Genomic DNA, 57,671 nt, shown 5'->3' on the forward strand with positions numbered 1-57,671 from the left:
GATTCTTTGCGTATCTCCCCAAAAATGCCGAATATTGTACTCGAATTTTATAAAATCCGAATAATCATGACTCGAATACCTATCGCGGGCATTGTACTTCTATGTATTTTATGTATAACTTCTTGCGGCTCAAAGTCGAAACAAGCTTCCGGTGAACATGCTGCTGCAGATTATTCTGTATCTGCAGCAGATACGGCCGCTACCATTACGCCTGTTTATGCAAAAGGCTATTCTGTGAAATATCTTCCCGGAAACATTCGCTTGGTAGACTTGCGTGATCCTCAGAAAGAGAGCAGTAATACTTTTCATTATGCTTTGGTACCGAAGGGTACGAAACCTGTCGGTATTCCCAATGATTATACTGTCATTGAAACTCCGGTAGAGCATGTCATCTGTATGACTTCCCTGCAACTTTCCAATTTTATTCGTCTGGATGCCTGCGACTATGTAGTGGGCATAACAAGCACGCGCCACCTCTTCAACAAAGAGATGAACGAGCGTTTGAAGTCCGGCAAGACAGCTAAGATCGGCATCGAAGGAAACTTTGATAATGAGGTGATAATGAGCGTCAATCCTGATGTTATCTTCATCTCTCCCTTTAAGCGCGGAGGCTATGATGCCATGCGTGAAATCGGCATTCCTTTGGTTCCACATCTGGGATATAAAGAAATGACACCGCTGGGACAGGCCGAATGGATTAAATTCATCGGAATGTTCATCGGACAGGAAGCAGAGGCGAATGCCCGCTTTGCTGCCATCGAAAAGAGATACAATGAATTGAGGGAATTGGCTGCGGATGTAGAGAAACGTCCGGTTGTGTTCAGTGGCGAGATACGTGGTGGTAACTGGTACGCAGTAGGCGGGAAGAGCTTCCTTGCCGAGCTTTTTCGTGATGCCGGTGCCGATTATTTCTTGAAAGATGATCCCCGTTCGGGCGGTGTTACCCTGGATTTTGAAACGGTATATAGTCAGGCAGAGAGTGCTGATTTCTGGCGAATCGTCAACAGTTACGACGGCACGTTCTCGTATGATGCCTTGAAGTCTCTCGATCCCCGTTATGCCGATTTCCGTGCATTCCGCGACAAAGGGGTTATCTACTGCAATATGCGCGAGCAACCTTTCTACGAAAGCATGCCTATGGAACCGGAAATTGTCCTGGAGGACTTGATACACGCTTTCCATCCTGATTTGTTACCCGATTATACTCCTAAATATTACGCTCGCTTGAAATGATGAAAAGGCCTACACTGTTGTTAATGTTGCTGCTACTGGCATCTATTTTTCTGCTTTTCCTCTTGAACTTGTTATTGGGTTCTGTGCATGTTCCGTTTCGTTCGGTATGGAACATCCTGTGGGGAAATACGGATGATTCCGTCATTTGGCAGAATATTATCTGGAAGTCGCGCGTGCCGCAAGCGTTGACGGCGTTGGTGGCAGGGGCAGGGCTTTCGGTCAGCGGGCTACAGATGCAGACGGTGTTCCGCAATCCGTTGGCTGGGCCGTCGGTGCTTGGCATCAGTTCGGGTGCCAGCTTGGGAGTGGCTTGTGTGGTGCTGCTTTCCGGTGCAATGGGAGGCGTGGCATTGAGCCGCTTAGGATATATGGGAGAAGTCGCTTTGTCAATTGCCGCTATTGTAGGGGCATTGGCGGTGATGGCGCTTATCGTTTATGTGTCTCAGAAGGTGAAGGGAAATGTGACGCTGCTGATCATCGGTGTGATGATAGGCTACGTGGCAAGTGCTGTTATCGGCGTATTGAAGTATTTCAGTGTGGAAGAAGATATCCGTGCGTATGTCATTTGGGGTTTGGGCAGCTTTGCCCGTGTCTCCGGCGACCAGATGATATTGTTTGTATGCATCATGGCAACGCTGCTGCCTTTGTCGTTCCTGCTGATAAAGACAATGAATCTGCTGTTGCTGGGCGATGGCTATGCGCGTAACTTGGGGCTGAATATCAAGCGGGCTCGTTTGCTGGTCATCTCTTGCTCCGGCGTGTTGGTAGCTATTGTAACGGCGTATTGTGGACCGATTATGTTTATCGGATTGGCGGTGCCCCACTTGTGTCGGGCTATTTTCCATACTTCGGACCACCGGATATTGATGCCCGGTACTCTGCTGGTAGGCGCTGCTTTGGCATTGGTCTGCAATCTGATAGCCCGTATGCCAGGCTTTGAGGGCGCTTTGCCCGTCAATTCGGTGACGGCACTGGTCGGTGCGCCGGTGGTGGCTTCTGTGTTGTTTAATAAGAGAAAAGGGGAGATTAATGAATAAGGAAACTATACATATAGAGAATCTTTCTATCGGTTATCCCGGTAAAGGTGATGTGAAGGTGGTGGCAGACGGTATCTGTGCCGGAATTAATGGTGGAGAACTGACATGCTTGCTGGGTGCCAATGGAGTGGGGAAGTCCACCTTGCTCCGTACTTTGTCGGCCTTTCAGCCGAAACTAGGCGGAGAAATACGCATTCAGGGGAAAGAGATAGGAGAGTATACTGATAAGCAACTTTCACGCGTCATCAGTGTGGTGCTGACGGAGAAGTGCGATATCCGTAATATGACCGTAACAGAACTGATAGGGTTGGGACGCAGTCCTTATACCGGTTTTTGGGGCACGCTTTCCAAAGAAGATAAAGCTGTGGTAGACCGTTCCGTCGCTTTGGTCGGCATTCCTCATCTGGCACATCGTATGGTGCATACCTTGAGCGACGGTGAGCGTCAGAAGGTGATGATAGCCAAAGCTCTTGCTCAGGAAACTCCCGTCATCTATCTTGATGAACCCACTGCTTTCCTCGATTTCCCCAGCAAAGTGGAAATGATGCAACTGTTGCATCACCTCAGCCGACAGACAGACAAGACAATCTTCCTTTCTACCCACGATCTGGAACTTGCCCTTCAGATAGCCGATAAGATTTGGTTGATGGATAAGGTGCATGGCGTAACCATCGGTACTCCCGAAGATCTTTCCCTGAATGGCAGTCTCAGTAACTTCTTTGCCCGCAAAGGCATTGTTTTCGATTTGGAAACGGGGCTGTTCCGGGTAGATAATGAATACTCTTCCCAAATACGTCTGGTGGGGCATGGGCAAAAGTACGCTATGGTGCGCAAGGCATTGCAGCGAAACGGCATTCTGGCAAACCGTAACATTGAATCGGACATTTATATAGAAACCGGAGACTTGAAAGGAGGAGAAAACTTTGTGATTCATCTGCCGGGCAAGGAGCCGGTAGAAGTGTTGTGTATTGACGAACTTCTGGAAATTGTCCGCTCTGTAAACAAAGATTAGGTACGTTTGTGATTCCTTGATTATCAGTTTAATATCGCGGTTAAATATCATTAAATACGGGGGCTTTTGCTTTTCTGTTTACAAATAAATTCTATATTTGTAATAATTTCAACTTTAAAAGAAATAGTATGGATAAGCAGAAGAAATTAACAACAGAAGTCGGTGCTCCCGTGTCGGATAACCGTAATGCTCAAACCGCAGGTTCCCGCGGTCCTATCATGATGCAAGATACCTGGCTGATGGAGAAATTGGCCCATTTCGATCGCGAGGTTATTCCGGAACGACGTATGCATGCCAAGGGTAGCGGTGCTTTCGGAACTTTTACAACTACGCACGATGTAACCCGCTATACGTGTGCTAAACTTTTCTCGGAAATCGGTAAACAGACAGATGTGTTCGTACGCTTTTCCACAGTGGCCGGTGAGCGTGGTGCTGCCGATGCCGAGCGTGATATCCGCGGCTTTGCCATCAAATTCTATACTGAAGAAGGCAATTGGGATTTGGTAGGAAACAACACTCCCGTATTCTTTATCCGTGATCCGATGCAGTTCCCCGATTTGAATCATGCCGTGAAGCGTGACCCCAAAACGAATCTGCGTTCTCCGCAAAACAATTGGGACTATTGGACCATGCTGCCCGAAGCTTTGCATCAGGTCACGATTGTAATGTCCGACCGTGGTATTCCGGCGTCTTATCGTCACATGCATGGTTTCGGCAGCCATACTTATAGTCTGATAAATGGAGACGGTACTCGTGTATGGGTGAAGTTCCATCTGCGTACGCAGCAAGGCATCAAGAATCTGACCAATGAAGAAGCTGCCGCCATTATAGCAAAAGACCGTGAAAGTCATCAGCGCGATTTGTTTGAAACTATTGAACGCAAGGACTTCCCGAAATGGACATTATATTTTCAGATTATGACAGAGGAGCAGGCCCGGAGTTATAAAGAAAATCCGTTTGATATCACCAAGACGTGGAGTCATAAGGACTTTCCGTTGATTGAGGTCGGTGTGATGGAGTTGAACCGTAATCCCGAGAATTACTTTGCCGATGTGGAGCAGGCTGCTTTTGCTCCTACGCATCTGGTGCCGGGCATCGGGCTTTCACCGGATAAGTTGCTGCAAGGACGTCTCTTCTCTTATGGTGATGCGCAGCGCTATCGTTTGGGAGTGAACCACGATCAGATCCCCGTGAACCGGGCACGTTGTCCGGTGCATAGCTATCATCGCGACGGTATGATGCGGGTGGACGGAAATTATGGCGCTACCAAAGGCTACGCTCCCAATGGCTTCGGCGAATGGGAGGAGCAGCCCGAATACCGTCATCCGGCTCTGCCCGTAGATGGTGCTGTAGACCATTACAGCCCCTACGAAGATAAGACGGACAATTGCTTCTATCAGCCGGGCGACCTTTACCGCCTGATGGCGGAAGATAAGAAACAAGCCCTTATCAGTAATACCATTGCAGATATTATGCCTGTGACGGATAATGTGAAATATCGTCATGCAGCACATTGCTATCTGGCAGATAAGGATTACGGTACACGTCTTGCCGAAGGACTTCACCTGGATTTGAAACGGGTGGAAGAACTTGCTGCTATGAGTGAAAAAGACCGGTTGTGGGCTACGCGGGATATGTAAAATAGAATAGCCCGGAAAGAGACGCGTCTTTCCGGGCTATTTATTCTATTATAATCGTAGCAAAATGCTACGCATGGTCAGATCCTTCCACCAGCCACTTATCAATATTCCGAGTTTGTTTACTGAAGTTCACGCCAATCTTAAACAACTGTCGGCTGTCCGTCTCGAAAGGTAGTGCATAACGTTTTTCGTTGATTTGCTGCAAGGCCTCTTCGGCAGTGCCGTCCAACTTAAATTCTATTACGTAAATAAACTTATCAGTTTGCAATACGAGGTCGATGCGGCCGTCGGAGGTGTGATACTCCGCTTTTGTGTAGAAGCCCAATAGTTTACAGAGGATAAAGAGTACATTCTGATAGTGAAGCTCAAGTTCACTCACCAGTTCGTATGGAGTATCGGCGAGGAAACTTTGCAGGCGTTTGAAGAACGCATTCAGATCACCCGAACGCAGTTCTTTTACAAATCTTTGTATTTCAAACGGTGCTTCTATTTTATTGAAGCGGGTATAAAAGGGAATCAAGAATTTCAAGAACCCTTCTTCCACTTCCTTATTCGAGAAACCGAGGCGATAGAGACCGAATTCTTCGTCATATCCCTTTATGGTGAGATACCCACTTTGGAAAAGAACAGGGATCGGATCTTCGTCGCCATAGATACTGTTCAGCACATCGGCATCCGTTTCTACATGCGTCATACGTTCCAAGTCATAATGGCTACGCTTTAGTAACTCCACGAGGTAGGTGGGAGTACCTGTCTCAAACCAATAGCTGCCGAATTCTTTACGGTCGAAAGCGTTGAGTAAGCTGAACGGATTGTATATACCGATGGAGTTGTGCGTGAAGTGATAACCGTCGTAATATTCTTTCAGCTTGTTGCAGAACTGTTCATACGTCAGGCCTTGTGCTTCGGCAAATTCATGCATCTCGGGCTCCAAATTGTCATGCAACTCTTGATTGCTGATGCCGCAGATGTCAATGTACTTATTCCACATTGAAAGGTCGTTCAGGTTGTTGAGGTCGCTGAATACACTTACCTTTCCAAACTTCGTGACTCCTGTCAGTATGGCAAACTTGATGCAACCGTCCATCGTTTTCAGTGCTCCGTAGAAAGGCTTCAACGTATTTCGGAATTCCGTTTGCAAAGCCTCGTTGCCGATAGCTTGCAGCATGGGCTTGTCATATTCGTCGATGAGGATGGCAACGCGATGCCCCGTTTGCTCGCAGGCGCGTTCTATGATTCCCGCAAAACGCAGTGAGAAGGAGCGTTCGGACGGATTGGCGCCATAAAGCTCTTCCCATTTGGCCAGTGATTTCTCAAGGATATTGTTGAGGCTTTCTTCAGTATCATACTTCTCTATATTGAGGTCGAGGTGCAGGATGGGGCGCTTTATCCAGTCTTTTTCCAATGTTTCCATCGCCAAGCCTTTGAAAAGTTCCTTCTTTCCTTGAAAGTAGGCTTCAAGGGTCGAGATCAGCAGGCTCTTTCCAAATCGACGCGGACGGCTGAGAAAATAATAGCTTCCCGTCTTCACCAATTGATATATCAAGGCGGTTTTATCAATATAGAAATAACCGTCTTTGCGTATCTTTTCAAAATTTTGAATGCCGATAGGATAAATCTTACTGCTCATAGACTTTTAATGTTAGCTCATTTACGAGTCAAAGATAATTCTTTTTCCTTAACCTCCAACTAATATAAAGAAAGTTTATCCTTTACATAGCACACAGAGTACTCAAACCACTTTTAAGGTTGTTCGCTGTCTTGTACGCAGCGAACGGAGAAACCGTATCCACAGGATATCTGATGCTTAATAGATATCTTGCCACTGGCTATTTGATAGAGGGACATGACACCGACATAGTTCGGCTTATCCGTCGCTCCCCAGAGATATATAGCATTGTTTTTAGTACCGGGTCTGTATAATCCGGTAGTTTTTTCTCTTAATGCGACTCCCGGGTAGAAAGCGGATTTGTCGGAATAATTGTCTTTAGTTTCTCCCGATCCGCCGATATACAGGAAGCCGGAGCCCGGTATATCTGTTCCTGCTACGGATGCCCCACCGTCTGTTGTTATGGACAACATGCTTTCACTATTGTAATAATAGACATTATCATAAGTCGCAAATTGCTCCTCAAAGGTTTCTGAACTGTTACTACTGCCCCATCCTGCAAATAAGCAATATTTGGCACCTTTCCCGCTTATCATTACGGCATTTGTCGGAACTTTCCATCCTTTCGGGCAGGGATCGTAAATAGTCTTCTTTCCCCCTGTTCCCCAGGCATTAGCTTTATTTGTATAAAGTTGTGCGGTTCCTCCGTCTCCAACACGTTTATAGAAAGTTAACGGGTTTTTTATGAAGTTCGCATAAGGTATAATCTCTGTTCCTTCATTAGTTGTACTTGCAGGGTATCTCTTAATTTCTTCCGTGGTACCATCTCCTTTATAGATTGTTTTCACTTCATTCTTGCTGCCGTCAGCCGTGCTGAAGAACGGATCTTTCCTGCCGCCTTGATACAGTAGTCCAAAAGTACGTACTGCATCCAGTCTATTTTTTTGTATTCCCGCTTTGGTAGCTCCCAAGTGTCGATCCATTATCACGCATTTATAAAATGCACCATCGGAGGCTGTCCATGAGATGCCGCCATATACCTGAACCATACCTGCCTGTGTGGCCGCTTGAGCGGCTTTGATGGCGTCTTGTCGGGTAGCATCATTTGTTATTTTGCTTGCATCCACTCCCACAGGTATGTAGTCGCTAATCCAGAGATGCCAGCTCCATACTATTTCGTTGCTGATGTTGTATGCGGCTATCACGGCATTGCCGCCATTCGTCACGGGTACTTTTATGTGTACGCGTGCTTTGTCTGTATCTCCTATATCCGTTGTATTCACTAAGTTTTTATGATTGTTATCATTTGCTACATACCCCATCACCAAGTCGCCCGATGTACCTGCATCTTTGGTTTGCCACAGCACTTTGACGTAGGAGATTGTCTTGCCGTTGATGATGCCTCCGTTCGCTGATACCAGTTCCGTGTTCCATCCGTTTGTCCCCGCTTCGTGTTTGTACGGATTGAAAGATATATTCGTACCGGGTTGCATCATGAAGCAGTTCGATGTCTCCACCAGATTGGTGCTTACTACGGGAATCTGATCTAACAGTTGAATGCGTCCGTCCTCCCGATAATTGGCCGAGTTGATGTTGAGTGTCCAGTTATAATCCGTGTTCTCATACAGGTTGAAGTCCGTGGGCGATTCTCCACCCAGATAGGCGCGGTAGTAAAGGCGTTCCTCAGCTTTGGAGTTATCTACCACCAGCTCTACATACGAAGCCGCGTCGGGTGCATTCTCCTTGGTGCGATAACGGTCGGAAGTGGCTTTGGCCGAAGTACCGCGTGCGTTGGCGGGAATCCATACCGTTTTCTTTCCCGCGTTCAATTCCGCTTCGGTCAGACGATAAGTCTCTACGAACTCTGATACCACGAGAGGATAAGTGGTGCCCCATTTCGTATCTTCTTTGGCAGGGAGGAGGCGGAAATCGGCGGGAACCTGGCAGAGTTTTACCTCTTTCAACCCATAGCCATTAGTCTTAAGTTCTTCGGCCATCGTCCAGTTCACGGTCAGCTTCGTGGCAAGGCGCTTCAGCAGCAGGCGGGTGTCATAGGCTCCGTCGGGGCTTTGCAGCTTGCCGTCTTGCACTTTGACGTGCGGCAAATAGAGGATATAGGGCATTTTGTTCATTTGGCTTTGCTCGGCACCGCTCGTTGGAATTGTGGTTCCGTTAAAGATTTCGCTGTCCATTGTCAGCTTTTGGAAGTTGGAGAAAGTAATATTACTGGTGATATCCTTGGGAACGGTGTTTCCGTTTCCGAAAGCCACCACCACCAGTTGGCAGTCGTCCAGTGGCTCTAACTCAATCTTTAACTTCGAGCCGATGGCAACGTCAGAACCGGACAGGTTATTCGTTTTCTTCAAGGTTTCGCCCGAAAATTGAAAGACGTACAGCTTATACAGAGCATCAGGTTGTGATATTTCCGTTTCCCGTGTCTTTACGGTCGGCGTCAGTTCCGCACTGAACGCCCCGCTCTGCGTTGTTTTCCCGCTGCGTGTGTCGGCTTGCTTCGAGGCGGTATAGCCGTCGTCTTCATCGGCAAAGCCGAACGAGAGTTCCACCTGCACACCTTCTTCTTCGGGAGTTGTCGGAGTCGGGTTTTCTATATTATCTTCACAGGCTGTTGTGCCTGCCAACAATAAGGCGGCGAAAAGCCACTTTTTAAAGTATGTTCGGTAAAGAGGTTTCATATTTTTTGTTCTTTTGTTCTTATGTCTCAATCTCTCTTTTCTTTTTTGATTTGTCAGAAGTCCACCGTCATGTTGATATGGTCTATTTCGTCGAACACCACCACTCCTCCGTCTGTAATCGTCACGCGTACATCCCCGCTGTTGGCTCCGCTGATTTGTACGTCGAGCGTGTAGCTGTAGCCGCGTCGGATGTTGTAGTCGTCTATCAGGTTGGTGCCCGGGTAGATGCGGTATTTCACGGTGATGGCACCTGCGTGCGCTTCGGCATATTTATACTCGCCCGTCAGTTCGATGTAGGTACAGTTGGCAAGGCTGCCGCCTGTAGGCTTTCCGTCCGTTCCGAGGGTGGGCGGTGTGCCGAGCGCCGTAGGGCCGTAATCCTTCAGGTTCTTTTCGTAGAAGGAGGTGGCGCAGCCGCGGCCGCGTAGGTTTTCGGGCATGTAGAAAGTCTTTTCCGTTCCTGCGGCGATGCCTGTTTCGGTGGAGCTGCTTACAAGATTATACGTTGCGTCGAAGTTGCCCGCATCTGCTGCGGGATATATCACGGCCTTTTCGTCTCCCGCACACGTACCGAGCGCGATGTTCTTGGGCAGATTACAGGCATCAATCGAAGTGATGGTGATGCTGCTGCCGTCATTCGGCAGCTTGTCCGTCCATTTCACCTTCATTTCTGCATAGGCGCGGTTCAGCGGGGCCATGATAACGGCATGTACTCCGTCCTCTGCTTGGGGCGTGGTTTCCACCTTGGTATACTCCAGGGCATCGGAAATCAGCAAGCCCGTCTCCTTGCTGCGCTCGCTTTGAATGGTGGTGAGGGCTACCGTCTTTTGCAGCAACTTCTTCTCCTCGGAACCTGTTGCAAAGTCCGTCAAGAATCCCGTTCCCGCATTGGCTATCACGCGGAAGTGACTGTTCACATTGGAGAAACCATCGGTCGCCACTTCAATCAAGAAGCTCTCTTTATCTTGAATGCTCTTCATTTTATTTTGGGCAAAATTCTGTGCCTTGAGCATCTTATCGTCCGTGTCGAACTGTACCACCCATACTTCCTTTATCTCAATTCCCGCCAGGGTCAGGGGCTTGGTGTCGTCCGCCCTTGTTGCATTCACCGTCAGCGCGGGCGGTGCCGACAACTTGAACACGAGTCCTTCCGTTTCTGTCCCTGTTCCCGTTTCCGTTTCGGGCATCCGCGCTTCGCACGCCGCAAGCATCCACATCAGTGCAAACGCTGCCAGCGGCATATATTTCTTTAAATAACAATGTCTCATATTTTTTGTTTTTATTACTCTTTTCCCATATCCTCAGCTTCCAGCGGTATCCTGTTCCAGTCCGTGACGGCCAGCGTCAGGTCCACGGGCTTGATTTCCCCGTAGAAGGTCAGCGTGAAGTCGAACTTATACGTCATGCCGGGCAACAACGCTTTCAGGAGGGATGCCTTGTAGACGGGATAAATCGTTTTCTCCGTATTGTCGCTTTCCGTATATGTGATAGTCATGGCCACGTCGAAGGTCAGCGTGCCGTCTACGGGCAGCAATACCTTTGCGGGGCTCACGGCGGGGGGCTTGCTGTCCAGCCCGCTACCCGTGAATCCCGAGAAAGCGACGCTGTTGTCGTTTGCTTTGTCAGCGGGCACCTCCCATGCGGAGCTGTTCAACCGATAGACCAACTCGTGGCGCAAACCTCCTATGGTAATCGATGTTACGGTCAGGCCCGACGGCTTTACGGGCGTGTTATCCTTGACGGACACCGTGGTAATCACCTGCGACCCCATGCGCTTGAAGGGTTCGGGCAGCTGCACTTCCATCATGTTCTTTCCCGCTTCGGGTTGCACCACTACGTTTGTCAGCTTGGTGCACATGAAGTCGTGGTTGTTCTCCACCGTCACTTTTCCTTCGTCATCCGTCTTTGGGTAAGACGCTTCCGAGTTGTAGGACAGCAGATAAATGTCGTAGCTTCCTCGATACAGCTTCAGGGGACCCGTAGCCGTTCCTCCCGCTTCCACCTTGTATACGGCGTCTCCCAAGGGAGCCTTGAAGTCCGTCGTCCCTGCGGGGAAGGCGTAGATGCGGATATACTTCCCCGCACTCATATCTTCCGTTGTCTCCGTGCCGTCGGCGCGCGTGGCGCCTCCGCCCTTGTAGAGCCCGAATTGCAGCAACACGGCTTCTTCCCCGTCGGTGTCCGTTTCCGTCTCCAAGGCGGAATCGCATCCCGCCGCCGCTACGGCCAGCAGGGCGCAAATTCCCGTTCTTATTTTCAATAATCCGTTTATCATTCCTTTCTTCATATCTTTCTTCTCCTCGATGTTAAATACCGATACCCGTATTCTGGTTGGCGTCATTTTTCCATTTGTCTATCTTCACTCCCAGCAGGCTTCCGCCTATCTTGTTCACCTGTATGGCATAGGTGTAGTGATGCCCCGCCAGCCACTGCACTCCGTCGCCGCTCACTACGGAGGTTTCGAAGACGCGGGCTTCGGTCTCATCGCCCACCTGCACGGTCAGTCGGAACGACAGTTTCTGTTCGGTACCCTTCATGGGGGCCACCAGACTGCTGATGTTGGGCGTTTGCGCCTGTGAGGGCAGGTCCAACGGCGTCGCTCCCGTGAGTTCCAGCGAACTCGTCACCGCCAGTCCTTCCAGCACGCCCGTGGTCAGGTTCATGGTGGCGTTGCTTCCCGTCTGCAGACGTCCCGTGGCGCTCAGAATCTCCACTTTCTTCAGCAGCAGTTGCTCCTCCACGGCTTTGTTGATGCGGAAGCTCACCTTTGCCAAGGCATGCTTGAGCTCGAAAGCCACCGAACGCTTTCCGTCGTAAGCCGTCACGGGCGTTCCCGAGTAGAGGTAGTCGGTCTGTGCGGATGCCGTGAAGTTGTCGGGCACCACCTTTACGGGCACGGTATGCCCGCCGCTGCCGCCGTTTGTCACTACGAGGTCCGAGGGATAGAAAGCGTAGAGCTTGTCGGGTGTTTCTATGGAGGAATTAATAGAGGGCGGATTCGTTGCCGTCCAGTTTCCGCTTTTATAGGTGTAGACGGATTGGGCGTTGGATCCCAATGCCGCGTCGGCGTTGTTGGTGGCGTATACGCCCACTTCGGTGAGTTGGGCGGCTCCCAAGGCCGAGGCTCGTGTGTCGTTGCCGTCGGGCACGGTGACGGATTGCAGCCGCAAGGCTTCCTCAGGCATATTGTCCGTCGTTAACGCCTCGTCTTCCCCGCAGGCCGCGGTCAGCAGCAGCAGGGAGGCGAGAAGGTATAATTTATTCTTGTTCATAGCGGTAAGTTTGTTAAATGGCATCTCCCATGTCGACTTCTTTTTCTGCAGTGAAGTCTTTCACTTTTATGCTGTTCAATATCAGTTCGGTGGTGGAGGTGAAGGTGTACAGGTATTCGTGTCCCGCTTGCAGGGAAAAGGCGGTGCCGTCGGGGTTGGCTGCTCCTTTTTCCTCATAAATTTGGGTGGTCGTCGTTCCGCCCACCTTTTTTGTGACTTTGATGGTGAAGGTCGAGATGCCTGTCTTGAATATTCCCGTATACGTGTGGAGTCGCTTTTCTTTGGAGGTACACAGCAGCTGCACGATATCGGCCTTCTTCTTTGCCGCTCCTTCTATCGTTTCCGTTCCCGTTTCCGTACAAACCCCCGTTCCCGAGATTTCGGCACCTACGGCTTCGGTGTCTTCTTTGTAGGTTACCACAATGGTAATCTTTGCCGCTGCGGGTGCGAATTGAAACTTTACGCGGTTGCCCGTGGCCTTGGCTTCGGCTTTCAGCTGATTGCTCTGCCAGAAGCGGGTCGGTGTGGTCTGGTCGGAGAGGATTGCGTTGAAGTCCACGGGATAGGTGGCGGTAAAGGTTTCGCCATCCGAGGCGAGCAGTTGGGTGTCTATATTGTCCACTATCCAGCCGTTCGTGCCTTTATGATAGCCGACGGCTTTGTCGGCACCATCCGTTGTTTTGTAGATATGAATCTTGTCTCCCGTCTCGAATCTATTTTTGTCGTAGTCGTCGGCATGAGGGTCTTCGACAGATTCGCCAGCACGTGTGTGCCCTCCCGCAATGTCCGCCGAAACTTCCAGCGGCAGGGCAGGCAGGTCGTCGTCCTGCGTGCTGCATGATGACGGTACGATGCACAATGCCGACACGATGCACGGCAGGATAAAATGTATATACTTCTTTTTCATTGTCTTTTCATTTCTTAAATCACCAATCACTTATTAAACCCTCCTTCGTAGCGCGATTCCGATGCCCATCCCTTTATCTCTTCGCCTGTGGCGACGAGGATGTCGTTCCTGATATTCAGGGTGTAGGTGTAGTGGTTTCCCGCTTGCATTCCGCAGGTTATGTCGGCCGTATAGGTGGTTCCGTTCGCGTCGGTCACGGAGATGTGGATGGTGGTGGGGGCGGGGTTGGTGTCCGTTGCCGTATTCTTGGGAAAGATAACGGCATGCCAGGTAAGCTCTGCCGCTACGGGGCGCAGCATTTGTATAGCTTCGTCGGTACTTGTCGTTTCGCTTGTTCCTGTGCGCAGCCCTTTGCCTTTCACGCTCATTTGCGTGAAGACGGGGGCATCCGTCTCCGTGGGATGCGTGAACTTCAAGGTCAGTTTCACGTTCTCGTGATTGAAGGCGTTGCCGTCCGTGAAGCTCACCGTGGTGCTGATGACGGGCACTTTGGGGGTGCGCAGCAGGTTACTCATCAGGAAGTTCTCCGCTGTGGACTGGTCGGACAGTATGCTGTTGTAGCCTGTGGGGAACTCGGCCTGAAAGGAGGTGGCTGGCAGGAAGCTCAAGGGCGTGCTTTCCGTGGGGACGTCCCATTTGCCGTCGCTCGTCAGGGTATAGGCTGTGGAGACGAGCGGTTTCTCTGCCTCGCCGCGGTAGCAACTGATGGAGATTTTGTCGCCGCTTTGGAACACACTGCGGTCGTAGGTTTCGACGTCGATGTCGGCGAGGGTGGCAATGTCGTTTTCCGCCCGTGTTTCAGGGCTTTCGTCCGACGTGCGGGCTATCTCGGCTCGGAAGGTCATGGGGGTACCTTCGGGAATCGCGGTTCTTTCATCGTCATGATCCGTACAGGCGGCGAGCGACAGTAGCAGACAGAGGACGGCGGCAGGTTTCAAATTCGTTCTCATAATTAATCACTAATCATTATTCTATGGAGGGGGGCATCTCGGTGGGATTCTCACCCTTATTACCCTCATTCCACTTATTGATGGTCACACTCTCAATGGTAACCTTGCTCGCGTCCAGCACGAGGTTGTAGGTGTAGAAGCGGCCTTTCTCCCATGCTTGGTTGAAGAAGTCCTTAGGGGTGACGGAGAGGGTACGGTTGTTGTTGTCATTGAGCTCTTCGCCCAGCACGAGGCTTAGGGTGACGGTATTGTCTGTTGTGACGGGTTTTGGAGCTACGAGGCCGTAAGCCACGGGGGTCGGGGTGCCGTTCTTGCCCGGTAGCTGCGGGGTGGCGGTGGCTTTGAAGGACAGTTTGCTGCAGGCGGTCAGTGACAGAGTACCGTCGTTCAGTTGCATGGTGCCGTCTCCCGCTCTGAAAAGGTTCGTTCCGTCTAGGCTGACGCTTTTCACGAAGTCGTATTGGTCGTCGGACGGGCGGCTCGGAGCGTATTTTATGGTGAAGATGATTCGGGAGAGGGCGTGCTGCAGGTAGATAGCGGGGGTATTGGCGGTGCTGCTTACGCTGATGGCGTCAGCCTGTCCCGGGGTATTGCTGGCGGAACCGTACAGGTAATCGACGGTTGAGCAGGCGATGGTGCTTGCGCCGTCAAAGTTCTGTGTGGCGGGGATGCTGACCGGTACGGTGGGGGCTTCGGGTGCATTCCCGGTAACGGTCAGATTGGAAGGGGAGCAGGCATACAGCCTGCCTTCCGTGGCGTTGACGTAGAATGTAGGGGTGGTAGTCCAGGGCTGGCCTGCGGTTGCAGGAGCGCTGAATACTGCCGCAGCGGGTGCTCCGGGATAAGCTGTATTGTCTGCTGCACGGGTCACGTAGATGCTGATGGTGCTTATCTGGTCGTCACCTGTACCAATGCCGTTCACGATGGAACGGCTGGTGGCAGCAGTCGTGATGTTGGGTTGCAGTGCCACGCGCGTACTGTCTTCAAGCGGAGATGTTTCTCCGTTACATCCCCCCAGGATAAGGGGGATGCAGAGGAGGATAAGGGGGGATTTCATATTACTGAATGTTTAGGTCTCCATCGACAACGACTTCGCTCCAAGCGGTAACTTCCACTTTGCTGATGGTGAGTTCAGTACCGCTCAAATTTACGGTGTAGAGGTAGTTTTTGCCGGGCAATAAGTGGCCGCTATTACCGCTATCTGTATTTGTAGGCGCTGTCAACGTTGTTGTGTACTTGGTATTATCGATCGTGAAGGTTACTCCTATAGTGCTTCCAATCGAAGCAGTGGTAGGCAGTACCAGGATGCTGAACTTTTTGGCGTCTGCAGCGGTCTCGGGTATGGTATAACCTTCATTTCCAATGGTGCGTATATAAGTTGCGGCCGTAGTACTGGGAGTGATTTCACCATCAGCTATCTTCATCGTACCTGTGGCTGCTGTTGCAGTTTCTTCTGTTTCTTTTGTCTCTTCTGTTGTTGTTGGTATTGAGGCACTGGAATCATTATACTTCATTACTATTTTCGTCAATTTACCATCTCCCATATAGGTATTACCCTTGTATACACGGAAACTAATCATAGAAAGGGCATGATTCATGGTGAGCTCAATGCTACTTTGTCCCGATGCGTTACTTGCTTTTTTTGAAGTGGCATACATATAGTCTGTTTCTCCCGGAGCGGCGGCAATGGGTTTCTCGGTGGCACTGCTGGGGGCTGTAATATCATTGGCCTGACCATCGGCATTATCCGCAGGGGTGATTGTTCCTTCAGCCAGGGTGCTGACGTTGATTGTGGAAGAGGTTGAAAAGTCTCCGCTGATAGAGATTGGGGTAGTGCCCATGCTACCGTCTGTTGTATTTATCTGGTATGCCGGATAATAAGCATAGATCGTAGCTTCTGCATTGGTCAGGTAAATCTTGGGTGTGCCATTGTTTTCCCAACCACTACCATCATTTTTTTGCGTATATATCGCATGGTTGTTATTCTTCGCTGCCGTATAGTCGTCTCCTGTAGCATACACCACTACATTCTGCATCACATTTGTCCCTGTTCCGCTCTGTGTCCCTCCCTGTATTACGCTGCGTGTGGCCGCTACTTTGGGTGATATCCGCAGTTCTATCGGTTCGTTATTCTCCGTTTCTGCGGCATCGTTGCCCTCGCATCCCATAGCGAGCATCATGCAAGGCAGCGCCAGGGATAAACGCCACAAATTTTTACTCAGTCTTTTCATCATTATGTGTTTTTTTATCTGTTTATTATTATTGTAAGTTAATTCTATTCTTGATTTCAGTCCCTGTCTCCTATCCCCAGATCCCCTGCATCTACCAGCTCCCACGGTTCCACTGTGATGGAGGTGATGGAAAGGGTATAGTCGGAAAGGGTCAGAGTCACTACATGCGACATGCCTGCCTTCAGTATTCCCGAAGATTGGTCTTCGCCGTATGTAATCTTCACATTGTTATAAGTTCCCGTGGACGTTTCCACGGTCAGTGTATATTCAGCGCCTGCACTTCCGTCCAGTGGTGGCAACATCAGGTTGCCCAGCTCTACGGGGGTAGTGCTCGCAACTTCATTATTGCCATTTTCAGGCTCCAGCGACAAACCGTTTGTACTTCCGGAAGGTGTACTGAATGCGGGTTCTCCCGTTGCTAGCGGAACTACCGCCTGCGTCTTGGCTTCGTTTACGGTTATTTTCAGGATCTTCACCGGCAAGCCTCCGTCTTTCTTCTTGCATGCCTTGAAACGTATTCGGGTCAGCAGGTGGTTGAATGTAAGCGGCTTGTTCTTCTCCGACATTGTATTGCCGTAAAAGCGTTCTCCGTCCCATTTGCACCCTCGTAACTCGCTGACATAGAGCAGGTCTTGCTGCCCGGTCAGGGCGTAAGTCGCGGCACCGTCCGTAGGCGCAGTCACCGGAGCCCAGGCCACCAGATATAGATAATCGCCATAAAGGGGATAAACGGGAGCGGCTTTGCCGCCCTCCGTATTCCATGTCATACCTCCCGATTTATCCACATCTGCCGTCCATATCCCTTCCTTTTCTCCGGTCAGCGAGGCGTACTGTCCGCTTGCAGAGGCAAAGGCAACGGAAGCCTTAAATGCTTCTTCCGGCTCGGTGCGGGTCAGGGCGACGGTGTCTTCGAGTGCACCGCCCCGGGCGAATAGCTGCACGGGTACGGCTTCCTCCACCGGATACACCTCGCTGCTGTCGCTGTCGCTGTCCGTGCACCCCGCTGCAATCCCCGCAATCCCTGCAAAGGCCAGTAACCGGTAAACCTGCAAAAGCGTCTTTAGTTTCCGTTTCATCATCATGATGCAAATTCAGGCGGGTTAGTCTAAATCGGCAGAACCTGCGGCTCCTTCCTTCCACGGGGTTACAGTAGCCGTAGCTGTAACGGTTGCAGCGTCCGAAGCTGTTTCCGGTTCCTTCACGTCCAGGGTAATCAGATGCGCTTTGGCCGTTTCTGTTATTAAATCGTCATTGCCATTCTTAATGGTGACATTGGTAAAGGTCAGGTCGGCACCGCCTACGGTCATTGTTACATCCACCTTTACACTGTTGCCACCTTTAATCATTACCGAGGAGCCGACACCGGCGGGAGTTGTCGACACAACCGGGTTCGAAATGCCTGGAATGCTTAAAGCAGAAGTCGCGTCCGTCCAGGAGACAGTGCCGTCTGCTGCATCTACCGTTTGGGGAAGTTGGACATTCTGGATGGAAATGCTCTTCAGGGAAATGCTCTTCCCACTCCATTCACCGGTGCCGGTGGCTGCTGCAGTCAGTTTCATGGCAAAGCTCAGTTGCGTGGTGAGGTGGTTGAATGCCAGGTTGATTGAATTTTCCGGAGCACTTTCACTTCCCGCATCCACAGCTGCGGCATACATTACGTCCTGTTGTCCGTCTATCGTTTTCATGGTTACGATTGTACCGCTGGCTGCTAGATTACCGTCGGGAGCTACGGCTACCAGGTGGGACTTGGTGCTGGAAGAAGTGTTTTCGTGTACATAATAAAGCGTCGGGTTCAGGGTCACCGTAGCATCTGTACCTGCCTTGAAGGAGGCTGTGGATACATTGGCACGGTCGTTCAATGTTCCGCTTTGGATGTCATTTTTGTACGTGGGAGTGAAGCCCGTCCAGTCGGCTGTATTTCCGTCGCACATCAGTACCGTGGCTGTCACATCGCTTCCTTCTATGACTGCCGCACGTGTTGTTCCTTGCACGCTGTGTCCTATCCGGATGGCTTTTGCGTTAACCGGTGCTTCCGGTGTACTCATGTTTTCACTCTCACTGCATCCGGCTGCCAGAAGCGCCAGCACTGCTAAACCAATTCTTGTTTTCATTTTTACGTTTGTTTTAATTAATATGATTAATATTGATATGATTAATTTCTTATTTAAGTTTCGCAAGTTTATATGGAGGCTGTTAAATGATAATTTAGCGCGAAGCGCTAAATTAAGTTGACGAGCTACAAGCGTGACTATCCTAAACTCTCCCGCCTGAAAGGGGGAGTACCCCGTAGGGGGGAGGGAGTCTAACATCAGCGAAGGGTAACTCTGTATTGTGCCCCTTGCGGATGTAAGACCCCTCCGTCCTACGGACACCTCCCCTTTCAGGCGGAGGGGTTGGAGATACTCTTGCTCATAACTCAAGCGCGCTTGCGCGCGCTAAATTCCCATTTAAAAGAACTTGCGAAACTTGAATTTCTTATGTAATGTTCCTGATTAATCAGAACTATCTGTCCTGAATTACAGATGCCTTGTCACCAGCTCCCCGTTTCCTCCGCTGCCGTCCTCCCAATGCCCGACGGTTGCCGTTACGTTTACCGCCTTTGGATCGAGTGAGGAAGGATCGGGAATTTCTACTGAAACGGTGTAGGATATTCCCCCTTCGCCTACGCCTCCTTCAAAGTGGATGGGCAGACCGGTGTAGACCAGGTCGTTCTCCGGCTCTTCATCCGTTGCCAGGCGCAGGTCTATGGTGAACTCCGCTTCCGGCTGTACCAGCACAAAGCCTGGAAGCTCGGCAACGCCTGCTTCGAAGGGGAAACAGTTGCCTGACTTCTCACTGTCATAGAGGATGACGGGCGGTGCCGGATTGCCGCACTCCAGCTTCCCGGTGAGCAGCGAAAGCGTCACTTCCTGTGCCAGCCCGTTCAGGCGGAGTGAACGGATGCTGTATTGTTCGGGATTTTCTACATCCAGTTTCAGTCGGAAGCTCAGTTGGGTGAGCAGGTGGCGGTGTACCAGCATCTTTTCTGTATCTGCCGTGAAGGGATTCTCCGCCGATCCGCTTTGCTCGGCTGTCAGCATCAGGTCTTCTTCCCCGGTGAGGGTGTATGTCAGTGTTCCGTCTTCTGTCAGGGGTGCGGGAGGGTAGAATCCGCGCAGGTAAACGTGGCTGCCGTCCGTGGGGTAATACCGCACGGGGACAAGGGTAATCTCATTGCCTGTTGCAACGCCGTCCCAGCATTGTGTATAGCTTCCAGAAAGGCTTCCGCATGCCACGCATACGGGAGTAGCGTCGAAGGCATCTACTGCGGCTCGGGTACGGATACCGGTATACAGTTGTATGGGTATCGGTTCGGGCTCGGAGGAGTGTTTGGAGCAGGCTTGCAACACTACGGTCAACACTGTAAGCAATGACAGCACGACAAACAGGAAGTGTATCGCAAGCTGTGGATAAATCTGTTTATTTTTCCATTTCATGAATTGCCGTATTATTCAGAACAAGTCGTTCAGTTTGATCTCTGCCAGATAGAGGCGCGTCATGTGATTGATCACTCCGAGTTTTGCAGCTGCACCGCGATAATGCTGGTAGAGCATCTCGTGTGTGGGATGGTTGCAGTTCAGATGCTCACCGATGGCTTCCAGCAGGTCGAGCAGGGTTATCTGATAGCTGGGCCTTGCCAGTTCATAGGCGGTCAGCAAGTCTCGCTGCTCGGTATCCTTGCAACGTATCAGTCCTCCTGCTTCGAGTTTCAGAAGCAGTTCGGAAACGGTGTTCTGTACAAGGGCATAATAGGGCAGGATTTCCTGCGTATTTCCCTGGGCTATGTCGTTGAGTACCGATATAGCCGTCTGTGTTAATGGTGTCAGCATGATATTTATAATTTGTTTGTTTACTGATTGTCTATTGATTGAGAATCCCTAAACACCAATGATGAGATTTCCTTCCACATCTTCTTGATTTCCCTTTCTGTGGCATATTCATAGAAAGCCTTTATAATGCGGATGTAGAAGCTCAATTTCAAATCCTTACCATCCCGAACTCTCGTAATACGTGCGGCGGCTGATATGACAGTCGCTGCAAAGCTGTTTAACGCTGATTCCCAAGTTGAGACGGAAATCATCAATATATTCGCCTAAACTCTCGTAACTACATGATTCTTCTGTTGCTTCAAGCATGATTTTTATAAATTGAAATGAGTACAATAAACATAAATTTGGCGGGCATTTTACCGGGCATTTTACCGGGCATTTGCCCGATTGATATAATATATATATACTAAAGGGGGATTCTTCTAACGAAGAACTTTCGCCTACCGGCGATGAGTATTCAATGCTTTAAACTTCAAGGAAAATATTATAACATCTGCTCTTTTGCTTGCTTATACGATGAAACTTGAAGATTAGTAATCATGTCGTGCAAAGATTAGTAATCATGACAGGCGAAGATTAGTAATAGCATTCCCTGCAGATTATTATCTCTCTATGATTTCTATGAATTCCGGTTCGATGTAGGCAGCTGCAACGGCTACGATGCCCGGTATCTTGATGACGATCCGTTTACTTCGTTTGCCCTTTACTTTCAGGAGTACCCCTTCCACGCCATCGAATGCTCCGCCGTGGACGCGTACTTTTTTGCCTTTTTCCAGGCAGATTTCTTCCGGTTTATAGTATGTGAGGTCTTCCTCGTATTTCTGCGCTACTTTGATGAAATCCTGCATCTGACTGCCGGGTACGATAATGATTTTTCTTCCCGCGTCCGTTTTTTGCGTGATATATTGCAGATAAGGATTTCTTGTTTTGAACTCGGTCAAAACAGATTTGGTGGTACGGACAAAGACCAGGTTGGAAATGGCGGGGACAAGTACCCGCTCTTTTCTTCCGTGATGTTCTTTGATGGTATAGCACATGGGAATGAAACTTTCAATATTTTCTTTCTTCAACTCTTTCTGTGCATGTAGTTCCTTTTTGTAAGCATACATGGCATACCAAACGGTAGTTTCTTCACCTTCTTTTTCCGTCGTGTTATACATTCTTTTATTCTGAATTTTATTGTGTTATGCTTGCGCCAGGGCATACCTTTGGGACCTTGAAATTGCTGTAATACAGTGTATCTCAATTAGTTAATTGTTTGTTTGCTTTAATATCCCCTTTTTTATTTTGTACTGTCTCTATATAAGAGACAGCACAACGTGTATAACCGCCAATAAATCAGTTTATTACAGATGATTATTTTTTGCTTAATGAGACGACTTTAATATTTTTTCATCGCCTATTAAAGTTAGTTTATAAAAAATAGGGATTGACTATATATTTAAATAATTAGTACTTCGTATTATTTTATATGAATGTAAAATGTTGATCTTTAAAATATTGAATCCTTGTTGCAAACAATTTTATTAAATTTTTCCTTGCTTATATTTGCTAATGTCTGCACTAATTAATACTTTTGTCAGTGCTTTGTGCTGTCTCTTATATAGAGACGTTACTAATTCTTTTGTAGAATCAGCTGCTATTATTTCGATTATGAAAGGATAAATGAGCAAGATTTTTCAATTAAAAACCTCCGGTGTTTGAGTGTAGATGTGAAGGCGATTTTTCTTTTTTCAGCTTTATTGAATTAATAGTATTTTCCAATTCCACCGAATCCTGTTATCATTTTATTTTCTTTTGTTTTATTGATAAAGTTGTTCAATCGCTTTTCAAATTCTTCCGGTCGTTTTCTGGCAGCCTCAATGTATGCAATTCGGATGCGTTTATATGAGTCTGAGAAGTGTTGGTAATTTTCCCATACAACTTTATCTTCTTTCAGTTTGTCGATTATATCATTTGGAAAAACAAAAGGAGCAGATAAAACATTTCGTATTTTATCCTCAAATTTAGGGTGTATCATTTTATTTTCCAATAACCATTTAAGTCTTTCTTTATTGGCTTGCGAGTATGTGCTTTTAGGATTTCTGGGCGTGAAATGCTGAATTTTATGTTCTTTGTCAAGCGACTTTATTGTGCTGTCAATCCACTCGAAACAAAGGGCTTCTTCAACAGCATCATTGTATGCAATACCTTTCTTGCCCGAAGATTTATTGGGAAATACAAACCAAACTTCATTAGCAGTTTCAAAGTTTTCAATCAGCCATTTTCGCCAATCTTTTCTGTTTTCAAAATACTTGATTTCTATCGTCATAACAAATAAATGAATTTTTATAATAGACTGTAATAGCTACAAATATAAGAAGATTTTTTGTTTATCTTTGTAACCTGAAAAAATAACTCCCCATGATGCATCATTCAGCAAAAGACAATTATGTCCATCTGACTACGACACCGGTTCCGCGGTTAATCATCTCGTTGGCTATACCGACTATCATCAGTATGCTGGTGACCTCGTTCTACAATATGGCAGATACCTATTTTGTGGGTAAAATAGATACTCAGTCTACGGCAGCGGTAGGTATTGTGTTTTCGGTGATGTCCATTATTCAGGCAGTGGGATTCTTCTTCGGACATGGTTCGGGAAACTATATCTCCCGTAAACTTGGAGCGCAGGAGACGGAGAATGCGGAGAAGATGGCGGCTACCGGATTCTTCTACGCATTATTTATCGGAGCATTCCTGGCAGTGCTGGGATTGCTGTTTCTCACCCCTCTGTCTTTGGCATTAGGTTCTACGCCGACCATTCTTCCTTATACGGAACGCTATTTGGGCATCATCCTCATTGGCGCCCCCTTTATGACAGCATCTTTGGTGCTGAACAACCAGATACGTTTTCAGGGAAATGCAGCTTACGCTATGGTGGGAATTGTGACGGGAGCGGTTATCAATGTGGTGTTGGATCCGATATTGATCTTTGTTTGCAACATGGGTGTGTCCGGAGCGGCGCTGGCTACGGTTATCAGCCAGTTTTGCAGTTTCTCCCTGTTACTGTATATGGGGCGCAAGGGCGGAAATATCCGAATCCGCTATAAAAACTTCACGCCGACACGGGCTTTTATAAAAGAAATTATCGGTGGAGGTACGCCTTCGCTTGCCCGTCAGGGATTGGCGAGTGTGGCAACCATTCTTTTGAATGTGGCTGCCGGTGCATACGGTGATGCCGCCATTGCAGGTATGTCCATCGTGACGCGCATCTCCATGTTCATCAATTCGTTCCTGATAGGTTTCGGGCAAGGCTTTCAGCCGGTATGCGGATTCAATTATGGGGCGGGACTGTATGCCCGCGTGCGTCAGGGCTTCTGGTTCTGTGTGAAAGTAGGTTTCTTCTTCCTGCTGATTTGTGCAGTGGCGGGCATGGGTTATGCCGAGGAGATTGTTTCCGTTTTCCGTAAGGGCGACCCTGCGGTAATAGCTACCGGTGCGGCCGCTCTGCGCTGGCAGTTCATCACTTTTCCGTTGGGTGCCTGGATTGTGGTCAGCAACATGATGTTGCAGACAATCCGCAAGCCGGTGCGGGCCACGATATTATCTTCGGCGCGACAGGGGCTGTTCTTTATTCCGCTGATATTTATTCTGCCCGGCTTCCTGGGGTTACAGGGGGTGGAGATGTGCCAGGCCGTTGCCGATATGCTTACCTTCTTCCTCGCCATTCCGCTGACGTGCGGGGTGCTGGCGGAGATGAAGAGGAAAGAAGCCCTTACCAGAAGCGATATCCCAGCGTAAAGAATGAAGCGAAGTTTTTGGGCAGGTATTTATCATATCCTCCGTATTCTTCCTGTATCATTTGATTGAGTTGCTTGTTGACTGTGACAAATCCAACTTGTACTTCGGCACCGATGATGAACCGGCGGTAGTCGAACGTAAGCCCGATGGCAAGACCTGCATCGAAGCGGTTGTTACCCATCTTGCCATCTATCATACTGCCGAAGGTGTCTATCTTGAAACGGTAGGATGATGACATGCTGCTACTTGCATAGTCGTTTATCTCGCCGGATGATTTGCCGCCTACACCTATGGCTACATAGGGGCCTGCACTCAACGAAGCATGATAATCCTTGCCCAGGTTGAGACGGGCGGCTATCATAATGGGGAGTTGGATGTACAGCTCGTTTATGTCCGCTTTGCCCATGTACTCTATTTCTTTCTTGCCGCCGATAGATACGAATTCCAGTGCTGATTGCAGAGACCAGGTTCTGTTAAGTATATACTCTGCACCGACTCCGGCCTTATAGGCAATCTTGGTTTCCCTGCCCGTATATTTACCGTGGAAGTAGGATGTTCCGATGCCGGCCTTGGCATGAAAAGAGAGCGGATTTTGTGCCGTTCCGCTCAGTGCGGCCAGCGCGAGGCAGAGGGTGATGATAATTTTTCTCATACGTATATTTCTCCGTTTTCAGTGATTAATAATATGGTTAGTTCGCCATCCGGCAGTAAGGGGGCACAGTGCCGGTGGCAGCATTCTATCAGTATTTTGCAGAAGCTCTCCAGATGGTCGGAGGGGATAAGGTCCCACAACTCACGGGCGAGGTTCATGGACTCGATGGCGGCAGCAGTCTGATCCGGGCAACCGGCTTGGCGGGCAAGGTCCAGGATAAAGGCCTTGTTCATGGTTACTTTTTTGCTGTGCGTGTCCAGATTGCCTTCGGCCAGTTTCACAGCTTTACCTATCATCACGCCGAGGGTGAGACGGGGCAGACCGAGTTCGGCTGCCAGTTTTATTGTTTCGCCGATAAAGTTACCGTAGTGCACAAAGGCTTGCGCAGGCAGGTCGGGATAATAGGCTTTGATGTACTTTTCGCTTTTGGCACCGGAGCTGATGACGATGCGCGGACTTCCGGTGGCACGCGCCACTTCCATGGACTTGCGGATGGAGTTGATAAATGCTTCGGACGAGAAAGGCTTGATGATGCCCGACGTTCCGATGATGGAGATGCCTCCCTCGATGCCCAGGCGCGGATTGAAAGTGCGCTGTGCTATTTCTTCGCCACCGGGAACGGAGATGGTGACTACGAACGGGTTTGCCACTCGGGGGATATGGAGTTTGCGGAGGCAGCGCTTCACATTGTCTTCGATCATACGGCGGGGAGTAGCGTTGATGGCTGCTTCGCCGAGCGGTATTCCCAGACCGGGCATGGTGATCATTCCCACACCTTCGCCGCCGCAAACAATTACGGTGTAATCCTCTTGGAGGACTTCCGGGCTGGGCGAGGGCTCGTCCATGCGGAAGGGGACGGCAACGTTGACTTTGATTTCCATGCCGTCGGTGATGTCGGGGTCATCGCCGCTGTGTTTGATGACGCTGGCGTTGGCCTCCATCATCCAGTCATCATTGAAAAAGTCGGATTTAGGAAGAGCGGGGCTGGGCTGTACGGGTACGAGGATGGTTTCGCCGTCGGGCAGGATGACGGGAAACTCTGTAGGGCGGGACTGGAATTGGACATTGAAGAGATCCCAGGTGGCAGCCACGGCGGCAGCAGTGGCACAAGTACCGGTAGTCAGTCCGCTGTGCAAGGGGTAGAAGTCGGGCAGAAGCTTCTCTACCATGCGGCGCAGGCCGTGGGGGCCATCTACGGTCAGGAAGCCTTCGGGCGTCTCGGGACGGCAGAGGGCGAAGATACGGATGCCCAGTTCGCGGGCTGCTTTTACTTTCTGTACAAAACCGCCGGACGTGCCGCTCTCTTTGATAAGGATGGCTTCGGGATGGAGCTGTTGCATCAGGAGACGTTCGTCTTCTCCCGCGTGGTAGTAATAGAGGTGTTGTTCGGAGAAGCCTTGCTCACGTGCCAACTGTCGGGAGCTTTCGCGGTCGAGGATGCGGAAGTGGCAGCAACAGCAGGCTTTATCGCCCTGCCACAACGGTTTTAAGGAACCGATGCTTTGTACGCCGGTAAGGGCGAGCAGGGTAAAGATGTTTTCGTCTTTTATCCGGCGGATGGCGTCGTCATAGCCTTGGCACCAGGTGATATGTTCCTGGTCGCGCTCGGGATAAATGCGCTCGAAGCGGATGACGGGGATATCGGTGCGGCGTGCCACTTGGGCTACGGTTTCGTGCAGTTGTTGGGCAAAGGGGTGAGCGGCGTCTATCAGCAGGCGGATGCCGTGATGGAGGCAACATCTTTCCAGCGTAATGGTGTCCATGGCACCTTGCAGGCGGATGCCGTTGTGCAACGTCACTTCTTGTTCGTCGCCTTTGGTAGAGTAGTAGAAGGGTTTCCCGGCTTCTTCGAGGGTTTGTGCGGCGACGCGACCTTCGGTAGTGCCGCCTAGAATCAGTATCATATTGTTTGGGTTATTTACGAAATAAATGTTTGAATTCGTGTGCGTATAGTCTCGACAACCCTTCGCGGTTGCCGATGGCTTCGCCAACAACAATCATGGTGGTCAGTGTCAGTTTGTTTTCTTCCACAATCCGGGCAAGGTCTTTCAGTTCACCACGGAAGATGCGTTCGTCCGGCCACGTCAGGTGGTAGCAGACGGCCACGGGAGTGGTCTCCGGGTATTCCTGCAGCAGTTCTTCCTGCACTTGCCGGGCAATGCCTGCACTGAGGAAGATGCACATGGTGCTTTGCGAGCGTGCCATGAGGTGCAGCTTCTCGCGTTCGGGCATGGGGGTACGGCCTTCGCCGCGGGTCAGGATGATGCTCTGTACCTTCTCCGGGATGGTGAATTGCGATTTCAGGGCAGCGGCGGCAGCCTGGAACGAGGAAATGCCCGGCGTGATGTGATAACTCATGCCGTACTGGTCGAAGTAGTTCATCTGCTCCTGGATGGCGCCGTAGATACACGGGTCGCCTGTGTGCAGGCGCACTACGAACTTGCCCCGGTCGTAAAATTCCTTCATCAGGGTGAATTGTTCTTCCAGATCCATCGAGGCGGAACTGCGTACGGTGGCGCCGGGCTTGGCGCAGAGCGTCAGTTCGCGGGGCACGAGGCTACCGGCGTAGAGTATGAGGTCGGCTTTTTGCAGCATCTGCCGTCCACGTACGGAGATCAGATCCGGGTCACCCGGTCCGGCGCCCACTATTTCGATGTGTCCCCGGCGCACCACACTGATGTCCAGTGCTGCGGCCAGGGTATAGTTCTCACCTTTCTTTTTGGGCATCAGCAGTTCGGTGTTCTCGGCCGTGAGCAGTGCTGCTGCTTCGCTCACGCTGGGGGTGCCCATGTGTTTCATCACTGTTTTGCTGGGATGGGGTACCTCTACCTGTGCCAGTTCCTGGGCGGTGTAGAAGTGTACGGGATATTGCTTGTTGAGCGCCCTCACCACGGGTTCGCCGCTCTTTGCGTCGATGGTGGAGATGGAGGCGATGGCAGGCAGGATGATGCCGTATTGCCGCAAAGTTTCTTGAATGTCGTCCTGTATCTTGCGGGTGGGACCTGCCTGGCGTGCCAGACCGATACCGAGGTGTACGGCGCGGGGCACGTAGCATATCATCGGCATCTCATTGAAATTGGGCACTTGGGCCGATACGCACAGTATCAGTTTGAAGCGTGCCGGTTTGAGGTCTTTCAGGCGATAGAACACCTTGACATGGGGCGGCAGATGTGCTTCCAGCCAGTCGGTGCCCTCGTCGCGGATGTTGAGCAGCAGGGCGGTGGGTTTGCCGGAGACGAAGAGGCTGATGTGTTCGTTCATGCATGCACGCATTTTCTCTTCGGGTGTTTTGGCAAGTTCTGCCATCAGCAGGGTGGCTGGTTCGGCGTTGATGATGGGAAACCAGCCGAAACGCTTCGGGAAGGTGTCGAGTCCCCACAGACCGGTAAGGTCGCTTTGGGTGGTTACTACCGGTTCGGCGCCCAGTATGCCCGCTACCTGATCGGTCAGCTCGTTGGCTCCGCCGATGTGGCCGGAGAGGACAGAGATGGCGTAGCGACCAGTGGTGTCTACGCAAACCACGGCCGGGTCGGTGTATTTATTCTTTATGCATGGCGCAATGGAGCGGACGCAGATGCCCATGGCACCGATAAAGACAAAGGCATCGTAATGGTTGAAGTTTTCGGCGGTGAATTTGCCGGTCGATTCGATATGTGTGCACCCCTCTTCGTGCCTGGGGGTGAAGATTTCAGATTCGGCGAGCTCGTTGAGCAATGATTGCGCAATGTCCAGGCCGGCTTCGGAGATGAGGATAATAGCTGTTTTCATAATCGGTGTGTATGTTTAAGAAAGCGTAGCTTTCATAATTTCAATAGGGTTATAGTCGTTCAGGGCGATGCGCACGGAGGGTTGCAACACCATTCCGATGGCTTCGGTGCCATGGACGAATGCCTCTTTGCTCTCGGCGGATACGGAGTTGAAGACGATGCAGCCTCCGGGAAGGAGGACTTCTTTTACCTTTTCCAGCATTTCACCCAAGTGTCCGCCATGGCCGCCGATGAAGACGGCATCGGGACGGGGCAGGGGGCTGATGTCTGTTTGGAGGAAGTCGCCGATCACTGCCGTGATGCCCGGTGCGCCGAAGCGGTGACTGTTGATGTCCATCAGTTCCCGGCCCTCGGGGCGGATTTCGAAGGAGACTACCGTAAGGTGGGGAAACTGTAACCGTGCTTCGATAGAGACGGAGCCGGTACAGAAACCTACGTCCCAAAACACGCGGCGGCGGTTCAGTTCCAGCGCTTGCAGGGTGAGCAGGCGAATGGGGGCTTTGGTGATCATGCGGGCGCGTCCGTCAAGGAGGGCGAATTCTCCGTCGGGGATACCGAAAGGACGGGCAGGGATAGTGCCTGCGCAGAGCAGCAAGTTGTTGGGGTGCTCAAATTCTCCTTTCACCGCCTCTTCGAGCGACATGTGGCGGATGCGTTCCTTGTCGGGATTGCCGAGGTGCTCGCCTACATACATTGTATAATAGGTGTAACCGTATTCTAGCATGCGGGCAGCAATGGTTGCCGGGGTATGTTCGCGGTCGGTCAGGACGCCGATCTTCGGAGCGCCTTCTATCAGGGCACGGTCGAATTCCTGCCACGGGCGGCCGGTAAGAGAGACGGTGCGCATGTCGTCGTAAGGCATCACGAGGCGGTGTACCAGCGTCTGCAATGAGTTGAAGGCGGGGTAGAGGCGGATGCCCGCATCGGGAAGCTTCCGCCTGATGGTATTGGCGAAGCCGAAGAACAACGGATCACCGGAAGCAAAGACGATAATGGTTTGGCCTGTCCGTACTTCTGCGTATCTGGAAAATACATTCTCTAAAGGTACGGTAATGGAAATCCATTCGGCATGTTCCGGCAATAGCCCTTTGACTATCTCCTTGTGCCGCACGCCGCCCGAGAACACCTTTCCCTGCCGGATGTGTGCCAGCACTTCAGGCGGGAAGAAAGGTTCCCGGCTATCGTCCATTCCTATGATGATAAAATTTCGTTCCATTTATACATCCCTTCCCGGTCGTAATTGCTCCGCGTCATTATAGCATAGCACGGCATTCACCAGCGTTGCTGCCAGGTTGCTGCCGCCTTTGCGTCCTTCTACAATAATCTTCGGTATCTCTATGAACGGCTTCACCATGTGCTTCGATTCCTGCACATGCACAAAGCCTACGGGGGCGGCAACAATGCCTGCCGGCCGGGCTTTGCCTTTCCGCGTCAGGTCGCAAAGTTCCATCAGCGCCGTGGGTGCATTGCCGAACACAAACAGTGCATCGGGATGTTCCTCTACTGCCAGCCGAATACCTGCTTGGGTGCGGGTGATGCCTTTCTCTGCTGCCATCCCTGCTGTACGCGGGTCGCCGAGGTAACATTTCACCTCCACGCCGAGACGCTGCAAAGCCCCTTTGCGTATGCCGCTGGCAGCCATCGTCACATCAGTAATGATAGTCTTGATTTTTCCGGCTTCAATCTCCCGGTATAGCGATGCCACGGCACCTTCGTCCGTATGCAGCAGATTTTCCATTTCAAAATCCGCCGTCGTATGTATGGCGTGTAGCAATGCCCATTTGTGGTCGAGGGGAATATCCTTATTCTTCAACTCTTCTTCAATAGTACGGAAACTGCGTATCATAATATCCTGCCCGATGCCCTTGGCTTCCGTATTTGTTTCGCGATAATAGCCTCGGGGAGTAATGAACGCCCCGTTCCATTCGTAAGACTGCGAATTCCCTATCAGTACCACAGTAAACATATCCACTTCTTCGGGATTGAAATCCTGTAAAGTCGTGATGTGCACCTCTTGCTCCGGCCGTCCTGCCTGGCGCACATATCCCACGGGTGTTTCCGGTGCACGTCCTTCCTGCAGGAAGAGTTCTTTCAGCCGATAGAGTTGCCAGTAGCGTCCTTCGCTCTTCGGATTGTAGACGGCGGTTACAAAATCGGCCGTAGCGGCGGCGATGATGCGCTTTTCAATACGTTCCCAAGGTGTCATCAGGTCCGAAAGGGAGATAACACAGAAGTCATGCCCTACGGGGGCGCCGAGCAATGATGCCGCTTTTTGGAAGGCACTGATGCCGGGCAGGGAAACGATCTCTACATTGCTCTGTCGTTCGCGCTTCATTTCGTAGATAAGGGGCGTCATGCCGTAGATGCCTGCATCTCCGGAACTGATGACGCAGACTGTCTTTCCCTGTTCCGCCAGTTCAAAAGCTTGTTTGGCACGGGTGCGTTCGCGTTTCATCCCGGTATCTATGCATTCTGTTTTGGGGCGGAGGTGGGGAATTACAAACCGGAAATAGTATTTATATCCTACCACCACATCTGATTCTTGCAATGCGGCAATGACGGCAGGAGTAATGTCTAGTTCGTTGCCCGGTCCGATGCCGGCAACTATTATCTTGGGTTGCTTCATATCTGTATACTCTATTGGAGTACAAAGATAGGACTTAAATCTGATGTAACCGAAAAAATAGGATAACAATCTGCCGTAAAAGGCCTACCCCCTTTTACGGCTATTGTTTGTCATTCTTTTAGCATAGCTTTGATGTGGTCGATGTATATCCGGCGGATGGTAATATTTTCACCCAGACCTTGCATACGTACATTTACCCGGTAGCCTTGTTTTTCGAGTTCTGTCTTCCACACACCGGCAATGTCTTCTTTGGTATGATTGCCGCAGACCAACAGCAACGGGACCAATGTTATGTTTTTAGGTCGTGTCTCTTTCAGTTGTAGCAAGGTAGCGTCCAACGTAGGATAACCTTCGATGGTGCTGACATGGAAATTCTTCAATCCATGTGCTTTCATCATAAAGTCGAGCATGGCATAAGTTGCCGTGCTGGGTAGCTGGTTGCCGTGCCCCACGTAGACCACATCTTCTTTCTTGTCCGGTTGTTCGGCCGTCAATATACCGATTACCTTTTCGCAGTCTTCTACGGAGTACAGCAGGGGATTGCCGACTTTTATCTCCTTGAAGAACGGGCGCACCTTGTCTGCGTCTCTGCGGACGGATGTCATCTCGCTGCCCTCAATCAGAGTAGTGCTTTGTACGTAGACTTTTTGATAGCCGTCGGCGCGAAGTTTTAGCAGGGCATCCGTCGGACTGTCTTTGTCGACGCCTTCCTTGGCAAGTTTTCTTCGCACAATCGGGGAGATGTATGCTTCGCGCACCTCGAATTGCGGGAAGGCTTCTTTGGCTTCACGGGTAATGACGTCAAGGGTCAGTTCGCGCGTTTGCGGGTCCGAACTGCCGTAATGGGTGATAAGCAAAGCCGCCTTCTCCTCTTGTGCGGAGGAGAAGAGGCTGGTGCCGAGTAAACAGAGAGTAATGAAAAAATGCTTCATATCTTTAATGTTTAGAAAGAGATTATTTAAGTCTGAGTGCCAGGCTGAACATGATCGAACGTCCCGGAGAATAGAGGGCAAAGTTCTTGTTCAGCGGGCGGTTGTCCTTTTTGTTGAATATATTGTCGATGCCGATACCCGGCTCTACTACGAAGTTGCGGAAACCGTCGAAGGTATGGCGAGTATTGAGGCTCCAGATGCCGTAACCCGGAGCATTTCCGTCTGCATCTCCCGGATAGTAGACCTTGCTTTGAATACGACCGTTCAGGTTGATGTTCAGGGTGTAGTCGCTCCAACTGTGTATGTAGTTTCCGGTGATGGTAGCTGTATGGCGCACACTGCGTTCGATGTTTTGCCATTCGCCTCCTTCGTTCAGACCGCGTCCGTAGGCGTATGTGTAATTTCCGGCCAAGGTGAATCCGGAGAACAGATTGCCGTTGAGGTTTACTTCAAAACCTTTGACGGTGGCTTTGTCGAAGTTGAAGTAGTTCTTCACACTCAAGTTCTTGGTGGACGAGAGATCGCCAATTTCGGGAAACTCCTTGCGCAACTGGTTTTGCTCGGCTTCGGGCAAATCGTCGAATTTGGTGGACTTGGAAGTTACCATGCTTTTTACATAATTCAGATAACCGGTAACGGAAGCGCTGAAACGGTTGGTACGATATTCCATGTTTATGGAGTAGTAGTTGCTGTGTTCGGGGTCCAGGTCTTTGTCTCCCAATGAGATGGTAGATCTGGTACCCATCGTCTGCTTGAACATGTGGTAATAGAGTTCGTCGATTCCCGGGGCACGGAAGCCGGCTGCATACGTGGCGCGTACGTTGAAGTTGCCAACGTTGTACATGGCTGCCACTTTCGGGGTGAAGCGGCCACCGGTTTGTTCGTGGTGGTCATAGCGCACTCCCACAACGCCGGTGAGGTGCTCCCATAGCTTTACTTCATGTTGTCCGTAGGCCGATGCGGTGTAGACGCCTTTGTCCAGGTCGGAGTCGGGGCGGTGCAGCACTTCACGACGATAATCCACACCAAATACGGTGGTGCTGTTGGCGGTGAAGCCAAAAATACCTTTCAACTCGGCATCGTGGAATTTCTGGAGTTTGGTGAGTGCGTATTGTCCGGGCAGGTAACCGCTGTTCTCAATCATGTATTTATAGCGCGAAGCATAGTTATTGCCCGAGTAGTCGAACTGGAGGACGTTGCGCTTGCTGAGCTTATATTTGGCTCCCGCTCCCCAGTTATACCCCTCATAAGTGGTGTTGTACTTGCTGCCGCCAGTTATATCTTCCTGTTCTACGGGACGTTCCAGACCACGGTTGTAATATCCGCCATTGGCATAGAAAGAGAGCCGGTCCGTGGCATCGTAAGTAAACTTCTGCGAGAGATTGTTGGAACTATATCCTATGGACAATGGGGCAATAGTTTCAATCAGCTCCTCGCCGTCTTCCGTCAGGCAGTTGTTCTGCCAGCCGTCGGAATGGTCGTATTTATAAGAAGTATAAGAACTTATTTTTCCTTGGGAAATGTCCAGGTTCAGTCCTTGTGAGAACTGGTTCTTCCGGGTGTAGCTGCTGTTGCTGCTGAAAGCTACCACATCTTTCGGTTCGTTGGTGATGATATTGATTACACCTCCGATGGCGTCTGAACCATAGAGCGAGGAAGCAGCTCCGTTCAGTACCTCGATACGCTTTATGCGGGTCATGTCTATCTGGTTGAGATCGATGTTACCGGTGATGTCTCCCGTTACTTTACGTCCGTTCACCAGTATCAGTACGTGCTTGTTGGAGAGGCCGTTCATCATCAGGTACGATCCCATGGCGTTGGGACGGAAAGAGATGGATGGCACCATCCTGGTCAGAGCTTCCTGAAAGTCGGTGATGCCGGCACGTTTTATTTCGTTGGCAGTGATGACCGACACCGGAGCCGGTGTATTCTTCAGTCGCTGGTGTGTACCTGTACCTGTAACAACAACCGGATTCAACTCATAAGTCTTTTTTGTCATGTCCTCGCTTTCGCCTTTTTCGGCTTGTGCATAAGCACCGGTAGCGATGAATCCGCCCATCAAGAGGGCAATCAGAAATCTTTGTTTTACCATATATTATTTTATTTTATATAACGCAGCAAAGGTAGGCATCATTTTGAGGCTCTGAAATACTTAAAACTTGTCATAATAGAGGTGCGGAATAACTATATGTAGGTAGTGAATTCTCTATTCCGGCACGTAGATGATTTCTCCATTTTCCAGCTGATAGGCAACGCCTACCTTTTTACCCCGCTTGCCGGAGGGCTGCTGTTCTTCGCTGGGGGTATATTTTTTTATTTCCTGCCCTTCTTTGGTAATGATTTCCATATTTTCCTTTCCGGGATTCTTCACCATGGTGAAGTCTTCTTTCGAGAACATTTCTGTCATGTTAAAGCGGGAGACGAGTGCTACCATCAAGGCCACGGCAAAGACCATGGCCACGTCGAAAAGATTGGCTACCGTACCCATCGGGTCGGAGTCCGTGTTGTTGTGGAGGAGTCGGTTTCGTTTCATTGGATGGGGGATATGGGGTTAGAAGCAATTACCGGAGTACTGAGTACCTTGTACAGATATTCCAGGTCGTTCATCTCGCGGGCGTACCAGCGTTGTTTCACTTGCAGGGTGACCACCCCGATGGCTGCAATGACCATGCCTACCACAGTGGTGGCAAAGGCTACTTGCATGTTGTAGGCCATGGAAGAGATATCTCCGGCGGCAAGTCCTACTAGAGCGGGACCCATCGGGATCAGTGTTCCCATAAGTCCCAGCATAGGACCCAGTTTGATGAAGGTGCGCGAACGGCCCAGTTCCTTTCCGGCATCCACCTCGTAGTTGGCCAGCAGACGTTCGCAGTAATCTGCATTGTCGCGTCGTTCGGACAACTTCTTCAGGCAGCGGAGAAGAGGGGAGTTGCCTGCCGGAGGAAGCTGTTGCAACCGTTCGTCCCTATTTTCGCTGTTGATGTCTTCCAGTATATCAGTAAATTGTTTTTGTAATTTTATCCGTTGGTAAAATTCACCGAAGAAACCTCCTGCGAGAATAATGGCACGGAGGAAAAACAAGAGCAGCAGGACTACGACCGGAACCAGTAATCCGTTGGAGATCCAGAAAAGAGTATTTGAAATTGTTTCCATGATGATGGTATGATTTATAGTTTATATTTCTTTTTAATAGCCGGTGGCGATGATGCTTAGAATGACAATGAAGATGTTGACTATGAACAAAACCTCAAGACGAAGTGATTTGTCACCGAGAAGCAGGTGGAGTAGCGGACTACCAAGGCAGACCGTCAGGAAAGCAGCGAGTGCCGCTATCCATGAGAGGTTGACAAAATCTATGCCCGGATAGGAGAATAGCAGTAATGCCAGTGCATAACAGATTACGCCGCCCACTAATACGCCCGGGTAGAGTTTCAGAAAGAACGTTACTGCCTGTTTGAAGACTGTATTGCGCGTACGTATCTCTGCAAAGCAGTCGAAGCAGAAGGCAATCATCAATACCGCTTCCAGCGTGACGCAAACAGAGAGGTTCAGCATTTGCGCACGCGATGTAAAAAAGGCGCTCATCACCGTTTTAGATTGCTCCGTCATCCAGGGAGTGACCAGCCAGGCGAACAGGGCACAACCAGTCGCTGCCGCCAATATCCCCCAGCGGGAGTAGAACCCGACTTTCAGCAGGAAACTGGCGGTAACGAAAACAGCCAGAAGGTGTATCACGTACTCCATACTTTAGATTATTCCTTCTTCCTTTTTTTCAGTAACACCACCAGACCAATGAAAGCCGCGATTACTATGGCCCCGATAATAACACCATTAATTTTATGCTTGCGTGTCACTTGCTCCGGAGTCAGTTTCTGTTCTTTCAGAACAACGTCCTTTCCTTTGGTAGTGGCGGCTTCGTGCACGCTTTTCATATTTTGGTTGTAGGTTTGTTTATCTTTACTGTCCAGCTGGTCGGCAACAAATGCTTGCAGTTTGACATTGTCGCAGACAAACTCGGTACAGGCCGCACCTTTATCACGGGTGGTCTGTGCATGCAGGGCGGCGGTAGTTTTCAGTTGTTCTTCGGATGCTTTCCAATATCCTTTGCGGGCACTCTCCAACATTACGGCTGTGATGGCCTGGAAGGCAGCCGGATTGACGCGAAGAAAATACTCGTGGATACCCAGTTTGTTCTCATCCTGTATATACATCTTATACAGGTCGTTGAAAAGTTCCTTGTCCATAGCTGAGGGACGCATGACGTGCCAACCGAAGATGTTGCGGAAAATCTCGCCGAACATTTGCGCCGTACCTTCACCGCCTTTCATCCTTTCTTGTATGTAAGTAGGATTTAGGACAGTGGCACGCGTCTCTACGGCGATGGCTTCTTTGGCATCCTGCATACGGCGGTTGGTGCGGTTGCGGTAGTCGGCCATGTAGGCATCCGGTTCCTTGCCGGTTACGGTCTTGACGGTAAGAGACAAGCCTCCCGTAAATTCGTAGACATGATCCAGCGAAATGGGTCCCCATGTATTGCTTTGGCGAGGCTGGATGACGACATCCGTTTCGGACAGGGCAGAGGCAAACAATCCCTCCTGTACATCTCCCCAATTACTATCGTCGCCATAAGTGGCTCCCATATTATTAAGATAGCCTGCCGCTATTTCCTTTTCATCTTCCCACGAACCGCTATGCTCGGTATATGCCATTATGCCGGTACTGTAACCACTGTTTACCGGGCCGAATACACGCATTACGGACATTTCGCGGGCGCGTTTGGGAGAGGCCCCTTTCTCTACCAGCAGTTTTTCCTGTAGCAGTGTTCCCGATGCTACATAGTTGGGGTAGACTTCATCTTTGGCTTCCGATGCCAGGCGCACGGCGTCGGTCAGCAGTTTCAAGCGAGAACCGGCTATGTCGCGAAGCTGTCCGGAAACTTGAACCAGGACATTGATACGTGGGCGTCCCAACTCTTCACTTGGCACCAGTTTCAAGTCTACTACCCGCCCTTGTCCGTCGCGTATGGGTTCTATACCGAGCATCCAGAATACTTGTGCTAATGTAGCACCTTCGGTATTGATGAATTCGCCAGCCCAGAATGTATAACTTACTTTCCGGGGATATTCGCCGTGCTTGCTGATGTACTGTTTCAGTGTGGCTTCTGCCAAGCGCTTTCCGTCTTCCCAAGCACGGGGATTCGGTGTGTTTTCAGCATTGATGCTGTACATGTTGCGACCGGTAGGAAGTACGTTCGGATTCAGTACCGGATCACCACCCGGAGCGGGAAAGACGGTGCCACCACCCAGTGCACGTACCATGGCATTCAACTCGTTTGTGGTCGATGCTATCAGTTGCTTACGATAGAGTAGGGCAGGGCGGAGTTCCGGTGCTACGGAAGCCGTGTCTTTGGGCGGATTTTGCAGCAGGGCTGTCAGCCGTTTTCTGGCACCGGGCAGGTAATGGTGGGCTATGTAGGTGAAGTCCTGTAACTGCTCCGTGGTAATCTTTCTCTTATCCCGGTCTTTGCGGGCGGTTTCGTAAGCCAGAGGGTCGGCGGCAACGGCCAGAGTTGTTGTCAGCAGGTCGCGTTCGGAGTAAGGTTCGTCCATGGTGTAATAGGCACCCTGCATCTTTTCATTGGCTATCTCTTCGGTGAAGGCATCCAGGCGTTCCAGTTCTTCGGTCGTATAGGGTTTGTCGGGTATAGAGTCCAGGTCGAGGTCGCGATGCAGGCCCAGGCGCATTGCTTCTTTCTTGATACGTATTCCCAGCATTTGGTATTTTTCCGTGCCTTCGTCCAGGACTTTATGGATATCTTCCAGCAGGGAGGAGTAGCGTTGGCGCATGCCACTTTCCGCATAAGGCGGAGTGAGGTAGGTCACCAGCACGGCATGTGTGCGACGTTTGGCAATGATGCCTTCGCCTATGTTCCCGGTTGTATAAAAATAGAAATGCGGAAGATTGCCCACTAATACGTCCGACCAGTCTGATTGTGACTGAGCTACGTTTTTTCCGGGTGTGTATTCCAGATTGCCATGCGTACCGAAGTGGATGAGTGCATCTGCCTTGAACCCTTTTTGCATATATAGGTAAGAGGCAAGGTAGCTGTGCGGAGGAGCTACCGGCATGCCATGCACCAGTTTGAATTCATCGTCTCCCAATGCCGGACGGGGCTGGGGGAACAACAGTACGTTTCCGAATTGCAGGCAGGCAACGGCAATGCTGTCTTGGGTAGCCAAGAGGTTACCCGGAGCATCTCCATATCGGTCGGTTACTTCTTTGTATTTTTCCGGGAGAAGAACTTCGTGTGCCCATTGCTCATATTGTCCGGCAGATAACCATACGGGATGTGCTGTCTTTAGGAACTGCTCTTGTGCACCTTTGGCGTATGACCCCATGACGGAACCGTCGCGATGAATCTGTTTGCCGAACTCCTCCACTGTGGCAGGCAGTCCGCTAACGTCATATCCTTCGTTACGCAGGCGCTTCAGAAAATTATAGAGTGAAGGAATCACCTCCATGCCGCTTGCCAGCAGGGCATCTTTTCCGGGTGTCTTGAAGTAACAGATGGCGACGCGTTTATCCTGGTTCGGCATATCTTGCAAGGACATGTACTTGCTGATGTGATCGACGAGTGCATTGATTCGTTCCATTTCGGCGGTGTACATGTAATAGCCTTTTTCGTTCTCGTTTTGTGTGGCAATGCAGAGGGGAGCCATGCCACCGTCTATTTCCGGCACTACTACGCGGGCTGTCAGTGTGCCTCCACTGACCGGAGTATTTCTATCCAACCATTCTTCGTGAGACTGTATCAGGGGAAAAGGCATAAAGAGAGGAATATTTTCCTGGTGCAGCCAGTTGATGAGTGAATCGTTGCCCAGCCGTCCCATCGGAAGATAAACAAGCCCGTCGGGATGGAGCGAGCGTATCATGTTTGCCCTTTCTTCGCCACCTGCGGTGAATGGATAGACGTTGAAGCCTGCTTCTGTCAAGCGGGATATAAGGGTGTCTACATGGGCACGGTTACCTTCCATCGGGAAGTTGAGTCCCGAAATAAAGGCGAGGTTGCAACCGCTCTCGTGATAAAGATTCTTTTGTTTCAGGTAGTCGGTTACTTCTTGCGGAGTCTTGAAGTAGCGCCCGTATTCCCGGTGATAGAACATATTCTCCAGCAGAGGGATCGGAGCTTCGTAATCTTGATAACCCCATCGTTGAGGAGTGGCAAGATGGCGCAGGTAGCGCAGGGCGTTCCGATAGTTATGCTTGCTGGCATTTTTGAAGTATTCGCGCAAAGTAGCTTGATCTTCATCGGTAATATTGTGGTTGACGGAATAGCTGAAGTTCCGCAAGGTGTTTGTAAATATAGGCACACCTTTGGCTGCTACCCTTTCCAGTTCGGCTATTTGTGTTTCGTCAAGGAATAAGCCTCTGCTGTACATCATGATGGCATCGTAGCCGGAAAGGTCTTTCACGTCTTCTTTCTTGATGCAGGTCACGTCTATCCGGTCGCAATCGTTGTTCAGTGCAATGTCTGCTGCTTGTGCAAGCGTGGGGTTGATGATGAGGATGCGGGTAGGTGCCCACCAGTATTGGTAGGCTGCAAAGCAAGCTGCTATCAGTATGGCTATGCTGCAAAGGATTATTCCTAAACTTTTTCTATTCATAAAGAAGACATTTTAAATAGTGGGGGAATTAAGCAAGAAATAGGACTATATATTTATTCCGGGTCTTTTCCGGCAGCATAAGCGGCTTTCTTGGTCATAATGTCCAGCATCCGGTGTTTCAGCCCGAAACGGATGTGTTCGATGAATATATCCTGTATTTCGGGTACTTGTCCCAAGCCTTCAAGACGTGCATTGACCGTGAAGTCTTCTTTTTCGAGTGCTTCCTTCCATTCACCGGCAATGTCGTTCTTAGCATGGTCGCCGGCAACGAACATAAAGGGGACAAGCGTTACTTTCTTAGCTTTCGCAGCTTTGAGTTGTGCCAGCATTGTCTCGAAAGTAGGATAGCCTTCGATGGTACCTACATGGAAGTTCGTCCGTCCGGCAGCTTTCAGCATATAGTCCATCTGGCTGTAGATGGCGGTGCTGGGCGTATAAGTGCCATGACCTACGAGGACGAAGTTTTCCTTCGCAGTTTTCTTTCCCTGTGCAGGTGCATCGAGACGTTTCCCAAGTATCTCAACAACTTTTTCCGCATCTTCCGTGGAGTAGAGCAGGGGAGTGCCTACGCGGATTTCCTTGAAGAAAGGCAACACGCTTTCTACATCGCGGCGGAGGGATTCCATTTCTACACCATCTATAATATTAGTGCTCTGCACGATGACATGTGTGTAACCCTCGCCACGCAGGCGCAGCAGAGCCTCGAGTGGAGTAATTTTATCAATGCCGCGCTGTTTCAGTCGGCGGATAATGATGCGTGAGGTATAAGCCTCTTGGAATTTCAGTTCGGGGAAGGCGGCTTGTGCCTTGGCATTGATGGCATCGATGGTCAACGCGCGGGTATCGTCGTGCGTCGTACCGAAGTGTACCATGAGCAGGGCGGCTTTGTCGCCGGGTTTCATATTTGCCAGCATATCGCTGTGTTCATGATTACCTCCCTCGTGCGCACGGCAGAGGAGGGAGATAGTCAGTATCATTAGGAGAGAGAATACTTTTTTCATGAATCGGCTTATTATTTGTCGTTTTCTATCACTCTGAGGATGTCGAAGTAATAGCCTTCTGCAATTTCCACGCCTTTCTCTACCTTGCCGGTTGCAATGTCGTAGATGTAAATGCAAGGATTGGCATCTTTCGTATTTACACCGATATATGCTTTTCCGTCAACGACTACAGTGCGTTGCGCAAAACGTCCGCCACTGTATGCTATTTCTTTACCGTCGTAGCTTAAGCGTGTTCTGCTTCCGGTAGTAAGGTCTACGATTGAGTAGTAGTGGCTGTAATCATCAATAGCAGTTCCGGCAGCATCGTTACGGGCATATACCAATGCCTTTCCATTGCCCAGGTACTGAACGGTAAGCAACTTACCGTCAGCGTCGGGATAGCCTTCATAAGTGGTATCGAAGTCTACTTCTCCCTTTTTGATGCGGATCAGGTGTCCTTGCTCCATATCATTGGCATCGGTATATGCAGCCAGGTAGAGGTTGCCTTCTTCGTCGTACATCACGCAGTTCTGTAACAGTTCTCCGTAGGCACTGCCTGCCATTTCGGCGGCAAGAGTGTTGACGTTGATGGTCTCTATCTCCATAGTAGAAGGATTGATGGTAGCCGTCAGAAAGTTGGACGTTGCTTTGCCGCCTCTACCGGATGTGGTTTTGCCAAAGTAGAAGTAGAAGAGCTTACCTGCTTTTTCATTGTAAGTAAGGATGCCTGAAGTCGTAAATGCTTTGGCACCTTCGGGAAGAGGAAGGTCCAGAGTACCCTCGTCGAGGATTCTCAAATCATCGGCATTGAGCTTGGTCCACAGAATCTTGTCCACGTCGCCATTGGCTGCCATGATGATAAGGGTATTGTCGTCGGTCCAGGCGTGTGTATAGGAACGTACTTTATAGGTATTCTTTACGAAAGGTTGTTCCTGCTTAACTACAACTGAGTTTCCTATGATCTGCAACTTGGTGAAGCGTTCGCCGGAGTTAGGTACCTGATAATAATATTTTCCTTTGACGATGTTCTCTATGGAGTATACGTTGTTACCCTCCTTGTTGTTGAATTCAACACCGTCGTTCTTGATGTCGATCATGGTTTGGTCGGCAGTAAGGGCATCTACGCTCTTTACGATGGTACCGTTACCCTGGTTCATGCCACCATGCTTGTCTATACTCATGAAGATATCGAAGTGGTAATTGGATTTCTCCGGGGTGGGGTCGGGATCCGGATCGGGTGTCGGTTCTTCTTTTTTTGCAGGATCGTCATCATCGGAACATGCACTGAACGATACGGTCATAGCCATGACCATAAGGAAACTGAATAGCAAATGTAACTTTTTCATTTGAATAAAATTTATTAGTTAATAAATAATCTGAATTTAGCGAAGAAGGAGCGGCCCGGCTTCTGTAACTTGTAGTTGTCGTAGGCCAACTTATCTAATATATTTACGCATTCCAGTGAGATGTTATATTGTCCCCGTTTCCATGAATAAGTCATATCGGCGTTGTAGATGTGCTGTGCCGGGATGCGGGCTTTACTATCGCGTGAACCGTAGGCTTCCCAAGTCAGGAAGAACCAATGCACCCATTGATAGGTGCATCCCAGGCGTAACTTGCTTTCGGGCAGCACTACGTTGCGGAATACATAGCTTGCTTCGGCACTGCCGAAGAGCCACGGACGGTTGGGTACGCGGTTATTGTAAGTGGCCGATGGCTTGCCGTCGGTCTTATATCTCTTTTGGTCGCGGGCTTCCTGGAAACTGACGTTGGTGGCCAGTTGCAGTTTGCTTTGCCAGTCGTAGCGCACTTCTCCCTCTATGCCTTTGATGTTGACTGCCGGAACGTTTTCGTATTGCATCATGCCTTCCTTTTCCGATACGGTGGCTTGAATATAGTCGTCCACATAGCGGAGGAATCCGTTTGCTTCGTAGTAGATGGTGTGTCCCGATGCCGGATGCCACGTCCCGAAGACTCCCAGGTTGACGTTGTCACTGCTCTCGGGATTCAATGCTACGTTGGCATAAATGGTGGTACCGTTGCCCAGCAATTCGCGGGCAAGGGGCAGACGGACACTATGTTCATAGGAGAGTTTTATGGAGAAAGGTTCTACAAGTGTGAAACGTGACCCGGCACCATATCCGTAGTACTCTTTGGTTACGGCACCGCTTATGTTCTTTGAACCTGTGATGCTGGGTAAATCTGTTTGCCGGATGTTCAGGTGGTTGATGTACTCCTTGGCAAAGAAGGTGTTGTTCATTTTTCCATTGAAGAAGGACTGGTTATAGGAGAAACCGAGCACATGCTTTGCCAGGACGTCGTTGGCGGCTTCAAAGTCAACGTCTACTTCATCGTAGCGGTTGTTTCCCGTACGACTCAGCAGGTAATTCAGGTTGAGGCTGTGATGGTGATTCAGCTGATAATTCAGATTGGCGCGGGCAATGGTCAACGGACGCTTGTAGTGACGCATGGAGCGTCCGCGTCCCGTTATTTCATTGCGTGAACTTACAATATAATCGCCATTCCAGTCGTACTTGCGGTATGCGGTGTCCGTAGTCAGCGAGTGATCCCAGGTGTGAGACAGGAAAGCATTCAGTTGCATATTCTTCAAAATGAAGTTATGCTTCTGATAGCGTGCCGAAACGTTCCAGGCATCCGATTCCCTTTCCGCCATGCCGTAGACCTTGCTTTGAACGGAACCGGTCTGCAACTCTTTATTGACTTTGGAGTAGGATCCCGAAACAAAAAAAGCATCTGCCCATGATTTGTTGGCAAAGCCTACTTCTACTTGTCCCAGGAACGAGAAGTAATCATCGTGGAAACGTCTGCGGTTGGTCAGGACGTATTTGCGTACGTCTTCGTCCCAAACTTCAACGTCTTTCATCATATAGTCGTTCTTGGAGTAGTTTACTCCGATGGTGGGCTTGATGATCAATCCCGTCTTAGGCTCCACAAACTGTGTGTTCAAGTCCGCTTTGTGTGTATGGAAAGAGCCGATGCCGTAGGACACGTCCAGGTAGTTTTTCTTTTCCTGCTTGGTGATGATATTGATTGCACCGCCTAAGGCATCTGTACCCAGACTGGCGGGGACTACTCCTTTATAAATCTCTATCCGGTCTATGATGTTTACCGGCAGGTTTGCCAATGAAACTTCGCTTCCTTTTGTATCCAAGGGTACTCCGTCCAGAAAGTAGCGGATTGAGTTGCCCGACATTCCGTTGATGGAGAGGTCGAAGTCCGAACCTACCCCGCCTTCCTCTCTTACCTTGATGCCGGTGGTGCGGTTCACCAGGCTGTTCAGGTTGTTCAGTGAGTTTATGATCGGTTTGATGTCGAGTGCATTGACAGCGAAAGCGCCTTCTTTCACCCGCTGTGTTTGTGTTTTGCCGTACACCTCGACCGAGTTGAGGGTGACGGAACTTTCTTCGAGGGTGAAGTCCGCTTTCTTGTTTTGCTGAATGTTGAGGGAGGTCTTCAGGGTTTGGTAGCCCACGTATGATACGACCAGTGTGTACTTGCCGGGCGTGATGGGTAAGGAATACCTGCCATTGTCATCGGTATATGTGCCGGAGGTTGTATTTTCCACTGCAATCGTTACCTGTGGCAGAGGGGTGCCATGCTTGTCGGTAACAGTTCCTGATAGAACAACCTTGTTTTGTGCTATTACACCTACCTTCTCGTCTTTATCTTTCAGAATACTCTGTGCGGTAGCTGTTTGTGCTGCACATAACAATACTACCCCAAGCCAATACTTGTATTTCATCGTCAGCCGATTTTTTTTGAATAAATAAAACGGCACGTTGCTTCTATGCATGAATGGTAATGACCCGAAAGAATAAAATAGGCTACCTATTATTATTATATGGGGACATCGCTTCTAACCCTGGAAGCTACGTACTCAAGTTATGGAAGTTGGTAGGTATTCTGGCTCTCCTCTGCCTGTACTGCCTTCCCATTGCGCCGTCGCAACAGTGGCTTTTGTAGTTACAGGCATCTTTCTGTGAGGATTACAGCTGCAGGTACAGCTCCGGTTTTGCACCGGATTCCCTTGCATCGGTAGGCAGGTTTGTCTTCCCGATTGCCAATTCCGACGCAAAGATAAGGACAATTTTATATTATTTCATGTTTTGTGTTCAAAAAATGTAAAATTATGCATGTATTACTCCAGGTCAGCTATTATATGATACGTTCTGTTCTACGACATCTTCTGTATTTATTGCTTTCTTTAGAACTATATTTTTTTAAAATATCCTCCGTTTTTCGGTGCACCTCTAAACTCTATTAAGTCTTTATCTTGTAAAGTCTTGATGTATCGCATTGTTGTTCTCAAACTCTTATTTAAATGTTTGCTGATTTCAGATGCATTTGAGCCAGGAGTTGTCGCCAATAAATTGATAATGGCTTGTTCATTCTCATTTACTATGCCATTTACTATGTCATTTACTATGTCATGGTTGGCAGAGTTAGCATTTTGTCGTTTGAACACTACTGTAAACATCCCGTCCGTATGAAATTCAGGTTCAGGAAGATTAGCTTCCTTCATGGCTTCCTGCATACGGGGTATGCCGGATGCCACCCTTTCGACCAAATGCATACGGGTAAACAATCCAAAGATTAATGGATTACGTGTCATGCTTTTATGCCCGAAATTTTTGGCTACGATAGGTAAAAGTCCTCCGGGATTGGAAACCTCTACTCGGTCATCAAACATTTCTATAGTAATGGTTGCTCCCTGTTCGTAATAGTCACGATGGGAGAGGGCGTTAATAATGGCTTCTTTAAATACTGTAAGAGGAATTTCCCAAATCTCTTCTCTCGGTCCTGCTCCCTCAATTTTATAAGCTACTTGCAGTTTACTTTTCAGCCATGCCATAGCCTGCAAATATTGCTGGTACAGCGGACCACCAAAGCTTTTATCATCTATGATATATACCTTAGTAGTTCCTTTGAAAAGAACGCATCTTGTTACTGCGTGTGGAAATTTTCGTTCAGGTTGTTTTCCAAAAAACATGGCTGCACCATTCTTGGCTATTCCTTTATCCGTAAATAGTTCCAAATTCTCAAATATCTGTTTGTCAGCAGTCAATGGACTTAGCTTTGCTTCCGTGCGAAAGTCTTTTATCGCTTGTTCGTCTGCATCTGTGTAGATGTTGAACCACGAACAAGGGATAGTATCAAAAAATATTTTGTTGCATTCCTGAAAGAAACTACGCATTTCTTCGACAGTACGAAGCTTCTGTGAGTTTGTTCCCTCACGCACAAAAATAGAACCAGAAAATATATAAGGCTTATCTTTGCCTGACGGAACATCAATTACCCAAACTGTCTTATCTTCGATACTTACCGCATACATATTACAATGAAGAGCCGGAGATATTTCACTGATAGAACCTTGAATGGCTGAACGTTTGTCATTCTCTAAATCTGTGCCAATAATCCGTCCGTTATCATCTATACCAATGAATAAATATCCTCCGTCTGCATTAGCGAAAGCGCAAATTTCCTCTGTTAGTTCACGAACTTTTGAGGGTACACGGACTTTGAACTCTACATTATAACCTTCTCCGCTATTAATGAGTGATTGTATGGTTTCTGTATTCAGCATAAGTTTCTTTTTAGTATGCATCATGCTAATATTTATACATACTTGACGCAAAGATAGCAAATATTTAACTTTGTAAACAATATTAAAAGCATAAAAATGAAAACCCAAAAAGTATTACTTCTTATAGACCTCCAAATAGGAGATTAATATCGTGTCAACAGGAAATTAATTTCCTGCCGACACGATATTTGTTTCTTGTATGACACGATATTAATACTTTGGGCGACACGAAGTTAATTTGTTCCCTTGATGTTTCTTTTCTCTTTGGCGAGGGCTGCGATGAGGTACTTTCCTTTGGTGTTTACTACGCTCCATCGTGTATCGTGGATGATTCTCCATACGGGATGCCCCAGTCTGCCGTAGTCTGACAGTCGCAGGATGGTTTTCTGTTCGTCCGGATTGTTGATGTGCAGTTGCTCCATGTCCAGCAGCAGGCATTCCAGGTTATGGGTCTGCTTGTTGTAGGCATATCCCGGAATCTCTATCGAAGAATTTCCCGGCACATTTCCTCCGTTCTCCCCCGGGGGAGTCAGAGGGGGAAGTGCTTTACTTTCGTTTGCTCTACTTTCATTTGCTTTGCTTTCTTTGCTTTGTTGTGGATTGCATGCATTTTCGGAGGAATTGTCTGCATGTTGCGTGCAATTTCCCTGTTCTTGCGTACAATTACCGTTTTCGTTGCCTGTATCGCCTTTATTATCTTTGTCATCTTTTTCGCTTCCCTCTGCTTTAACCAGCATGTAGGGTAGGGATGGTAAGTCCCTTTTTCTCCGCTTGGTGGCTTCGAGCCATACTTTCTGTATTTCAATGGAAGTTAGCACCTGCTGTTCCCGGTATGTTTTCAGGTCGAAGAATCCCTTTTCCACCAGAATATCCACAATGCCCTGCATCTCTTGCTCGTTGATGTCCTTTCCCGCCTTATTGGTGAAGAGCAGGCATTGCTCTTCATCCCACTTCAGGTAATATCCGTTTTCTTTGTGTATCTTGCACAGCAGCTTCATAATTGCTGCTGTGCTTTTCAATCCGAATTTAGCTTCTGCCAATTCTATCGGTACTTCGTCCATGAAGCTTACTTTAAACGGGAAATATAGCATTCCCCCATACGTCATTGCCATTTCTTCTAATTTTTAATTTTTCACTTTTAATTTTTCACTTTTCGTTCTCAATTAATCGGTCTCCATTCCAGGAAGTTTTCCATTTGGAAGCTTCTCCATGCTTGCAGCTCCACGTCCCAATAGACGATGGTACTTGTCACTTTGGTGATGTTATACTCTCTTTGGAAGCTTGTTTCGTAGAACCGAAGGGTTGCTTTTACCAGCTTGAATGTCCCGTCCTGTTTGTGATAGGCAATGAGCGCGTAGCCGTATTGCATGTGGTCGATAAGACTTTCGATTCTTTCTGCCATCCAAGAGGCACACGTTTCCGTGTACCCCTTTTCAAGCATGATGCGTATTTTCCATAGATTTCTGAGTGCTTCGTGAAGTGAAGCGGGCTTTTTCATTTTCTTCATTTTGTTCAATTTGAATTAATAAATTTGTTGTTTATTCAGCAGATAATCAGGTATAAAAAGAAAGATGCCTTTTTCTTGAGGAAGCGGCATCTTTTCAGTTGTGGCTTGATCTTTGCTAAAGTGGCGTCAAAGATAAAGCTAAATCTTTATACGTTGTTAATTTTTAAATATTGTCCGATATTCTTCTCTTACTTATCCATTATTATATAACTCTGTTTTTCTTCATCTCTCTCCATATTTCTCCAAATTCTTGCGTTATTGTGTTCTCTGACAGTGGTTTATTGTTGTAGCCTATGAAGGTTATACTTGTATAAGCCCAATGTGCCAAAGCTTTTATGCTTGTTGGATTTTCTTCTATAAAGAAGTTCCTATAATGTGCTATGATGATTAGCTTGATGACCTTTTTTCTGCATTCCGGTCGTATTCCTATAACCGTTCCACTTATTGGCCTTCCTACATTCCCTTTTACATCTGATACATTGTTCTTTACGTTGTTCTCAAACGAAGTGACTTTCGTTTTTTTCCTTTACTTTCTAATGCTTTTTTTGCATCCATTTGTACTTCTTTTTTGGTTAATAATTAAAATTATTCTAAAATGTAAAATAAATGCAAAGGTATATTTCTTTTTTATTTCTTGAAAGTGATGTGGGTGCAAAACTTAATTTCTAATCTAATAATAGAGGATAATATTCTGATATTCAGATATTATTAAAGGTGATGAGAAAATGATTTTTAAACGTTCGTTTAATGGACGCAAAGATAATGTAGTTTTTTATATCTGCAAAATGTTTAATAAAAATATTTCGTAGTGCTCTTTTGCTTATTATATAATATGTTGATATTTAGTATAATACCATTTGCTTTTTATAATTTAAATTTCCGTTCTCTTTTATTAAACTTCGATACTTCTGTTTTTCTAAATATTGACGTCCAAAAAACGAACGTTTTTTGGACACTTTAAGCCTTCTATGTGTATAATAATCAGAAAGATAAGCGACTAAAAGTGTACCAAACGTCAAAATAGCCGTTTAAAATGTAAAACATTGATTTACAAACGTTCCATCCCCCTTCTTACAAAGAATCGGAACGGAAAGCATGTACAAAACATATAGAATCAACCTTATGATAACACCAATGACACAAGTCGCAATTGCGATGCTGAATGACATTTATATGGACGCAGACCATTTCCAGATCAAGGAATATGCTTTGAGTGAAGATGCACAATGCATCCTTCTACAAAAACTTGCGAATGCAGGACTTATATGCTGCACTGACAAGGCAAAACCGCATTTACCCGCTTCTTATCGCCTTTTACGTAAATCGAGTGAAATCTCCTTGCTCGATATTCTCGAAGCGACCGGGGAACATCTGAACTGTAACCATCCCACTACCGAACAGTTCTACATGCGCTACGGACGGGCGGCACAAAAGCTCGGTGTGGTGAACCAAATGACACGACTCTATCTGAAGGACATTAAGTTATTCGACCTTTAATCGGAATTCAAAAATATTCTATTTATTAACAAATAAAACAGTTGAATTATGAGCAACAAACAAATCATGCAGACTATGTTTGCATTGTGCACTGCCGCGTTACTGACGGCAGGATGCAGCAATGAGGCACCGGATGGTGACTATGGTAACAGCAAAGATGCTTCCGTAGTGTTCAATTTGGGCCTTCCGCAGGGAGACGAAGTACAATTTACGCGCGCAGACGCCCCTCTCATGCAAGATGAATCCGAACGTACCGTCAACTCCTTGAAAGTGTACGACTTTAAAAAGAATGATGCCAATGTGATGGTACTGGCAAATGTCTATACGCTGAAACAAGCGGAAGCGACCGACCAGTTGGCTTCGGGTAGTTATGCCCCCACTGCTACCACTGCGCAATATCAGGTACGCATTTCCATCCCCGGTTCCATAGGTGAAGTGCATCAATTTGCATTTTTGGCGAATGACGGCTGTACGGCCTTTGAGGATGCCATGGTGGTGGGTACCACTACTCTCAATACCTTTCGCAGAAGCGTAGCGGACAAAATGATGTCCAACAATAGCACCACAGCCGACTTCCTCGGCACTGTGAATGGACTTGCCATGACAGGTATTACAGATGAAATAACACTTAAAGCAGGCGAAAACACGCAACAAAATGCGATCTCTCTGACCCGCCTTGTGGCACGCTTCGACGCAGAAGTGTACGTAAGTGAGCAACGCAACTTCGAGCTAATCTCACTGCAGCTGAAAAATGCTGCCCTTAATGGCTATTTGTTTGATAAGGACATGGACGGCGGTAGGACGGCCAGCATTTGGGATTATGTTACTCCCGCCCCTCTGACGTTGGGCCAGAATCCGGTATTCACCACAACGGGATACAATTCGACGCTGCCGGATGCCAACAGAGCCACCATCAGCGACAACGGACGTCCCGGAGTATGGTACAAGAAAGTGTTCTATGCTTACGAATACTTGGCTACCCGAGGAGGAACTTCCACTCCGTCTCCCTCCCTGCTTGTCGGCTATAAACTGAATGGAGCGCCCAATACCGTAGAAATAAAATTGGTGGACGGCACCAACAACAAGCGTTTTGATATTCTTCGCAATTATATCTACACCCTTCAGATAGGTGACACTAAGGAGCAAGGCCAGGAATTAGCATTCAGCATCAAGGTGAGCGACTGGGAATACAATGAAATCAATTCTAATCTTGAATAAATTTGTTTGAAACATAAAAAAATGAGTAAAGTATGAAAACGAACATAATGACATTGAAACGCATCGGCATGGCACTGATGAGCGGCATGATGCTTTGCACCGCTACTCTACTGAGCGGATGCAGCAACGAAGAAGATCTGGCATCCGGTATACCGGACGCCACCCGGAAAGCCGGTACTTTTACATTCAATCTGGGTGGAGCGGCAGCCGGCACAACCACTACACGTGCCACGTCGGAAGCTAAAGACAAGGAGAAAAATGTAGAGTCACTCTACATTGCCCTGTTCACTGAGGACGGGAGCCTGTACAAGCTATTCAGTACGGAAAGCGAAACAACAGACCAGCCCGGAACGGTGGATTATGACAAGATAACTAAAGGTGATGATGGCAACTACACCTTCCAGCCCTATTATGCAGGCGATTATACCGCTTACTTTATAGCCAATCCGGACGCAGACCTGGTGACTGCCATGAAGACTCTGACGCCTGTAACGGCTACGCTTACCGATTTCGAGGCATTGGAAACAACAGCTGCCGCAGATCAATCCAAAAGTGGAACCGGAGAAGCAGGCTCTTTCTTGATGTCCAGCGGGCGAAAGAACATCACCATTGCATCTGATACGCCCACCAGCAGCGGTACCATTCTGTTGACACGTCTGGCGGTACGCTTCGATATTGTGAATTCACAACCGGGGGACGGAACGGCTACTGAAGGACAAGGAGCTAAAATAAACAGCGTGCAGTTGCTGAAAGCGCCTGCGAAATCGGGCATAGTTACGCCTACTACGATGGATAAGGATGACATTAATAATTCGGAAGCAGTGGCATGGAACACAGAGAGCGGAGGCAATGTGGTTACTGACCCAACAACTCAGGCAGAAACATTAACTTTGTATAGCTACGAAAACATCAATACCGGAACCGAGAATGACGGTGCCACCGCTGTCAAGGTGAGCTACAAACTGGGTGGTACGGACAATAAAGAGATGATCATCTATCTGAAAGCAGAAGATGTAAGTCTTGCCGCCAAGCGCAACACTCTTTTCCGTATCAATCTGAACTGCACGTATGGAACTTATACGCTGGAAGTAATAGACTGGACTACAGGTGAAAGAGTAAATATACATAATAGTGAACTCGACATTGAGTATAAAGAAGGAAATGCTAACTTCTTAGGGAAGATTGGTGACTATGTATATTATACCGAAGGCGAAGATGACGTAACTTTCAGTGATGGAGGATTGCGGAAAATGAAGTTCAACGGGCGATTGGAATGGGCTGCTACCAAACCGGGACCCGATGCCACCAGAAACTGCATTGGCATCATATTCTCGAATATGCCGAGCCAAAAAGATAAAGATGCCGGATTTACGAGAGGATATATTGTTGCATTGAAAAATATAACTACTGCTACTAATACCCAATGGAAAAGCACAGAAGGACTATCGACTTATGTGCCGACATATACTACAATGCAGGATGCCATAAATGACTTAGACGGGTACACTAATTGCAAGAACATAAAAGACAACAACAAACTGAACGAATACCCGGTTTTCGAATATGCTATGAATTATTCTGTAAAAGTACCCACTTCAAAAACAAGTGGTTGGTATCTTCCCGCTCTCGGACAAATAGTAGCTATTGCCCGTAATTTTACTTATGCTAATGTTTCAAGCACAACAACCCTCAACACAGGCCAAGCAACAAATGAATATTACGGAGCAGAGAATGTCTCCCAGAATATAAAACGATTATTCGGAGGATTGCAAGATAGTCAATATGATGCAATGCCTTTATCAGGGACTGATTGGCTATACACCACCACTCAAGGTCCTATATACGCTGCAAGAGGATTCTGGAATGGCAACAAAAATCAATTTGCAGCCCATTTTAATGTTGGCTTAAATGAGAAATATACGGTTGGTTTTATTCGCCCAGTATTAGCCTTTTAGAGCAATCTTCAAGCGCATATATAACGGACAAATACGTTTTCTCCATAGAGAGCCCGTGTTTGTCCGTTTCATTCCGCGTAGTTCGCGTAATCCGGTCGTGGAGTCGGAAAAGAAAAAGAACGGTCTTTGAAATGTTGGGGAAAGAAAAAGAGAGAAGGTTTGTTGTATATTGAAGAGAAAGCTGTATCTTTGTTACAATAAAGACAGACAAGTATGGATAATACATTAAAATTAACCGATACCTACTGGGAAATGCTAAAATCGCTGAATGATGACATTAAATTGCGATTGGCCACCCGACTCACTGCTTCTGTTGTTGCTAACAAAAACGTCCGCAAAGAGAAAACAGAAGAGATGATAGAAAAACATCTCGGCAAGTGGAAAGATGAGTAAGAGTATGAAAACAAAAGATGACATTTATAACTAAGCATGGTATTATCTATCATGCTTATTTTATTGACTTTTCGAACTATCATTCTTCATTTTCAGAGGTATATACTTTTAAAAATGATTTCTAGGATCAGTCGCAAAACCTGGTGGTTTTAGCTACTACTGGCTGACATTTTCTTCATTTCGGACAGGATATGAGCAAGAGTATCTCAAACTCCTCCGCCTGAAAGGGGAGGTGCCCGTAGGGCGGAGGGGTTTTACATCCGAAGGGACTTATGTATTGCAAGCTTATGTAAGACCCCCTCCCCCCTACGGGGTACTCCCCCTTTCAGGCGGGAGAGTTTGAGATACTCATGTTTATCATTTCATTCATTTCTTTCGCATTATGAGTTAAATGAGAAAGGAATTATTTTTAGGCAGAAGAACAAAAGAACAAATTTTCTATGCAGATTATCTGATTTATGTCTCTTCTTTTGTTCTTTTGTTCTTCTGTCTAAAAATATATAACTCCTGTCAGTCCCGCTATGAATAATAGTAAGCATCACATAACTCATAGAAAGATATCTACCAGGTTTTATGACTGATCCGATTTCTATCCTTACAGGTACAATTAAAATCAACTTGCTTGTGATTTGCAACAAAATCAAGCGAATTTTGCTTGTGATTTGGAACAAAAAAGAGTTGATTTTGCTTGTGATTTGAAACAAAACATTTCTCTTTGAAGTAATAAATGTGTGTTTTTTTATAAAATTAGAGAACCTTCTTTTATGGGCAAAAATGCAGAACATAAGTTTACGTCAATCTTCCAAAAAATATTGGAGGATAAACGTGCTATACGTAAATGTATTCAAAAAGGAGATGATATAAAACAAACGGCAAAAGAACGTGGAATCAAATTTGCAACTCCTTTATGAAATAATTGAAGATAATAATTGGAATAACTCATTTATAACTAAGCATGGTATTATCTATCATGCATCGGCTTTCTATGATTTAGTAAAGAACGATTTCTATCCTATTGAATAAATAGAAAGTTTTTTTCTCTCCCCAACCTTTCAACCGCTTTCTTTTCAAACTAATTGCAGTTACAAAAGAAATGAACGATGTTGAAGCCATTCAGATATGATATTTTTATAGTTGCCTTTTTCTGCCTTTTCTTCGTTGCCTGCGATGTAGGTGACGAACGGGACTTGTGCTGCGATCACGTCGTTATGGAATATATCTATCTGACAGACGGAAAAGAGCTGTTTAAGCAGAACATACGCTCCATGCGGCATTTCCTCTTCGATGACTCCGAACGCTTCGTGCGTGAAGTGCCATCGGAAGGGAACCTGCAACTGCAATATCTGGATGATATGGAGGCGGGAACCTACACCATGATAACTGTAGGTAATGCCGGACAGTCTACTTTAATAGAAACGCCCGAACAAGGCAGCCATGCGGAAGACTTCTTACTGCATATAGCTGGTACAAAAGGAGAGAATGCCGATCCGCTATACTACGGAATAAAGCGCTTCACCTTAAACATGAAAAGCGACAGCAGGGAGCAGCACTTCGTCACCCACATGGCAAACGTGCACTGTAAACTGCGGATAAAGGTAGTCTGGAAAAACCTGCCTCCGCTGATGAGCAACGAGCCTTGCTACCGGATCTCACTCAGTGGATGTGCCACCACGTACGAGCTGGACGGGAAACAAGGGTATCCGTTGGGAGAAAAGCATATACCGTATGCCTCGGACTGGACAGGGGAGCATCATCTGGATTGTGCTTTGGAGAGTCTGGAACTAAAGGCGAACTTCATCACCCTGCGATGTACGAATGATAACGCCCCTCTGCTGAATGTGTGGTGCCGGAAAGAGGAAGGATACGTCCCCGTTACACCGGAGATAGATTTAAAAAGAGCATTTGCAGCATGGGGATACCGGCTTTCTACAGTAGAAAGACAGGAATACGGAATCATCGTTACCGTATATCTGGACGGACATGTGGGCGTGAAACTGGAAGCGGAGGTAGGTGTGCAGGATTGGATGGACGGAGGAAGCTTTGGATGAGTTGAGAATCGAGAATTATAAAAACGGGAAGGATGGGAAGATTTATATTTTGGATGATTGGCGGCGGGATGCTGTGGCTGATGGCGGCATGCAGCGAAGAGGTGACGACTGATGATGTACAGACCGGAAACGAAGCGGTTATCACTTTCAGACTGGGCGTTCCGCCGGGTGACGAGATAGAGTACACGCGGGGCAACCAGGAGGCATCGGAGTGGGAGATAAACAGGCTGAAGGTATACGACTTCGTGATAGATGTGGATACAGTACTGGTAGGCATGCAGAGCCTTGTGAAAAGCGATGTGCCCGGTATGCCGGACGTGGGGAGCTTCACCAGTAACAGCGGAGGCGGTACTGCCAGGCTCTCATTACCCGTCGACGTAACGGGAAAAAAACATGCCTTTGCATTCGTTGCCAACGAAACGGGGCTCACGCACTTCGACTCCATCATGCAGATAAAGGTAAGCCGGATAGATGAACTGAGAAAGTGTCCCTCGAACCGCCGTCTGAAAGATGGTGAAAGTTGCTATGCACTGATGGAAAACGGTCCTGTGATGACAGGGGTGACGATAGAAAGTATCACGGGGGATTTGGATTGCAAAGTATCTCTGCAACGAATTATGGCACGGCTGGATGTGGAAAACAATGTACCGGAAAGCAGGAATTTCCGCTTGAAGAATATATGGATAGAGAATTGTGCACCGGTGGGCTATCTATTTGGCCGGGATAGCAAGCAGCAGCTCACTGCCAAGCAATGGGACTACAAGAAACCTGTATCGCAGAAACAAAATTCGCAGGTGGATATGGAAAACGGAGACTTGAAGAAGGTGCTGTATCTGTATGAATATTTGGCGACGAGCGCGAAAAATATTCCTACTCTCTACTTGCGCTACACGCTGAACGGTGCGGAAAACACGTTGAGCATACCGATGGTAACTGATGGAGGGGCAAAGTTCGATATCCGGAGGAATTATCTGTTTACGTTAGTGATAGGTGATGTGTCTGCGGCGTCTGCACGATTGGAATGTAGTTTGAAAGAAAAAGGGAAATAAAATAGGATGAAAAAAGAAATAAGGTATATAAGTTTGGCAATAAGCCTGGTGTGTCTATGGAATGCGGGGATACAGGCACAGGACATGACCGTTAAGGCAAAAGCCGGTACAGTGGAGCACACGTTTCTGAAAGTGGATTTGCGGATAAAGCTGGATAGTGTAAAGGTAGGGAAGAGAGAGTTCCGGCTCTTCACCCCCATATTGAGCGACGGGGTAAACCGGCAGGTATTGCGTCCCATCATGGTGAACGGAAAGTGGCGACATCTGATGTATCTGCGTGAGTTGAACGGGAAAGAAGGTGATATGGTAGCTGTGCGTTGCGGAAAACGGGGTGCAGGTATGGTGGAATATACGGATTCATGTATATATCAACCGTGGATGCAGCATGCAAAGCTATGGCTGACAGAAAACCTGTACGGATGTGGATGTGAACTGATGGAACGAAATGGGATTGACAAAATGATAGAACTGCAATGAAACGATTCTCTTTATTGGTATTAGCCGGATTACTGACCTTATCGCTATGGGGACAGGATGTAGAGCTGAAGACAAATCTGCTGTATCTTGCCACCAGCACCCCGAACATCGGTGTGGAGTGGAAGATGAACAGGCATTATACTGCTTCCCTGATGGCTGCTTATAATCCTTTCCGATTTGCACAATATGCGGATGCAAACGGAAATACAGTCAATCCGAAACTGCACCATTGGCTGGCATCGGCAGAGACAAGGTATTGGTTCTGCGAATCTTTTCTGGGTTGGAATGTAGGAATCAATGTATTCGGTGGTGAATACAACGCAGGAGGCATCCGGTTTATACCAGCCTTGAAAGAGAGAAGATACAAAGGCTGGGCTGCCGGTGCCGGATTGACGGTAGGTTATCAGTTTCCATTATCCATGAGATGGAGTCTGGACTTTTCTGCAGGATTAGGGTACCTCTATACCCGCTACAACCGGTATAGTTGCTATGCCTGCGGCGACCGGCAAGGACAGTACAAAAGGAATTACCTGGGACCGACAAAAGCGGCTATTTCGCTGGTGTATTCTTTAAAGTGATTCATTCTCGTATATTTTGTAGTGTATATAAGGGTATATGAATCAGTACTTTATAAACTTATTTTGGGAAACAGTTCCCGCGGGGCTGTTTCCTTTGTTTTAGAGCGTATATATCCTCACCTTTGCATCGTTGATCAACGAAATGAAAATTAAAACAATGTTGAATTTAAATGTAAAAGGAGAAAGATTATGCCTTTATTTTATTATGCAAGACAGTCGTCTTTGGCGACAAAAGAGGGTGCCAAGTTGTGGCATTTAAGTTTGAAGAAAGTGAGAAGAGCTGTGGATGCTCAACAGCTGGCTGAGGTAATTGCCGAGAAGTCTTCGTTGACGCCGGGTGATGTACACAATGTGGTCAGAAACCTGATGACGGTGATGCGCAGCCAGTTGCTGAATAGCCGTACGGTGCGGCTGGATGGTTTGGGTACATTTACGATGAAAGCGCGTACACGCGGGAAGGGTGTGGCGAAGGCTGAAGATGTGAATC

47 protein-coding genes and 1 riboswitch (1 of these 48 only partly in view) are annotated in these 57,671 nt (G+C 48.3%); of the genes, 14 read left to right on the forward strand and 33 right to left on the reverse strand.

Annotated elements, in window-relative coordinates; all coding sequences use genetic code 11:
- Positions 1-66 precede the first annotated feature (66 nt).
- The 4 genes from AAE250_RS03520 (at position 67) to AAE250_RS03535 (ending at position 4,922) form a co-directional block, all read left to right on the forward strand.
- A complete protein-coding gene (locus tag AAE250_RS03520) occupies positions 67-1,233 on the forward strand; it encodes an ABC transporter substrate-binding protein (protein ID WP_294601440.1) in 1,167 nt (388 codons plus the stop codon).
- Positions 1,233-2,270: an iron ABC transporter permease gene (locus AAE250_RS03525; RefSeq protein WP_294601456.1), complete on the forward strand. Its 1,038-nt coding sequence runs from the start codon at positions 1,233-1,235 to the stop codon at positions 2,268-2,270. The genes AAE250_RS03520 and AAE250_RS03525 overlap by 1 nt, the downstream gene beginning before the upstream one ends.
- Positions 2,263-3,282 (forward strand): ABC transporter ATP-binding protein, encoded by a 1,020-nt coding sequence (locus tag AAE250_RS03530; RefSeq protein WP_294601441.1) that lies wholly within the window; start codon positions 2,263-2,265, stop codon positions 3,280-3,282. The genes AAE250_RS03525 and AAE250_RS03530 overlap by 8 nt, the downstream gene beginning before the upstream one ends.
- A gap of 128 nt (positions 3,283-3,410) precedes the next feature.
- Positions 3,411-4,922, forward strand: coding sequence for a catalase (locus tag AAE250_RS03535; protein ID WP_294601442.1), 1,512 nt, complete (start codon positions 3,411-3,413; stop codon positions 4,920-4,922).
- 67 nt (positions 4,923-4,989) lie between these two features.
- Here AAE250_RS03535 and AAE250_RS03540 read toward each other — a convergent pair whose 3' ends face one another.
- The 16 genes from AAE250_RS03540 to AAE250_RS03615 form a co-directional block, all read right to left on the reverse strand.
- Positions 4,990-6,552 carry an ATP-binding protein gene (locus tag AAE250_RS03540; RefSeq protein WP_294601443.1) on the reverse strand — a complete coding sequence of 521 codons (1,563 nt, stop codon included), beginning with the start codon at positions 6,550-6,552 and terminating at the stop codon, positions 4,990-4,992.
- A gap of 113 nt (positions 6,553-6,665) precedes the next feature.
- Positions 6,666-9,224: a DUF4906 domain-containing protein gene (locus AAE250_RS03545; protein WP_294601444.1), complete on the reverse strand. Its 2,559-nt coding sequence runs from the start codon at positions 9,222-9,224 to the stop codon at positions 6,666-6,668.
- A 53-nt stretch (positions 9,225-9,277) separates the two neighbouring features.
- The gene (locus AAE250_RS03550) at positions 9,278-10,492 is read right to left on the reverse strand and encodes a DUF4906 domain-containing protein (protein ID WP_294601445.1); all 1,215 of its coding nucleotides are present in this window, start codon (positions 10,490-10,492) and stop codon (positions 9,278-9,280) included.
- Positions 10,493-10,506: 14 nt separating this feature from the next.
- Complete coding sequence (locus tag AAE250_RS03555; protein ID WP_294601446.1) at positions 10,507-11,565, reverse strand: fimbrillin family protein; 1,059 nt, start codon at positions 11,563-11,565, stop codon at positions 10,507-10,509.
- Entirely contained in the window at positions 11,531-12,496 is a 966-nt protein-coding gene (locus tag AAE250_RS03560) for a fimbrillin family protein (RefSeq protein WP_294601447.1), read from the reverse strand. Before AAE250_RS03560 ends, AAE250_RS03555 begins: the two co-directional genes overlap by 35 nt.
- A 13-nt stretch (positions 12,497-12,509) precedes the next feature.
- On the reverse strand, positions 12,510-13,403 hold the full coding sequence (locus tag AAE250_RS03565) for a hypothetical protein (protein WP_294601448.1): 894 nt from the start codon (positions 13,401-13,403) through the stop codon (positions 12,510-12,512).
- A 26-nt stretch (positions 13,404-13,429) separates the two neighbouring features.
- Entirely contained in the window at positions 13,430-14,353 is a 924-nt protein-coding gene (locus AAE250_RS03570; protein ID WP_294601449.1) for a fimbrillin family protein, read from the reverse strand.
- 16 nt (positions 14,354-14,369) lie between these two features.
- On the reverse strand, positions 14,370-15,410 hold the full coding sequence (locus AAE250_RS03575) for a fimbrillin family protein (protein ID WP_294601450.1): 1,041 nt from the start codon (positions 15,408-15,410) through the stop codon (positions 14,370-14,372).
- Position 15,411: 1 nt separating this feature from the next.
- A complete protein-coding gene (locus tag AAE250_RS03580) occupies positions 15,412-16,587 on the reverse strand; it encodes a fimbrillin family protein (protein ID WP_294601451.1) in 1,176 nt (391 codons plus the stop codon).
- A 53-nt stretch (positions 16,588-16,640) separates the two neighbouring features.
- Positions 16,641-17,666 (reverse strand): fimbrillin family protein, encoded by a 1,026-nt coding sequence (locus tag AAE250_RS03585; RefSeq protein ID WP_294601452.1) that lies wholly within the window; start codon positions 17,664-17,666, stop codon positions 16,641-16,643.
- An 18-nt stretch (positions 17,667-17,684) separates the two neighbouring features.
- Complete coding sequence (locus AAE250_RS03590) at positions 17,685-18,695, reverse strand: hypothetical protein (RefSeq protein ID WP_342288719.1); 1,011 nt, start codon at positions 18,693-18,695, stop codon at positions 17,685-17,687.
- Positions 18,696-19,100: 405 nt separating this feature from the next.
- Positions 19,101-20,060: a fimbrillin family protein gene (locus AAE250_RS03595; protein WP_342288720.1), complete on the reverse strand. Its 960-nt coding sequence runs from the start codon at positions 20,058-20,060 to the stop codon at positions 19,101-19,103.
- A gap of 15 nt (positions 20,061-20,075) precedes the next feature.
- A complete protein-coding gene (locus tag AAE250_RS03600; protein WP_294600799.1) occupies positions 20,076-20,453 on the reverse strand; it encodes a hypothetical protein in 378 nt (125 codons plus the stop codon).
- Between the two features lie 156 nt (positions 20,454-20,609).
- Positions 20,610-20,759: a transcriptional regulator gene (locus AAE250_RS03605; RefSeq protein WP_294600801.1), complete on the reverse strand. Its 150-nt coding sequence runs from the start codon at positions 20,757-20,759 to the stop codon at positions 20,610-20,612.
- 296 nt (positions 20,760-21,055) lie between these two features.
- On the reverse strand, positions 21,056-21,613 hold the full coding sequence (locus AAE250_RS03610; protein WP_342288721.1) for a UpxY family transcription antiterminator: 558 nt from the start codon (positions 21,611-21,613) through the stop codon (positions 21,056-21,058).
- Between the two features lie 587 nt (positions 21,614-22,200).
- Positions 22,201-22,764, reverse strand: coding sequence for a YdeI/OmpD-associated family protein (locus tag AAE250_RS03615; protein WP_294600805.1), 564 nt, complete (start codon positions 22,762-22,764; stop codon positions 22,201-22,203).
- Positions 22,765-22,856: 92 nt separating this feature from the next.
- On the opposite strand from AAE250_RS03615, the gene AAE250_RS03620 reads away from it, so the two are divergent.
- The gene (locus AAE250_RS03620) at positions 22,857-24,236 is read left to right on the forward strand and encodes an MATE family efflux transporter (protein ID WP_294600807.1); all 1,380 of its coding nucleotides are present in this window, start codon (positions 22,857-22,859) and stop codon (positions 24,234-24,236) included.
- Here the strand turns inward: AAE250_RS03620 and AAE250_RS03625 are convergent.
- From AAE250_RS03625 to AAE250_RS03705, 17 genes are all read right to left on the reverse strand, one after another.
- Positions 24,211-24,888 carry a porin family protein gene (locus tag AAE250_RS03625; RefSeq protein ID WP_294600809.1) on the reverse strand — a complete coding sequence of 226 codons (678 nt, stop codon included), beginning with the start codon at positions 24,886-24,888 and terminating at the stop codon, positions 24,211-24,213. The genes AAE250_RS03620 and AAE250_RS03625 overlap by 26 nt on opposite strands.
- Positions 24,885-26,792 carry a cobalt-precorrin-5B (C(1))-methyltransferase CbiD gene (gene cbiD / locus AAE250_RS03630; protein ID WP_294600810.1) on the reverse strand — a complete coding sequence of 636 codons (1,908 nt, stop codon included), beginning with the start codon at positions 26,790-26,792 and terminating at the stop codon, positions 24,885-24,887. Before cbiD ends, AAE250_RS03625 begins: the two co-directional genes overlap by 4 nt.
- Positions 26,793-26,802: 10 nt before the next feature.
- Positions 26,803-28,656: a precorrin-4 C(11)-methyltransferase gene (gene cobM, locus AAE250_RS03635; RefSeq protein WP_294600812.1), complete on the reverse strand. Its 1,854-nt coding sequence runs from the start codon at positions 28,654-28,656 to the stop codon at positions 26,803-26,805.
- Between the two features lie 15 nt (positions 28,657-28,671).
- On the reverse strand, positions 28,672-29,871 hold the full coding sequence (gene cbiE, locus AAE250_RS03640; protein WP_294600814.1) for a precorrin-6y C5,15-methyltransferase (decarboxylating) subunit CbiE: 1,200 nt from the start codon (positions 29,869-29,871) through the stop codon (positions 28,672-28,674).
- On the reverse strand, positions 29,872-31,281 hold the full coding sequence (gene cobJ / locus AAE250_RS03645) for a precorrin-3B C(17)-methyltransferase (protein WP_294600816.1): 1,410 nt from the start codon (positions 31,279-31,281) through the stop codon (positions 29,872-29,874).
- Between the two features lie 110 nt (positions 31,282-31,391).
- The gene (locus AAE250_RS03650; protein ID WP_294600818.1) at positions 31,392-32,213 is read right to left on the reverse strand and encodes a sirohydrochlorin cobaltochelatase; all 822 of its coding nucleotides are present in this window, start codon (positions 32,211-32,213) and stop codon (positions 31,392-31,394) included.
- A 22-nt stretch (positions 32,214-32,235) separates the two neighbouring features.
- Positions 32,236-34,305, reverse strand: coding sequence for a TonB-dependent receptor plug domain-containing protein (locus AAE250_RS03655; protein ID WP_294600820.1), 2,070 nt, complete (start codon positions 34,303-34,305; stop codon positions 32,236-32,238).
- A gap of 114 nt (positions 34,306-34,419) precedes the next feature.
- Positions 34,420-34,746 carry a DUF2149 domain-containing protein gene (locus AAE250_RS03660; RefSeq protein WP_294600823.1) on the reverse strand — a complete coding sequence of 109 codons (327 nt, stop codon included), beginning with the start codon at positions 34,744-34,746 and terminating at the stop codon, positions 34,420-34,422.
- Complete coding sequence (locus AAE250_RS03665; RefSeq protein ID WP_294600825.1) at positions 34,743-35,366, reverse strand: MotA/TolQ/ExbB proton channel family protein; 624 nt, start codon at positions 35,364-35,366, stop codon at positions 34,743-34,745. Before AAE250_RS03665 ends, AAE250_RS03660 begins: the two co-directional genes overlap by 4 nt.
- 33 nt (positions 35,367-35,399) lie before the next feature.
- A complete protein-coding gene (locus AAE250_RS03670; protein ID WP_294600827.1) occupies positions 35,400-35,957 on the reverse strand; it encodes a hypothetical protein in 558 nt (185 codons plus the stop codon).
- 8 nt (positions 35,958-35,965) lie between these two features.
- Positions 35,966-39,877 carry a cobaltochelatase subunit CobN gene (locus tag AAE250_RS03675; RefSeq protein WP_294600829.1) on the reverse strand — a complete coding sequence of 1,304 codons (3,912 nt, stop codon included), beginning with the start codon at positions 39,875-39,877 and terminating at the stop codon, positions 35,966-35,968.
- A 53-nt stretch (positions 39,878-39,930) separates the two neighbouring features.
- Positions 39,931-40,878, reverse strand: a complete 948-nt coding sequence (locus AAE250_RS03680; protein ID WP_294600831.1) for a sirohydrochlorin cobaltochelatase — start codon at positions 40,876-40,878, stop codon at positions 39,931-39,933.
- A gap of 11 nt (positions 40,879-40,889) precedes the next feature.
- On the reverse strand, positions 40,890-42,203 hold the full coding sequence (locus AAE250_RS03685) for a hypothetical protein (RefSeq protein ID WP_294600832.1): 1,314 nt from the start codon (positions 42,201-42,203) through the stop codon (positions 40,890-40,892).
- Positions 42,204-42,217: 14 nt separating this feature from the next.
- Positions 42,218-44,671 carry a TonB-dependent receptor gene (locus tag AAE250_RS03690; protein ID WP_294600834.1) on the reverse strand — a complete coding sequence of 818 codons (2,454 nt, stop codon included), beginning with the start codon at positions 44,669-44,671 and terminating at the stop codon, positions 42,218-42,220.
- 83 nt (positions 44,672-44,754) lie between these two features.
- Positions 44,755-44,958: riboswitch (cobalamin riboswitch) on the reverse strand.
- A gap of 130 nt (positions 44,959-45,088) precedes the next feature.
- Positions 45,089-46,462, reverse strand: coding sequence for an AlbA family DNA-binding domain-containing protein (locus AAE250_RS03695; RefSeq protein WP_294600836.1), 1,374 nt, complete (start codon positions 46,460-46,462; stop codon positions 45,089-45,091).
- 233 nt (positions 46,463-46,695) lie between these two features.
- A complete protein-coding gene (locus tag AAE250_RS03700; RefSeq protein WP_342288723.1) occupies positions 46,696-47,574 on the reverse strand; it encodes a DUF4373 domain-containing protein in 879 nt (292 codons plus the stop codon).
- A gap of 47 nt (positions 47,575-47,621) precedes the next feature.
- Positions 47,622-47,969 (reverse strand): SH3 beta-barrel fold-containing protein, encoded by a 348-nt coding sequence (locus AAE250_RS03705; RefSeq protein WP_294600840.1) that lies wholly within the window; start codon positions 47,967-47,969, stop codon positions 47,622-47,624.
- Between the two features lie 1,134 nt (positions 47,970-49,103).
- On the opposite strand from AAE250_RS03705, the gene AAE250_RS03710 reads away from it, so the two are divergent.
- The 9 genes from AAE250_RS03710 to AAE250_RS03750 form a co-directional block, all read left to right on the forward strand.
- The gene (locus AAE250_RS03710) at positions 49,104-49,466 is read left to right on the forward strand and encodes a hypothetical protein (RefSeq protein ID WP_342288724.1); all 363 of its coding nucleotides are present in this window, start codon (positions 49,104-49,106) and stop codon (positions 49,464-49,466) included.
- Positions 49,467-49,514: 48 nt separating this feature from the next.
- Complete coding sequence (locus tag AAE250_RS03715; RefSeq protein WP_294600843.1) at positions 49,515-50,684, forward strand: fimbrial protein; 1,170 nt, start codon at positions 49,515-49,517, stop codon at positions 50,682-50,684.
- A gap of 32 nt (positions 50,685-50,716) precedes the next feature.
- On the forward strand, positions 50,717-52,639 hold the full coding sequence (locus AAE250_RS03720) for a fimbrial protein (protein ID WP_294600845.1): 1,923 nt from the start codon (positions 50,717-50,719) through the stop codon (positions 52,637-52,639).
- 213 nt (positions 52,640-52,852) lie between these two features.
- Positions 52,853-53,032: a hypothetical protein gene (locus AAE250_RS03725; protein ID WP_294600847.1), complete on the forward strand. Its 180-nt coding sequence runs from the start codon at positions 52,853-52,855 to the stop codon at positions 53,030-53,032.
- Between the two features lie 1,100 nt (positions 53,033-54,132).
- Positions 54,133-55,080, forward strand: a complete 948-nt coding sequence (locus AAE250_RS03730; protein WP_294600848.1) for a FimB/Mfa2 family fimbrial subunit — start codon at positions 54,133-54,135, stop codon at positions 55,078-55,080.
- 32 nt (positions 55,081-55,112) lie between these two features.
- Complete coding sequence (locus AAE250_RS03735; protein WP_294600850.1) at positions 55,113-56,129, forward strand: hypothetical protein; 1,017 nt, start codon at positions 55,113-55,115, stop codon at positions 56,127-56,129.
- A 6-nt stretch (positions 56,130-56,135) separates the two neighbouring features.
- The gene (locus AAE250_RS03740) at positions 56,136-56,606 is read left to right on the forward strand and encodes a hypothetical protein (RefSeq protein WP_294600852.1); all 471 of its coding nucleotides are present in this window, start codon (positions 56,136-56,138) and stop codon (positions 56,604-56,606) included.
- Positions 56,603-57,184 carry a DUF3575 domain-containing protein gene (locus tag AAE250_RS03745; protein WP_294600854.1) on the forward strand — a complete coding sequence of 194 codons (582 nt, stop codon included), beginning with the start codon at positions 56,603-56,605 and terminating at the stop codon, positions 57,182-57,184. Before AAE250_RS03740 ends, AAE250_RS03745 begins: the two co-directional genes overlap by 4 nt.
- Positions 57,185-57,373: 189 nt before the next feature.
- Positions 57,374-57,671: the 5' portion of an HU family DNA-binding protein gene (locus AAE250_RS03750; RefSeq protein ID WP_342288725.1), read on the forward strand. 218 nt of this gene lie beyond the right edge of the window; the window shows 298 of its 516 coding nt (coding positions 1-298); it begins with the start codon at positions 57,374-57,376; its stop codon lies beyond the right edge, outside the window.

This window comes from Bacteroides sp. GD17 (genome assembly GCF_038448625.1).
Lineage (GTDB): Bacteria > Bacteroidota > Bacteroidia > Bacteroidales > Bacteroidaceae > Bacteroides.

What these genes read in the sequence shown, in the direction of transcription:
- AAE250_RS03520 (WP_294601440.1), top strand. Translation starts at nt 67, where the DNA reads ATGACTCGAATACCTATCGCGGGCATTGTACTTCTATGTATTTTATGT.
- AAE250_RS03525 (WP_294601456.1), top strand. Translation starts at nt 1,233, where the DNA reads ATGAAAAGGCCTACACTGTTGTTAATGTTGCTGCTACTGGCATCTATT.
- AAE250_RS03530 (WP_294601441.1), top strand. Translation starts at nt 2,263, where the DNA reads ATGAATAAGGAAACTATACATATAGAGAATCTTTCTATCGGTTATCCC.
- AAE250_RS03535 (WP_294601442.1), top strand. Translation starts at nt 3,411, where the DNA reads ATGGATAAGCAGAAGAAATTAACAACAGAAGTCGGTGCTCCCGTGTCG.
- AAE250_RS03540 (WP_294601443.1), bottom strand. Translation starts at nt 6,552, where the DNA reads ATGAGCAGTAAGATTTATCCTATCGGCATTCAAAATTTTGAAAAGATA.
- AAE250_RS03545 (WP_294601444.1), bottom strand. Translation starts at nt 9,224, where the DNA reads ATGAAACCTCTTTACCGAACATACTTTAAAAAGTGGCTTTTCGCCGCC.
- AAE250_RS03550 (WP_294601445.1), bottom strand. Translation starts at nt 10,492, where the DNA reads ATGAGACATTGTTATTTAAAGAAATATATGCCGCTGGCAGCGTTTGCA.
- AAE250_RS03555 (WP_294601446.1), bottom strand. Translation starts at nt 11,565, where the DNA reads ATGACGCCAACCAGAATACGGGTATCGGTATTTAACATCGAGGAGAAG.
- AAE250_RS03560 (WP_294601447.1), bottom strand. Translation starts at nt 12,496, where the DNA reads ATGAACAAGAATAAATTATACCTTCTCGCCTCCCTGCTGCTGCTGACC.
- AAE250_RS03565 (WP_294601448.1), bottom strand. Translation starts at nt 13,403, where the DNA reads ATGAAAAAGAAGTATATACATTTTATCCTGCCGTGCATCGTGTCGGCA.
- AAE250_RS03570 (WP_294601449.1), bottom strand. Translation starts at nt 14,353, where the DNA reads ATGAGAACGAATTTGAAACCTGCCGCCGTCCTCTGTCTGCTACTGTCG.
- AAE250_RS03575 (WP_294601450.1), bottom strand. Translation starts at nt 15,410, where the DNA reads ATGAAATCCCCCCTTATCCTCCTCTGCATCCCCCTTATCCTGGGGGGA.
- AAE250_RS03580 (WP_294601451.1), bottom strand. Translation starts at nt 16,587, where the DNA reads ATGATGAAAAGACTGAGTAAAAATTTGTGGCGTTTATCCCTGGCGCTG.
- AAE250_RS03585 (WP_294601452.1), bottom strand. Translation starts at nt 17,666, where the DNA reads ATGATGATGAAACGGAAACTAAAGACGCTTTTGCAGGTTTACCGGTTA.
- AAE250_RS03590 (WP_342288719.1), bottom strand. Translation starts at nt 18,695, where the DNA reads ATGAAAACAAGAATTGGTTTAGCAGTGCTGGCGCTTCTGGCAGCCGGA.
- AAE250_RS03595 (WP_342288720.1), bottom strand. Translation starts at nt 20,060, where the DNA reads ATGAAATGGAAAAATAAACAGATTTATCCACAGCTTGCGATACACTTC.
- AAE250_RS03600 (WP_294600799.1), bottom strand. Translation starts at nt 20,453, where the DNA reads ATGCTGACACCATTAACACAGACGGCTATATCGGTACTCAACGACATA.
- AAE250_RS03605 (WP_294600801.1), bottom strand. Translation starts at nt 20,759, where the DNA reads ATGCTTGAAGCAACAGAAGAATCATGTAGTTACGAGAGTTTAGGCGAA.
- AAE250_RS03610 (WP_342288721.1), bottom strand. Translation starts at nt 21,613, where the DNA reads ATGTATAACACGACGGAAAAAGAAGGTGAAGAAACTACCGTTTGGTAT.
- AAE250_RS03615 (WP_294600805.1), bottom strand. Translation starts at nt 22,764, where the DNA reads ATGACGATAGAAATCAAGTATTTTGAAAACAGAAAAGATTGGCGAAAA.
- AAE250_RS03620 (WP_294600807.1), top strand. Translation starts at nt 22,857, where the DNA reads ATGATGCATCATTCAGCAAAAGACAATTATGTCCATCTGACTACGACA.
- AAE250_RS03625 (WP_294600809.1), bottom strand. Translation starts at nt 24,888, where the DNA reads ATGAGAAAAATTATCATCACCCTCTGCCTCGCGCTGGCCGCACTGAGC.
- cbiD (WP_294600810.1), bottom strand. Translation starts at nt 26,792, where the DNA reads ATGATACTGATTCTAGGCGGCACTACCGAAGGTCGCGTCGCCGCACAA.
- cobM (WP_294600812.1), bottom strand. Translation starts at nt 28,656, where the DNA reads ATGAAAACAGCTATTATCCTCATCTCCGAAGCCGGCCTGGACATTGCG.
- cbiE (WP_294600814.1), bottom strand. Translation starts at nt 29,871, where the DNA reads ATGGAACGAAATTTTATCATCATAGGAATGGACGATAGCCGGGAACCT.
- cobJ (WP_294600816.1), bottom strand. Translation starts at nt 31,281, where the DNA reads ATGAAGCAACCCAAGATAATAGTTGCCGGCATCGGACCGGGCAACGAA.
- AAE250_RS03650 (WP_294600818.1), bottom strand. Translation starts at nt 32,213, where the DNA reads ATGAAGCATTTTTTCATTACTCTCTGTTTACTCGGCACCAGCCTCTTC.
- AAE250_RS03655 (WP_294600820.1), bottom strand. Translation starts at nt 34,305, where the DNA reads ATGGTAAAACAAAGATTTCTGATTGCCCTCTTGATGGGCGGATTCATC.
- AAE250_RS03660 (WP_294600823.1), bottom strand. Translation starts at nt 34,746, where the DNA reads ATGAAACGAAACCGACTCCTCCACAACAACACGGACTCCGACCCGATG.
- AAE250_RS03665 (WP_294600825.1), bottom strand. Translation starts at nt 35,366, where the DNA reads ATGGAAACAATTTCAAATACTCTTTTCTGGATCTCCAACGGATTACTG.
- AAE250_RS03670 (WP_294600827.1), bottom strand. Translation starts at nt 35,957, where the DNA reads ATGGAGTACGTGATACACCTTCTGGCTGTTTTCGTTACCGCCAGTTTC.
- AAE250_RS03675 (WP_294600829.1), bottom strand. Translation starts at nt 39,877, where the DNA reads ATGAATAGAAAAAGTTTAGGAATAATCCTTTGCAGCATAGCCATACTG.
- AAE250_RS03680 (WP_294600831.1), bottom strand. Translation starts at nt 40,878, where the DNA reads ATGAAAAAAGTATTCTCTCTCCTAATGATACTGACTATCTCCCTCCTC.
- AAE250_RS03685 (WP_294600832.1), bottom strand. Translation starts at nt 42,203, where the DNA reads ATGAAAAAGTTACATTTGCTATTCAGTTTCCTTATGGTCATGGCTATG.
- AAE250_RS03690 (WP_294600834.1), bottom strand. Translation starts at nt 44,671, where the DNA reads ATGCATAGAAGCAACGTGCCGTTTTATTTATTCAAAAAAAATCGGCTG.
- AAE250_RS03695 (WP_294600836.1), bottom strand. Translation starts at nt 46,462, where the DNA reads ATGCTGAATACAGAAACCATACAATCACTCATTAATAGCGGAGAAGGT.
- AAE250_RS03700 (WP_342288723.1), bottom strand. Translation starts at nt 47,574, where the DNA reads ATGGCAATGACGTATGGGGGAATGCTATATTTCCCGTTTAAAGTAAGC.
- AAE250_RS03705 (WP_294600840.1), bottom strand. Translation starts at nt 47,969, where the DNA reads ATGAAGAAAATGAAAAAGCCCGCTTCACTTCACGAAGCACTCAGAAAT.
- AAE250_RS03710 (WP_342288724.1), top strand. Translation starts at nt 49,104, where the DNA reads ATGACACAAGTCGCAATTGCGATGCTGAATGACATTTATATGGACGCA.
- AAE250_RS03715 (WP_294600843.1), top strand. Translation starts at nt 49,515, where the DNA reads ATGAGCAACAAACAAATCATGCAGACTATGTTTGCATTGTGCACTGCC.
- AAE250_RS03720 (WP_294600845.1), top strand. Translation starts at nt 50,717, where the DNA reads ATGAAAACGAACATAATGACATTGAAACGCATCGGCATGGCACTGATG.
- AAE250_RS03725 (WP_294600847.1), top strand. Translation starts at nt 52,853, where the DNA reads ATGGATAATACATTAAAATTAACCGATACCTACTGGGAAATGCTAAAA.
- AAE250_RS03730 (WP_294600848.1), top strand. Translation starts at nt 54,133, where the DNA reads ATGTTGAAGCCATTCAGATATGATATTTTTATAGTTGCCTTTTTCTGC.
- AAE250_RS03735 (WP_294600850.1), top strand. Translation starts at nt 55,113, where the DNA reads ATGGGAAGATTTATATTTTGGATGATTGGCGGCGGGATGCTGTGGCTG.
- AAE250_RS03740 (WP_294600852.1), top strand. Translation starts at nt 56,136, where the DNA reads ATGAAAAAAGAAATAAGGTATATAAGTTTGGCAATAAGCCTGGTGTGT.
- AAE250_RS03745 (WP_294600854.1), top strand. Translation starts at nt 56,603, where the DNA reads ATGAAACGATTCTCTTTATTGGTATTAGCCGGATTACTGACCTTATCG.